The sequence below is a fragment of the Rothia sp. HMSC065B04 genome, assembly GCF_001812285.1.
GTDB lineage: Bacteria > Actinomycetota > Actinomycetes > Actinomycetales > Micrococcaceae > Rothia > Rothia mucilaginosa.
This window is the reverse complement of record NZ_KV808410.1, coordinates 212,724-270,394: the sequence shown is the minus strand read 5'-3', so window position 1 is coordinate 270,394 and position 57,671 is coordinate 212,724. Positions and strand designations below refer to the sequence as shown.

At 61.0% G+C, this 57,671-nt stretch carries 41 protein-coding genes and 1 pseudogene (1 of these 42 only partly in view); 34 read left to right on the top strand and 8 right to left on the bottom strand.

Annotated elements, in window-relative coordinates; all coding sequences use genetic code 11:
- The 4 genes from HMPREF2845_RS08435 to HMPREF2845_RS08420 all read left to right on the top strand — a co-directional run.
- On the top strand, positions 1-186 hold the 3' portion of the coding sequence (locus HMPREF2845_RS08435; protein ID WP_070634459.1) for a transcriptional regulator FtsR. Its footprint begins 588 nt before the window's first position; 186 of the gene's 774 nt are visible here — the last part of the coding sequence; its start codon lies off the left edge, out of view; its stop codon occupies positions 184-186.
- A 705-nt stretch (positions 187-891) separates the two neighbouring features.
- A complete protein-coding gene (locus HMPREF2845_RS08430) occupies positions 892-1,536 on the top strand; it encodes a MerR family transcriptional regulator (RefSeq protein WP_005507725.1) in 645 nt (214 codons plus the stop codon).
- A 191-nt stretch (positions 1,537-1,727) separates the two neighbouring features.
- Complete coding sequence (locus HMPREF2845_RS08425) at positions 1,728-2,540, top strand: ParA family protein (protein WP_070634458.1); 813 nt, start codon at positions 1,728-1,730, stop codon at positions 2,538-2,540.
- Positions 2,541-2,815: 275 nt separating this feature from the next.
- Positions 2,816-4,273: a mycothione reductase gene (locus HMPREF2845_RS08420; RefSeq protein WP_070634457.1), complete on the top strand. Its 1,458-nt coding sequence runs from the start codon at positions 2,816-2,818 to the stop codon at positions 4,271-4,273.
- A gap of 140 nt (positions 4,274-4,413) precedes the next feature.
- Here the strand turns inward: HMPREF2845_RS08420 and HMPREF2845_RS08415 are convergent, their stop codons facing one another.
- The gene (locus HMPREF2845_RS08415) at positions 4,414-6,588 is read right to left on the bottom strand and encodes an AMP-binding protein (RefSeq protein WP_070634456.1); all 2,175 of its coding nucleotides are present in this window, start codon (positions 6,586-6,588) and stop codon (positions 4,414-4,416) included.
- A 148-nt stretch (positions 6,589-6,736) separates the two neighbouring features.
- Entirely contained in the window at positions 6,737-7,603 is an 867-nt protein-coding gene (locus tag HMPREF2845_RS08410; RefSeq protein WP_070634455.1) for an alpha/beta hydrolase, read from the bottom strand.
- A gap of 227 nt (positions 7,604-7,830) precedes the next feature.
- On the opposite strand from HMPREF2845_RS08410, the gene HMPREF2845_RS08405 reads away from it, so the two are divergent.
- Positions 7,831-8,580 carry a lysophospholipid acyltransferase family protein gene (locus HMPREF2845_RS08405; RefSeq protein ID WP_070634454.1) on the top strand — a complete coding sequence of 250 codons (750 nt, stop codon included), beginning with the start codon at positions 7,831-7,833 and terminating at the stop codon, positions 8,578-8,580.
- Positions 8,581-8,886: 306 nt separating this feature from the next.
- Positions 8,887-10,251, top strand: a complete 1,365-nt coding sequence (locus HMPREF2845_RS08400) for a class II 3-deoxy-7-phosphoheptulonate synthase (protein ID WP_005507734.1) — start codon at positions 8,887-8,889, stop codon at positions 10,249-10,251.
- Positions 10,252-10,431: 180 nt separating this feature from the next.
- Here the strand turns inward: HMPREF2845_RS08400 and HMPREF2845_RS08395 are convergent, their stop codons facing one another.
- Positions 10,432-12,132 (bottom strand): serine/threonine protein kinase, encoded by a 1,701-nt coding sequence (locus HMPREF2845_RS08395; RefSeq protein WP_246824650.1) that lies wholly within the window; start codon positions 12,130-12,132, stop codon positions 10,432-10,434.
- Between the two features lie 249 nt (positions 12,133-12,381).
- Between HMPREF2845_RS08395 and HMPREF2845_RS08390 the strand changes: the two genes are divergently transcribed.
- Positions 12,382-12,750: an Rv2175c family DNA-binding protein gene (locus HMPREF2845_RS08390; protein ID WP_005506572.1), complete on the top strand. Its 369-nt coding sequence runs from the start codon at positions 12,382-12,384 to the stop codon at positions 12,748-12,750.
- Positions 12,751-12,862: 112 nt separating this feature from the next.
- Here the strand turns inward: HMPREF2845_RS08390 and HMPREF2845_RS08385 are convergent, their stop codons facing one another.
- Positions 12,863-14,095: a polyprenyl synthetase family protein gene (locus HMPREF2845_RS08385; protein WP_070634452.1), complete on the bottom strand. Its 1,233-nt coding sequence runs from the start codon at positions 14,093-14,095 to the stop codon at positions 12,863-12,865.
- 185 nt (positions 14,096-14,280) lie between these two features.
- Here HMPREF2845_RS08385 and dinB point away from each other — a divergent pair, with 185 nt between their 5' ends.
- The 24 genes and pseudogenes from dinB (at position 14,281) to nrdR (ending at position 46,332) form a co-directional block, all read left to right on the top strand.
- On the top strand, positions 14,281-15,654 hold the full coding sequence (gene dinB / locus HMPREF2845_RS08380; protein ID WP_070634451.1) for a DNA polymerase IV: 1,374 nt from the start codon (positions 14,281-14,283) through the stop codon (positions 15,652-15,654).
- A 240-nt stretch (positions 15,655-15,894) separates the two neighbouring features.
- Complete coding sequence (locus HMPREF2845_RS08375; protein ID WP_049350360.1) at positions 15,895-16,296, top strand: DUF3040 domain-containing protein; 402 nt, start codon at positions 15,895-15,897, stop codon at positions 16,294-16,296.
- A 529-nt stretch (positions 16,297-16,825) separates the two neighbouring features.
- Positions 16,826-17,257 (top strand): division/cell wall cluster transcriptional repressor MraZ, encoded by a 432-nt coding sequence (gene mraZ, locus HMPREF2845_RS08370; protein WP_005507741.1) that lies wholly within the window; start codon positions 16,826-16,828, stop codon positions 17,255-17,257.
- Between the two features lie 101 nt (positions 17,258-17,358).
- The gene (gene rsmH, locus HMPREF2845_RS08365) at positions 17,359-18,423 is read left to right on the top strand and encodes a 16S rRNA (cytosine(1402)-N(4))-methyltransferase RsmH (protein WP_070634450.1); all 1,065 of its coding nucleotides are present in this window, start codon (positions 17,359-17,361) and stop codon (positions 18,421-18,423) included.
- 20 nt (positions 18,424-18,443) lie between these two features.
- Positions 18,444-19,442: a cell division protein FtsL gene (locus HMPREF2845_RS08360; RefSeq protein ID WP_070634449.1), complete on the top strand. Its 999-nt coding sequence runs from the start codon at positions 18,444-18,446 to the stop codon at positions 19,440-19,442.
- A 62-nt stretch (positions 19,443-19,504) separates the two neighbouring features.
- Positions 19,505-21,370, top strand: coding sequence for a peptidoglycan D,D-transpeptidase FtsI family protein (locus tag HMPREF2845_RS08355; RefSeq protein WP_070634448.1), 1,866 nt, complete (start codon positions 19,505-19,507; stop codon positions 21,368-21,370).
- A 168-nt stretch (positions 21,371-21,538) separates the two neighbouring features.
- The gene (locus tag HMPREF2845_RS08350; RefSeq protein WP_070634447.1) at positions 21,539-23,284 is read left to right on the top strand and encodes a UDP-N-acetylmuramoyl-L-alanyl-D-glutamate--2,6-diaminopimelate ligase; all 1,746 of its coding nucleotides are present in this window, start codon (positions 21,539-21,541) and stop codon (positions 23,282-23,284) included.
- Positions 23,277-24,896, top strand: a complete 1,620-nt coding sequence (gene murF, locus HMPREF2845_RS08345) for a UDP-N-acetylmuramoyl-tripeptide--D-alanyl-D-alanine ligase (RefSeq protein ID WP_049353002.1) — start codon at positions 23,277-23,279, stop codon at positions 24,894-24,896. The genes HMPREF2845_RS08350 and murF overlap by 8 nt, the downstream gene beginning before the upstream one ends.
- Positions 24,897-24,902: 6 nt before the next feature.
- Complete coding sequence (mraY, locus tag HMPREF2845_RS08340) at positions 24,903-26,108, top strand: phospho-N-acetylmuramoyl-pentapeptide-transferase (RefSeq protein WP_049356172.1); 1,206 nt, start codon at positions 24,903-24,905, stop codon at positions 26,106-26,108.
- On the top strand, positions 26,108-27,694 hold the full coding sequence (murD, locus tag HMPREF2845_RS08335; RefSeq protein ID WP_070634446.1) for a UDP-N-acetylmuramoyl-L-alanine--D-glutamate ligase: 1,587 nt from the start codon (positions 26,108-26,110) through the stop codon (positions 27,692-27,694). The genes mraY and murD overlap by 1 nt, the downstream gene beginning before the upstream one ends.
- 148 nt (positions 27,695-27,842) lie before the next feature.
- Positions 27,843-29,948 (top strand): FtsW/RodA/SpoVE family cell cycle protein, encoded by a 2,106-nt coding sequence (locus HMPREF2845_RS08330; protein WP_070634445.1) that lies wholly within the window; start codon positions 27,843-27,845, stop codon positions 29,946-29,948.
- 210 nt (positions 29,949-30,158) lie between these two features.
- Positions 30,159-31,259: an undecaprenyldiphospho-muramoylpentapeptide beta-N-acetylglucosaminyltransferase gene (gene murG / locus HMPREF2845_RS08325; protein WP_049350352.1), complete on the top strand. Its 1,101-nt coding sequence runs from the start codon at positions 30,159-30,161 to the stop codon at positions 31,257-31,259.
- Entirely contained in the window at positions 31,259-32,758 is a 1,500-nt protein-coding gene (gene murC / locus HMPREF2845_RS08320) for a UDP-N-acetylmuramate--L-alanine ligase (protein ID WP_070634444.1), read from the top strand. The genes murG and murC overlap by 1 nt, the downstream gene beginning before the upstream one ends.
- 9 nt (positions 32,759-32,767) lie before the next feature.
- Entirely contained in the window at positions 32,768-34,375 is a 1,608-nt protein-coding gene (locus HMPREF2845_RS08315) for a cell division protein FtsQ/DivIB (protein ID WP_246824649.1), read from the top strand.
- A 197-nt stretch (positions 34,376-34,572) separates the two neighbouring features.
- Positions 34,573-35,754 (top strand): cell division protein FtsZ, encoded by a 1,182-nt coding sequence (gene ftsZ, locus HMPREF2845_RS08310; protein WP_005506541.1) that lies wholly within the window; start codon positions 34,573-34,575, stop codon positions 35,752-35,754.
- Between the two features lie 148 nt (positions 35,755-35,902).
- A complete protein-coding gene (locus tag HMPREF2845_RS08305) occupies positions 35,903-36,751 on the top strand; it encodes a purine nucleoside phosphorylase YfiH/LACC1 family protein (RefSeq protein WP_070634442.1) in 849 nt (282 codons plus the stop codon).
- A 51-nt stretch (positions 36,752-36,802) separates the two neighbouring features.
- Positions 36,803-37,636 (top strand): YggS family pyridoxal phosphate-dependent enzyme, encoded by an 834-nt coding sequence (locus HMPREF2845_RS08300; protein WP_070634441.1) that lies wholly within the window; start codon positions 36,803-36,805, stop codon positions 37,634-37,636.
- A gap of 807 nt (positions 37,637-38,443) precedes the next feature.
- Positions 38,444-38,755: pseudogene (locus tag HMPREF2845_RS09430) on the top strand (cell division protein SepF); the annotation flags it as partial.
- 10 nt (positions 38,756-38,765) lie between these two features.
- Positions 38,766-39,065, top strand: a complete 300-nt coding sequence (locus HMPREF2845_RS08290) for a YggT family protein (protein ID WP_005507764.1) — start codon at positions 38,766-38,768, stop codon at positions 39,063-39,065.
- 461 nt (positions 39,066-39,526) lie between these two features.
- A complete protein-coding gene (locus HMPREF2845_RS08285) occupies positions 39,527-40,069 on the top strand; it encodes a DivIVA domain-containing protein (protein WP_049352995.1) in 543 nt (180 codons plus the stop codon).
- Between the two features lie 288 nt (positions 40,070-40,357).
- Positions 40,358-40,960: a signal peptidase II gene (gene lspA / locus HMPREF2845_RS08280; protein WP_141747360.1), complete on the top strand. Its 603-nt coding sequence runs from the start codon at positions 40,358-40,360 to the stop codon at positions 40,958-40,960.
- Positions 40,961-41,082: 122 nt separating this feature from the next.
- Positions 41,083-42,069: an RluA family pseudouridine synthase gene (locus HMPREF2845_RS08275; RefSeq protein WP_070593465.1), complete on the top strand. Its 987-nt coding sequence runs from the start codon at positions 41,083-41,085 to the stop codon at positions 42,067-42,069.
- A gap of 90 nt (positions 42,070-42,159) precedes the next feature.
- Positions 42,160-45,702, top strand: a complete 3,543-nt coding sequence (gene dnaE, locus HMPREF2845_RS08270) for a DNA polymerase III subunit alpha (protein ID WP_070634439.1) — start codon at positions 42,160-42,162, stop codon at positions 45,700-45,702.
- Between the two features lie 174 nt (positions 45,703-45,876).
- Positions 45,877-46,332: a transcriptional regulator NrdR gene (nrdR, locus tag HMPREF2845_RS08265; RefSeq protein ID WP_005506525.1), complete on the top strand. Its 456-nt coding sequence runs from the start codon at positions 45,877-45,879 to the stop codon at positions 46,330-46,332.
- 132 nt (positions 46,333-46,464) lie between these two features.
- Here nrdR and ppgK read toward each other — a convergent pair whose 3' ends face one another.
- Positions 46,465-47,316, bottom strand: a complete 852-nt coding sequence (gene ppgK, locus HMPREF2845_RS08260) for a polyphosphate--glucose phosphotransferase (RefSeq protein WP_049340710.1) — start codon at positions 47,314-47,316, stop codon at positions 46,465-46,467.
- Between the two features lie 97 nt (positions 47,317-47,413).
- Positions 47,414-48,325 carry a type I methionyl aminopeptidase gene (gene map / locus HMPREF2845_RS08255; RefSeq protein ID WP_005506520.1) on the bottom strand — a complete coding sequence of 304 codons (912 nt, stop codon included), beginning with the start codon at positions 48,323-48,325 and terminating at the stop codon, positions 47,414-47,416.
- Between the two features lie 283 nt (positions 48,326-48,608).
- Here map and HMPREF2845_RS08250 point away from each other — a divergent pair, with 283 nt between their 5' ends.
- Positions 48,609-48,866, top strand: a complete 258-nt coding sequence (locus HMPREF2845_RS08250) for a hypothetical protein (RefSeq protein WP_080975560.1) — start codon at positions 48,609-48,611, stop codon at positions 48,864-48,866.
- Between the two features lie 171 nt (positions 48,867-49,037).
- Here HMPREF2845_RS08250 and panB read toward each other — a convergent pair whose 3' ends face one another.
- Both panB and HMPREF2845_RS08240 read right to left on the bottom strand, forming a co-directional pair.
- Positions 49,038-49,952, bottom strand: coding sequence for a 3-methyl-2-oxobutanoate hydroxymethyltransferase (gene panB / locus HMPREF2845_RS08245; protein ID WP_070634438.1), 915 nt, complete (start codon positions 49,950-49,952; stop codon positions 49,038-49,040).
- A 63-nt stretch (positions 49,953-50,015) separates the two neighbouring features.
- Entirely contained in the window at positions 50,016-51,848 is a 1,833-nt protein-coding gene (locus tag HMPREF2845_RS08240; protein ID WP_070634437.1) for a geranylgeranyl pyrophosphate synthase, read from the bottom strand.
- Between the two features lie 443 nt (positions 51,849-52,291).
- On the opposite strand from HMPREF2845_RS08240, the gene glnA reads away from it, so the two are divergent.
- Complete coding sequence (glnA, locus tag HMPREF2845_RS08235; protein WP_049362897.1) at positions 52,292-53,632, top strand: type I glutamate--ammonia ligase; 1,341 nt, start codon at positions 52,292-52,294, stop codon at positions 53,630-53,632.
- A 243-nt stretch (positions 53,633-53,875) separates the two neighbouring features.
- Positions 53,876-57,229 carry a bifunctional [glutamine synthetase] adenylyltransferase/[glutamine synthetase]-adenylyl-L-tyrosine phosphorylase gene (locus HMPREF2845_RS08230; RefSeq protein ID WP_210394535.1) on the top strand — a complete coding sequence of 1,118 codons (3,354 nt, stop codon included), beginning with the start codon at positions 53,876-53,878 and terminating at the stop codon, positions 57,227-57,229.
- The last annotated feature ends 442 nt before the right edge of the window (positions 57,230-57,671 follow it).

Sequence of the window (57,671 nt, the reverse complement as noted above, 5' to 3'; positions counted from 1 at the left end):
CTGCGCGCATTCAAGTCTGCGGCAGACCGTGAAATTTCCCTCGTGGAAATTGCGGTGGCTCCGCTGGCATCGCGCCGCGACGCAGCCTCCCAGGCTCAGGCGCAGGAACGAGCCGACAAGATCCGCAAGTTGTGCCTGCAGTTGCACGCAACCCTCGTCGAATCGGCAATGCCTACCTACGAGTAGGCGACGAAGACGCAGACTACCGGACAGTCTGCCGCTCGTAAACCCTGAGCGGTTCTACCGCTCTCCCCAAACGGGGATTTCCTATCGGGAAACACCGCTGACCACGGTGATTCCCTCTATAGTCCCTACTCGCACCAACGGGTAGCGGCCTCTAGACTTGGACGAAGCCGACGCTGGCACGCTCGGAATTTCTACCCCTTCGTCCAACACGAAGAGCTTTCTAACCAGGGGGCTCCCGGCCTGCCAAGGCTATTCACTCAACTCAGCTGTAAATGCGTACGGACTACCTATCCGTACGCATTTACTTTTTAAACTCCCCCTGTATAAACTCCCCTGTGGGATGGGCGCCCAGAAAAAGCGAACGGAACGGCGGGGGAGGAGCGCCCCTATGAGGCGTTAATGAGGCAAGAATGAATCTGAAAAGATCATTCGCTCCGGTGGGTTCAATTTTAAGTAGAGCCCTCTATCAGTTAAAATAGATTGAACAGCCGCGCCTATCGCGCATCGGTCGCACTGTCGAACCGCTGTGTAGTATTGAAAACCGCGCCGGAACCCAGTAGAGGAGCCACGCGAATCATAGACGCAGATTCTAGACCTCAACCCTAGAATCTCACCCCGAGAATCGGGTCTACACCGGAACGATATCGACCGCATTTGATAGGGCGCGGTGAAGCACTTAAAAGGGTTTAACGAAAAGGAGGGACCGTGCTAGAGCAGCAGGTAGCCGAAAATGCAGGCGAGGCCGCAACCACGCACGCACCCCAGGGCTTCGACCAGCCCCTGGATGGCTTCGACACCCTCTTCCCCGTAGCACCGCCTCCGCGCGGTGAACAGGGCGTACTCTTCACCGACCCTGTCTCTGTCGTCGAGGAAAACCTCGGCTACCGTGGCGCTGTCGCCTGCAAGGCAGCCGGCATTACCTACCGCCAGCTCGACTACTGGGCACGCACCGACCTGGTCGTACCCACCGTGCGTGGCGCCTCCGGATCCGGTACCCAGCGCCTCTACAGCTTCCGCGACGTGCTCGTGCTCAAGATTGTGAAGCGACTGCTCGACACCGGCGTGTCCCTGCAGCAGATTCGCACCTCCATCGAGCATCTGCGTACCCGCGGTATTGACGACCTCGCGAACATTACCCTCATGAGTGACGGCACCACCGTCTACGAATGCACCTCCCCGAGCGAGGTCATTGACCTGGTTCAGGCAGGTCAGGGCGTCTTCGGCATCGCTATCGGTCGCGTCTGGCGCGAAATCGAAATGAACCTCAACGGCCAGCCCGGCGAAGAGATGCACGAAAACTTCGAAGGCGACGAACTTGCCGCCCGCCGTGCCCGCCGCGCACAGGCATAAAACACAAAACGTGAATCAGCCCGCGCTCACTACCTATCGGGTAGCGAGCGCGGGCTGAAGCTTTAAATGCGAGGGAATATTCAATGCTCACTTGAGAAAAAACTCAAGATACACCCCTGTCAGAGCCAGAAGAAAAGCGAAGATTCGCTAAAATAAAGGGGCATTACACCTCACTCATAAAAGGGACCTGCATGCCCCGCATCGTCAGTATCAGCAGCCTCAAGGGCGGCGTTGGCAAAACGTCCATCACTTTGGGGCTCGCCTCCGCGGCATTACACAGCGGACTCTCCACACTCGTTATTGACCTCGACCCCCACGGCGACGTCAGCACCGGCCTGGCAGTGGATGAAACCATCCCCGACGTCGCCTCCCTGATTGCTAGCTCCAATGAGCGCGCCTTCGCGGAGGAAGCCGGTAGCTCCTCCTGGAACGCGCTCGTCGGCAAACCCACCCTGCTGACCAATAACCCCGTGACCACCGGTAGCGTGAAGGTGGCGCGAGGCTCGGCACGCTCCACCCTCGTGGACCGTCAGGAAGCGGCACCGTTCATCCGCCGCTTCAAGCGCATGGTGGAGGCGGCTGCGGACGCCTACGACGTCATCCTGATTGACTGCCCGCCGTTCCTCGGAACCCTGTCTTCAATGGGCTGGGCAGTGAGCGAGCGCATCCTTTCGGTCGCAGAGCCTTCCCTTTTCTCCGTGGCGGGCACCGAACGAACCCTGCGCGCCATCGTGCGCTTTCAGCAGGAAAGCGGCATCAGCATTGACGGTGCGGGAGTAGTTATCAATAAGATGCGCCCCAACGATAGCGAACACCGCTACCGACGCGACGAAATGCGCTCCCTTTTCGGCGATCTTGTCGCAGAGCCGGTGCTCGCTGAAAGCCCCGTGCTGCAACGCGCCCAGGGTGCGGCGTACCCGATTCATTTTTGGCCCGACGAAGAATCGGTTGATCCCGCCATTGACTTCACCCGTCTGCTGGCTGGGCTTATGGCAGACATCTAATCGCTGACCTCTTAGCGCAGACATATACGCGTCACTAATCCGCGGGCTCGAATAGTTCTCAACGCTTGAGTGCGTCTTCTCAAAGAACCGCTGTGTTCTCAGCGCTGTGGTTCTTTGGGACGGCGCACCTTTCGCATATCCGTCAACATTGACACCAGATAGTGGGAATAGCCGGTAGCCTCCACGCGTTATAGTGGCAGTAACAGAAATAACCCCGCTATCGAGGGGCACGCTGGGAACGAGCCCAGCCTCAACACCAACAACGAGAGGACCACATGAGCATCGAGAACGTAGAACGCATTGACGGCGTAGCACAGTACGACCTCATCGTCATCGGCTCCGGATCCGGCAACACCCTCATCGGCCCCGAATGGGACGACAAGAAGGTCGCCCTCATCGACGGCGGTATCTTCGGCGGCACCTGCCTGAACGTTGGCTGCATCCCCACCAAAATGTACGTCTACCCGGCGACCATCGCGCAGAAGACCCGCGAGGTCAAGCACCTGGGCGTCGACGCACACGTAGACGCCGTGCACTGGGCGCAGATTCGTGACCGTATCTTTGCCTCCCGCATTGACCAGATTGTTGAAGGCGGCCGCAACTGGCGTGCCGGTCTGCCCAACGTCGACTTCTACGACCAGTACGCGCGCTTCGTCGGCTCCCACACCGTCGAGCTGACCGACGGCACCCGCCTGCAGGGCCGCCAGATTGTTGTTGCGGCAGGTTCACGCGCCGTGCTGCCTCCCGTACCCGGTATCGACTCCTCCAAGGTCTACACCAATGACAACGTCATGCGCATGGACGAGCTGCCCGCCCGTATGGTCGTCATCGGCGGCGGCGTGATTGCGGCAGAATTCTCCCACGTTTTCTCCGCATTCGGTACCGAAGTAACCCAGCTGAACCGCTCCTCCCGCCTGCTACGTGGCGTGGACGAAGAGGTCGTGGCACGCTTCGAAGAAGCCGCAAGCAAGCAGTGGAACATCGTCAAGGATGCGTCCCTCTCCGAAATCCGTGAGAACGCCGACGGCAGTGTGACCGTCGTAGCTAAGCACACTACCGAGAACGGTGAAGAACTGCTCGAAATCCCGGCAGACGCTGTGCTCGTGGCAACCGGTCGTCGCCCCAACACCGACACCCTCAACGCGAAGAACTACTTCGACGTGCAGGACGGCGGTCAGCTCAGCGTCGATAAGTACCAGCGCGTGCTCTACAACGGTGCACCCGTACCCGGTGTCTACGCCCTCGGCGACGTCTCCAGCCGCTACCAGCTCAAGCACGTGGCAAACCACGAGGCCCGCGTTGTGCAGCACAACCTCAGCCACCCCGAGGACCTGCGTGCCAGCGACCACCGCTACGTACCCGCCGCGGTCTTCAGCAACCCGCAGATTGCCGTGGTCGGCATGACCGAAGAGCAGGCGCGCCAGGCCGCTGAGCGTGAAGGCTTTGAGATCACCGTCAAGGCACAGAACTTTGGCGACACCGCCTACGGCTGGGCAATGGAAGACAAGATCGGCCTGTGCAAGCTGATTGCCCGCAAGGACAACGGCGTGCTGCTCGGCGCACACCTGGTCGGTGAAGAGTCCTCCGTGCTCATCCAGCCGCTCCTGCAGGCAATGAGCTTCGGCATGGATGCGCGCACCCTCGCACGCGGCCAGTACTGGATCCACCCGGCACTGACCGAAATCATTGAGAACGCGCTGCTCGGCCTGGAATTCGACGAGCCCGCAAACTAAGGATCCGCCAGCTAACGACGGCTAGATAACGCTCGGAAGCCGAGGCATCTAGCGAACAAACAGAGAGGAGGGGGTCGTACCTAAGCGGTACGACCTCCTCCTCTCGTGTATGGCCTCTCGTTAATGGTGGCCAGAGCCGGTTATGCCTTGTCGGTGTCAGACTTCTGAGGGCTCTGCTCTGTAGCAGCCTTCTTCTCAGCCTGTGCGGGCTTCTCGGCGGGAGCCGCTGCGGAAGAAACCTCAGCGGAGGAGTCCTCAGCCTTTTCTTCCTCGGCCTTCTCTTCATGAGGCTTCTGCATCATTTCGGCGGTCTGTTCACGCAGCTCCTCAAACTTCTCAGCCGCCTGCTCACGCAGCTCGGCAAGACGCTCCGCCTGGTGGTCCGCGTACTCGTGCAGACGCTCTGCCGCCTGCTCACGCAGTTCAGCGAACTTCTCAGACTGCTCCGCCGCGTACTCCTGCAGGCGAGCCAAAGAATCCGACGTGCTATCGGAAACCTTGCCGTACATCTCATCCACGTAGGAGGAGAAGTCCTGCAGAATCTTCGCGCGGCGCAACTTCTGCGAAGGAGTCAGATAGCCGTCCGCCTCGGTCAGATCGCGGTTCATAATGCGGAACTCGCGAATACCCTCAGCGCGGGAAACCAACTGGTTCGCCTCGTCCACGAGCTTCTGAACTGCAGCACGAACCGCCGGGTGAACAGCAGCCTCCGGGATGGAGAGCGAACGCGGCAGACCCAAGTGCTCCAACTGCTCGGGCAGGGTATCCGGATCCAGGGTCACCAGAGCCGCAACGAACGGCTTCTCATCGCCTACCAGCATCGCCTGAGAAACCAGGGGAGAGGTACGAAGATGAGTCTCCGCAATACCCGGAATCACGTTCTTACCGCCGGCGGTGACAATGATTTCCTTCTTGCGGCCCACAATCTTCAGGTAGCCGCGCTCATCGAAACGAGCCAGGTCACCGGTACGGAACCAGCCGTCCTCAGTGAACGCCTGAGCGTCCTCTTCAGGGTTCTTGTAGTAGCTGCTAATCACGCCCACGCCACGAACCAGAAGCTCGCCGTCCTCAGCAATATAGCCTTCGGAACCGGGGATGAGCGGGCCGATCATGCCAATCTGGTACGGGTTGATGCGGCCAGCCGCAATCGGGGCGCAGGTCTCGGTCAGGCCGTAACCCTCAACCACCTGCACACCCACCGCGTGGAAGAAGTGCGCCAGGCGCTCGCCGAGGGGGCCACCGCCGGAAACCGCGTAACGCAGCTCGCCGCCCAGAGCCGCACGCAGCTTCGAGTAGACCAGCTTGTCGTACAGAGCGTACTGCGCCGCCAGCTTGACGGGCACGCGACCCTCAACCTTCGCCTGCGACCAGCGCACCGCAATATCGGTGGAACGCTCAAAGAGAGCCTTATTGAACTTGCCACCCTTAGCAGCCTTCGCCATGGCACCCTCGTACACCTTCTCAAAGACGCGGGGCACCACCAGCAGCATGGTCGGCTTGAAGCTATCCAAGTCAGCCGCCAGGTTCTTGATATTGGGAGAGTGACCGATAACCAGACCGGCGTCCAGCGCCAGAACCTGAATCAGGCGCGCCAGAACGTGCGCCAGCGGCAAGAAAAGAATAGAGGAGTTGCGGGGGTTCGCAATCTCGGGCTCTGCAAACTTAGTGTTCGCGCTCAGGTTCAGGAAGTGGCCATGAGTCAGCGCGCAACCCTTGGGGCGACCGGTCGTGCCGGAGGTGTACACAATGGTCGCGATGTCATCACCGCCAGCAGCGGAACGTACCTGCTCCAGCTGCTCATCGCTGACCTCGGAGGCGCGAGCGCTGAGGGCATCAAGGTCGCCGTTCTCAATGACCCAGCGGTGCTTGAGCTGGCACGGTTCAGAAGTGGAAGCGGCGTATTCTTCAGCCTCAGCCACGCGATTCAGGAGCTTCTCATCTTCGACGAAGATGGCGACAGCCTCAGAATGGGACAGTGCCCACGCCGCCTGTGCGGCAGCGTTCGTCTCATATACCGGCACGGAGACAGCGCCGGCATACCAAATCGCGAAGTCAATGACGGTCCATTCAAAACGGGTGCGGCTCATAATGCCTACACGGTCACCCGGGCGGATACCAGAGGCAATCATACCCTTAGCCAGGTCGGTCACCATCTGGTGGAATTGCTGGGCGTGAACCGGCTGCCAGTTACCCGGAGACATCTGACGGCGGTACAGCAACGGGTTGGAGCTATCGGCCCGGTGGCGCTCAACAACGCTTGTCAGGTTCAGTGAGGGGTCGACAAGAACCTCAGCGGGAGTGGAGAAGACTTTCATAATGCGCCTTTCGAATCAGGGCGTAAGCTCGGGCGGTCCGGGCCGCGGGCTGTCCTCGATGGTTCGAGGTGCCGTGATGGCCATCTGAATGTTCTGCCCACCTCGGCGGGTGATGCATTCGCCGGTTGGTGCGCTGAACCTTCAGAATTTAGTGGTTTAGTGATGCGACAAAAGCTTGAACAGTAGAGAGAAGATACTCGGCGTCGTAGTCGAGCGTTGCCACATGGTAGCTGCGGGTCAGCCACCTAAATTCTACAGGAACTGAACAATGTTCGAGAAAATATTTGTGGGAGCTATCCGACACAGTATGATCGCCCAGTGAACGCGCATACAGAACCGGCGCCTTCAACTGTGGAATGAGGGCACGCGTCTCAGCGCCCAAAAGATGCAACTGATGCACCGCCGCCGTCGGAACGATAGAATACGCGCCCTCGCTCACGCCAGGAACCGCAATATCGGAACCAATCGCCTTGAGCACCGGCAGAACCTTCGACACCTTGCCTGCATGGCGCATCATCGGATTCACATCCACCATGTAGGGGTTGATGAGTACCGTACCCGCCACCGGCAGGCGCGCCGACAGATGGGTCGCCACCGTGCCGCCCATCGACATACCAATGACCACCACACGCATACCCTGATTGGCTAGGCGACGGTACCCCTGCTCGGCAGAAGCTAGCCACTGCTCATAGGTGCTATCGCGCAAATCTTTCCAATGAGTACCGTGACCGGTCAGCAACGGCATCTCCACCGCATACCCGAGCTCCATAAAATGCTGAGCCAACGGGCGCATGCTATGCGGTGAACCCGTAAAACCGTGCACCAGCAAAATACCCACAGAATGCTGCGCCGGGTCGGGACTAAAAGAAACGGGGGAGTGATCGAACGCTTCCTGGTCGCCCTCGAGGCGACGCGCCAGGGAGTCCTTGACATTTTGGGTTGCTAGAAGCCTGCGCTCGCGAGCCTTGCGGCGCATCCGCTTGAGCGGCTCCAACGAGTTATCAAAAATGCTCATGGTCCTCCTTCGCCAACCTGCGAGAATATGAACGCAGGTGCAGGCTCTATAGCGTACCCTGGTGGGGCGCCACAGATACAGCGCCGATGCCGGTATATCGCCTCCAGCGCACCCGAATACACCGGTGCGCAGAAAAATCGTTCTCTTTTCTTTAATTATCGCGCGTTCCCTCGCGCCTCTCCAGACACGCTAGAATTGAGCCGGGAACATTCAGAGAGGAGACCCCAATGTCTAACACCGCCCTCTATTCAACGCTCAAGGTTCTTGGCTCACCCCTGCTGCAGGGACTGTACCACCATGACGTGGTTGGCCTGGAGAACCTGCCCGAGGGCCCCTACATCGTCGCCAGCAACCACCTGGCGTTCTGCGACTCTATCTTCATTCCTCTCGCCATGCCTCGCACCGTGAACTTCCTCGCCAAGAGCGACTACTTCACCACCCCCGGTGTGAAGGGTCGTGCTATGGCGGCGTTCTTCCGTGGTGTCGGTCAGCTTCCCATGGACCGTTCCGGCGGCCAGAAGAGCCAGGAATCCCTCAACGCCGGTGCGCAGGTCCTCAAGGACGGCGGCGTGATTGGCATCTACCCCGAAGGCACCCGTAGCCCCGACGGACGCGGCTACCGTCCCAAGGTCGGTGTCGCCCGCCTCGCAGTTGAAGCAGGCGTGCCCGTAGTGCCCGTCGGACAGATCGGTACCGACCTGATTCAGCCCTCCGGCTCAAACCGTATCCGTCTGCGCCACGACGGCAAGCCCATCCAGGTGCGCACCATTATCGGCAAGCCCCTCACCTTCGAGGAATACACCGACGGCTCAGACCTGAGCCACCGCGTTCAGCGTGAAATCGCCGACCGTATTGGCTCCGAGATTCGTGCCCTCAGCGGCCAGGAATACGTGGACGTGTACGCCGACCGCGTCAAGAAACTCATGGCCGATAAAAACATGAGCGCTGATGCGGCAGTCGCACAGCTACAGAACTAACTAAACGTTGCCCAAGCGGGTATGCGACTACGCCAAGGGCGGGATAAGGGATGATACCCCGAGTCTCGCCCTTTCGCGTCCCCTCCGCGCAGTTAATCTCCCATGCCCGAATCATTGATTTTGAATAGCTCTATCTAAACATATGAGATGTACCTGACTAGACGGCTAGGCGTTGAAGGGAGCAAGAGTACAATTAGGTCTATTCAGCCTGAAGAATCGCAAGCCAGCACGCCGCACACGGCGCGCCGAGCACCCGAAACGGCGGCTGAATCAGAAAACGCACAAGACCATCCCAATGGAGTGAAGATGAGCAATCAAAACCTCAGCACCTCGCAGGCCCCCGACCACGGCCTGGACACCTGGCGTCAGCTGCACATTGACCAGCAGCCTACCTGGAGCGAGCACGAAGATTTTGAAAGCACCATCGCCGAGCTGAACTCGGTACCGCCGCTCGTTTTCGCCGGTGAGGTCGACGCCATGCGCCAGGCACTCGGTGAGGTTGCTGAAGGCCGCGCATTCCTCCTGCAGGGCGGCGACTGTGCAGAAACCTTCGCGGGTGCAACCGCCGACAAGATCTCCGGCCGCGTCAAGACCATCCTGCAGATGTCTGCAGTGCTCACCTACGGCGCCTCCATGCCCGTGGTGAAGATGGGTCGCATGGCGGGTCAGTTCTCCAAGCCGCGCTCCGCAGACATGGAAACCCGCGGCGACGTCACCCTGCCCTCCTTCCGCGGCGAGACCGTCAACGGTTTCGACTTCACCCCCGAAGCCCGCGTACACGACCCCAAGCGCATGCTGCAGGGCTACCACACCAGTGCCTCCACCCTGAACCTGATCCGTGCCTTCACCAAGGGCGGCTTCGCAGACCTACGCGCCGTACACCAGTGGAACCGCGGCTTCACCTCCAACCCCGCGCATGAGCGCTACGAGAAGACCGCCAACGAAATCGGCCGCGCCCTCAAGTTCATGGAAGCATGCGGCGTGAACTTCGAAGCCCTCAAGACCACCGACATGTACGTCGGCCACGAAGCACTGGTAATGGACTACGAGCGTGCCCTCACCCGCATCGACTCGCGCACCCACCTGCCCTACGACACCTCCGCACACTTCCTGTGGATTGGCGAGCGCACCCGCGGCATCGACGATGCACACGTAGACTTCCTCTCCAAGGTTCGCAACCCCATCGGCGTGAAGCTGGGCCCCACCACCACCGCTGAGGATGCACTCGCACTGATCGACAAGCTCGACCCGAACCGCGAGCCCGGCCGCCTGACCTTCATCACCCGCATGGGCGCGAAGAACATCCGCGAGAAGCTGCCCGCAATCGTTGAAGGCGTGCAGGCTGAAGGCGCGAAGGTCGTCTGGGTTACCGACCCGATGCACGGCAACACCATCTCCGTGCCCTCCGGCTACAAGACCCGCCGCTTCGACGACGTGCTCGACGAGGTTCGCGGCTTCTTCGAGGTGCACGAGGCACTGGGTTCGTTCCCCGGCGGTATCCACGTGGAGATGACCGGCGACGACGTGACCGAGTGCCTGGGCGGCTCCGACGCTATCGACGAGGCAGCACTGGCTGACCGCTACGAGTCTCTGTGCGACCCGCGTCTGAACCACTCGCAGTCCCTGGAAATCGCGTTCCTGGTCTCCGAGTACCTCAAGAACCGCGCATAAAACGTTCATGCGCCTCGCCGCGCTAGGCAGTGTTGTGTTAGTCGGTGAAAAATAGCAGAAAAACAATGCCCGGGTCTTCACTCACGATGAGTGAAGACCCGGGCATTGCGTTTAACCTGCGCACTGCAAAGACGAGGACAGAGTGCACAGACGAGGACAGAGTGCTTGAGGGGGGCACTACTAGAAGGTCAGGAACGCCTCAATATTGTGCCACCACTGCGACTGCACCAGTGAGGTTGCAAGCCACCAACCGGTAAAGCTCGAGCCCATGCCCAGCAGAATCAGCGCCAGAGCCCAACCGCCCACCGCCATACCCGAGGGCGGGGTCCTGAACTGCTTGGCGGGCAGGCGAGGATCCTTCTGCGAAGACTGCTCGGATTCCTGAGAAGAAGCGGTCTCCTCTGCCGGTGAAGCCTCCGACGCGCTCGCCGGTCCCTTAGACTTCGAACGACGCGCACCCGAGGGGCTCAACGAACGCTCCGCATGGATTGGGGCGTACTCGCCATGAGCTGAGATGAACTCCTGCTCCGTCTGCGGGCCAATGCCAACAGATTGAGTGAGCGGGCCCTTCGTCGCGGCGGTACGGCGGCTCATGAATGAGCCCAGACCACGCTTGCTGGATTTGCCCTTTGAGCCTTCCTGCTCCTGATCAGGGTCAGATTCGTCATTATCGGAGGCGGAACGCACCAGCGGCGGAATGCCCTGGCGGTTCAGCACGGAGTCCTCAGCATCCACGTCGGCAAGGTGCACACCCTGACCTGCCGTCGAGGCATCGTACACGAGGCTGTCGGGGGAGTAGACATCGTAGGCGAGCAGATCGCGGGCATCGCTAAATGCGCTAATCGGGGTGTTACGCACCATCTGCGCGGCACCGCTACGCTCCGCAATATCGGCAACAGCCTCCCATAGAGGAAGCTCCGGCTCCGGGCACGAGGGGGCACGCCAAGCACGCTCAGACTCACCCAACGACTCAGAAATCTCCAGCAGGGCCGTAAACAGCTCGGTCGCATCCTCCGGGCGGGCGTGAGGCTGCTTGCGGGTACACCACGAAATCAGCCCCGCAATATCGCGGTCCGCACCCGGCGCGACATCGGTCAGCGCGGGCATCTCAATGTTGGCGTTGTGGTAGAGCACCTGCTGGTCATTCTCCAGACCCACAAAGGGCAGACGACCTGAAAGCATGCGGTACATCATCACGCCGAGTGCAAAAATATCAGCCTGAGCTCCGACCTTCACCTTCGGATCAAGAACCTCCGGCGCTACGTAGGCGGGGGTGCCCATGGGGGCGCCCGCATCCACCTGATCGTCACGGCGGGAGAGACCGAAGTCCGTGAGCTTCACCTGGCCGTTAGCGTCGAGAAGAATATTGCCCGGCTTAATATCGCCGTGCAGGTAGCGGTTTGCGTGAACCTCCGAGAGCGCCTCCACGACCGGAATGAGGATATCCAGAGCCTCACCCAGGGACAGCGCATTACGCACACGTAGCAGCTGGCTCAGCGTACAACCGTGCACGTACTCGAGCACGATATACATGACCATCTGACCCGAAAAATATTCGGTACCCGATGAAATCACGCCCACCGTATGCCCGCCGCCACCCACCTGGCGCATCGAGCGCTCCTCACGGTGGAACTTCTGACGGTTCGCTGCATCCTCAGCCAGAGCGGGGGAGAGAACCTTGAGCGCGACCGGGTTATTCGACCACAGGTCCAGCGCATAATACACCTCGCTCATGCCGCCGCGGCCAATAAGCGAACCCACCTGGTAGTGACCCTCAATAATGGCGCCACTGAGCCACTGCGAAGAACCAATAGCGGTATCCGGGGCAGCGGGACGAGTGGCGGGAGGAACAGAAGTATTTGCAGAAGAACGAGGGGTCACAGGAGAAATCCGGCGTGGGCTGGGAGTATTCATACGTCTCAACATTTTAGCCCGCCCACCTGGGCAGAAGCGATACCAGAGGGCGCCGGGCAGGTGAACACTCAGCGAATTCTTAAGAAGCACCGACGGGGCCGAACCCAACCCAAGAACCGCCGGCAACGCGCAAAAAGGAAAGGCGCGCAGGAGAGCTCCCGCTCCAGATGCGGGTCAAAAGTGGTAAATACGTGCCAGCTCTGGCACTCTTAAAAGGTGACTAACGAAAATATTGCTCAGACCTTCGCCCTCGTTGGCGATTGGGTAACTATCCCCGAAATTGCGCAGGCCCTCGACCTGAAGGTGACCCGCGTTCACAACCTGATTTCTGACGGTACGCTCATCGCTCTGCGCGACCCGGAAACCAACGTGCGCAAGGTACCCGCACTGTTCATGAACGGTTCGCGAGTACTCGAATCCCTCAAGGGCACCCTCGCTGTCCTGAAGGATTCCGGCTTCAGCGATGAAGAAGCTATCGTGTGGCTGTACACCAGCGACGAGTCCCTGCCCGGCCGTCCCATCGACGCACTGATTGACGGTCGTAAGACTGAGATCCGTCGCCGTGCGCAGGCACTGGCTTGGTAATAGCGGCTCAGAACTATAGCTAAATACGTTGAGGCGGCATACTTCGGTATGCCGCCTCAACCTATTTAACGTTTATATGTGCTGGACCTCTACGCCTTGCGACGTAGCGCATCTATGCCTTGCGACGCAGCGCACGGCCCACAATATCGGTCAGTGCCGCATGCGTCAGCTCGTCCAGGTTCATCGCCTCCAGCGCCTCAAACACAGCCTGAGACTTCTGCTCAATCAGCTGCTCATGCTTGGCGAAAGCGCCCGAAGAAACCATCAGCTCACGGATGCGCTCCACCTGCTCATCGCTCAGCTCGGGGTCACCCAAGCTATTGTGCAGAAGCGCCGCATCCTGCTCGTCGAGGACGGCGGAGGTGAGCGCCACCAGCACGGTACGCTTACCCTCACGCAGGTCATCGCCAGCGGGCTTGCCGGTCACCTCGGGCTGGCCGAAGACGCCCAGCTCATCATCGCGCAGCTGGAAGCCCTCACCCAGCGGCAGGCCGAACGCGCGGTAACCGACAAGTACCGGGTGCTGCTCACTCACGGCACCGGCACCATTCTCCAGCGCGGCAGCCTGCAAAGCCAGAGCGCCACCAATCGTGAAAGGGTGCTCGCAGGAGTACTTGGCGGACTTGAAGCGAATCACGTTCAGGGCACGCTGCAGAGCCGCCTGAGCGTCCTCGGTCTCGAGAACCTCAGAGTAGACGTCCAGGTACTGACCCGCCAGAACCTCGGTGCGCATCCGGTCAAAAATGGTGCGCGCCGGAGCGCCATAGATTGCGCCCTCACCCAGGGATGCGAAAACCTCGGCAGACCACGCCAGGGTCAGGTCGCCGGCAAGGATGCCGCCGGTCAGACCGTAATTGAAAGCATCGCCGCGCCAGCTATTCTGCTCGTGTGCCGCCTCAAAACGCTTGTGTACGGAAGGAGCGCCGCGGCGGGTATCGGAACGGTCGATGATGTCGTCGTGAATCAGCGCGGAGGTCTGGAACAGCTCCACCGCCATGCCGGCCTTCACAATGGACCAGGACGCTCGGTCCGCAGTCACGGGCGCGCCGCCGGCACCTCGCCAACCCCAATAGCTCAGCAGCGCGCGCAGGCGCTTGCCGCCGGTGGAGAGGGACTCGATAGCCTCCAGCAGGGGCAGGGTTTCGGAGGAGATACCCTCGAGCAGCTCGCGCTGACGGGCAAAAAACTCCGCCATGAGGGTATCGAAAGCATGCAGGTAGGCTCGCTGCTCTTCAGCAATACGCTCAGCAAGGTGCGCAGAAGCCGCCGGGATATTCGGTGCCGCTACGGTGAGGCTCTCGGTCGCCTGGGGAGTGGGTGCTCCGGAAGGAGAAGGGGGAGTCATACTATCCTCGCTGATGGTCGCTGTGTACGGTCCATGTGTTGTGCGGTGTGCACTTCTTCTAGCTTAGTGGAGAAAAGCCCAAGAGAACGCATTTACGAACACGTTTACGATATATTGCCTCTATTTTTCGTAGAAATGTGCTATATTTTCGGTAGGTGGGCGTAGAAGCTATGAGAGGAGGCGACATGGGGCAGACGCGAACCGGCAAGAATAACGGCGCAAGGAACGGGCGGGTCATTATGCACCTGGACATGGACGCCTTCTTCGTCAACGTTGAACTCCTCGAAAACCCCGCCCTGCGCGGAACCCCGATTATCGTGGCGCCCCTGGGCCCCCGCTCGGTCGTCTGTTCAGCCTCCTACGAGGCGCGCGCCCACGGAGTACGCTCCGGCATGCCGCTCAGTCGCGCCCGGAACCTTAGCCCCAACGCCACCGTCCTGCCGCTGCGCGGCGACTACCGGCACTACTCCCGCGCCGTCATGGGTATTCTGCACGACCTGAGCCCCTACGTGGAACAGGTCAGCGTGGACGAAGCCTTCGTGGACCTGACCGGCGCCTACCTGCACGGCCAAGACCCCGTCGCCCTGGCACAGCGCGCTCGCGACCGCATCGCGCAGGAGCTATCCCTGCCCTCTTCCGCGGGGGTTGCGCCCAATAAACTACTCGCCAAAATGGCGTCCACCGGTAGCAAGCCGAACGGGCTGTGGGTTATTCCGCCCGAGCGCGTTCAAGAATTTCTTGACCCGAGAAAAGTCTCCGACTTGTGGGGAGTGGGTGCGAAAAGCACCGAGCAGCTCTCCCGATACGGTATTCACACCATTGCCCAGATGAGGTCCATGAGCCTGGACTGGCTCAAAGAACGCTTCGGCACTGCCCAGGGTGAGCATCTCTGGGCCATGGCGCGCGGCATTGACGAACGCCCCGTGGTGACCGAGCGCGAAGAGAAAAGCATGGGTGGCGAGCACACCTTCGAGACGGATACGACCGATGCCCAGGAGGTGAGCACTGCTATTCGGGAGCTGAGTCTCAAGCTGGGAAAGCGCCTGCGATCCGCGGGGAAACTTGCCGGCGGGATCAGCCTCAAAATCCGCTACAGCACCTTCGAAACGCACACCCGCGCTATCCCCCTAAACGTGCCTGTGGACTCCGGTATGCAGATTGCCTCCCTGGCTCTGGAAGCCCTGCGAGCAGATGAAATCGTGGTAGGGCAGATGGTACCCCGCGCCCTGCGACTCATCGGGGTGCGTGCCGAAAAGCTCGCCCGCGCAGAAGACGGAGTGCAACAAACCCTCTTTGATGCCATTGAGAGCGGGGCAAACCCACGCTCCTCACAAACCGCCTCCTCACAACGAGGCGGCGGGGGAGCGGGCAAAAGCTTCGGGAATGGTACTCGCTCGGGTTCTGGCGCGCGCCTCGTGAAAAGCGGCAGATGGTCCGAGGTGGAGCATGTCATGGACGCCATTCACCGCAAGTACAGCCGCGAAAGCCTCAAACCCGCCTCCGGGGTGGCTGGGCCGGAACAGAAAGCCGAGGAAAAGGCTGGACAAAAAGCCAAGTAAAAGACTGGGCAAAAGGCTGAGGAAGGGAACTATGCTGAGGGAAAGCTCCGCCGAAAGGATGGCACCCTCCACAGAAGACCTTAAGGCGCTTCTGCCTGAAAAGAATGCGCCAACCCCACCCGGCGCGGTACCATGGGAAGCATACGACGGGAAGAAGCGCTCACCGCGCCAGCTGATGCACTAGCTAACCCGGCTGATACCGACGTCATCTTGAGCAGAGACACCTCAAAGGAGAAAACGATGGCACTGTCCGAGCGCGAACAGAAGGTTCTGGACCAGCTTGAAGAACTCATGAGCAATGAGGATCCGCACTTTGCCTCCTCCATGTCTTCAACCGGCAATACTGCGCCGGTTTTTAGTGCTCGCCATTTGGCTCTCGGTATTCTCTTCGTTCTCATCGGCCTGGGCATCATTATTGGCGCGGTCGCATCTAACATGATTTGGCTGGGCGTATTCGGCTTCCTCTTCGCGGCCGGTGGCGTGTACTTCGCAACCACCAGCAAGAAGACCCCGGTGGATTCCTTCCTCGGCGGTAAGGCAGAAGGCGCAGCCCGTGTGCGTCAGCGCGAGCAGAAGGATCAGTCTTCCTTCATGAACCGCCTGGAGAACCGCTGGGACGAGCGTAATAACGGCCAGCTCTAAAGCATTTAGGGTGCAGAAGCTTCGCGGCTTAGCTCATAGAGCTGACCCCCGATGCGAACATCTCAAAACTCAAGACTGATTAAGCGGAGGTAAGAATTCTCTTACCTCCGCTTTCTTGTGCCCATTTTCTGCACTCAGTTCCCGGTGCCGGGTGTTGTGCCCCGAACCGTGAACAGACCCGAACGGTGAACAGACCTGAGCCCCCTCGAAGCAGGCAATCTGAGGGTTGCACACTGAGCGGGAATACGCCCGAAGCTGTGTAGAAGCTGTGCGGCAGCGTTAAAAATGCAGAAGAGAGCATAAAAACACTAAAAGATACTCTGCCGGGTGGGGTAGGTGGTGGAAAGTGGGGTAAAGTGGAGGGGAAAGCTGAAAGTCAGTCCTATCGCCGTGCCCTCAAACAGACGGCGGAGGCGTCGGCCCGGCACACCCCGCCACCGGCACCTACAGGATGTGTGGAGCAACCACGCTCCCGCAGGCTTCAGCACAACGGCACACATCAGGGGCACACATCGGGGAGGTGAAGTGAATGTTCTTAGGTACCTACTCACCACGAATGGACGCCAAAGGACGCATCATCCTTCCCGCCAAATTCCGTGAGGAACTCTCAGCAGGCCTCGTTCTGACCCGCGGTCAAGAACGATGCCTGTACGTTTTCCCCGCCGCAGAATTTGAACGCATCCACGAACGGATGCGCACCGCGCCCCTGCCCGGACGAGCCGCCCGAGACTTCCTGCGAGTTTTCCTCTCCGGAGCCTCAGACGAACTGCCCGACAAGCAGGGACGCATCACCATCCCGCCGATACTGCGCCAATACGCAGGACTGACCGACAACCTCGTCGTCATCGGATCCGGTACCCGCGCAGAAATCTGGGATGCCGCCGCCTGGGAGGAATACCTCGCCCGCACCGAAGCTGAATTCGCCTCCCTCGACGAGGACCCGTTCAGCCCGCTGCTCTAACCGGCATCCCGCCGACGCGACGGCTACCGCCCCGGCATCTCTAGCACCCGCACCACTCTTCCGTAAGCCTTCCCGCAGGACAAACTCTCACAGGAGCACCCATGAGCGTAGAACACGCCCCCGAAACCGGTACGACCGACTCCGGTACTGCCGCCAAGGCCCCCGGCGCATCCATTGAGAACCTCTCCCAGCGTGAAGCCAGCGAACGCCACGTGCCCGTCATGCTGGACCGCTGCATTAACCTGCTGGCACCCGGCATTGAACGCGCCGTCGAGGAGCGCGGCACCGCCTACGTTATTGACGGCACCCTCGGTATGGGTGGCCACTCCGAGGCGCTGCTTGAACGCTTCGAAAACCTTGTGCTGATCGGCATTGACCGCGACCTGCAGGCACACGCCATCGCCGGTGAGCGTCTGGCACGCTTCGGTGACCGCTTCGTACCCGTCCACGCCGTCTACGATGAGATTGACCGCGCCATGGAAGCTGCCGGCGTGCAGGGCATCGACGGCATCCTGATGGACCTGGGTGTCTCCTCCATGCAGCTGGACGAACGCACCCGCGGCTTCGCCTACTCCTACGACGCGCCCCTGGACATGCGCATGAACTCCGAAGATGAGCTCACCGCCCGTATTGTTGTCAACGAATACAGCGAAGACCAGCTGCGCCGCATTATCCGCAACTGGGGCGAAGAGAAGTTCGCATCGCGTATCGCCCGCGCCATCTGCACCGCCCGCGCCAACGCGCCCCTGGAAACCACCGGTGAGCTCGTACGCATTATTCAGAAGGCTGTGCCCGTCGCCGCGCAGCGCACCGGCGGCCACCCCGCCAAGCGCACCTTCCAGGCGTTGCGCATCGAAGTGAACCACGAGCTTGAAGCCCTCGAACGCGCCGTGCCGGCAGCCCTGGAGGCGCTCAACCTCGGCGGCCGATTCGTCGCCATGAGCTACCACAGCCTCGAAGACAAAATCGTCAAGAGGGCACTGACCGCAGAGACAACCTCCAAGGCGCCCAAGGGCTTCCCGGTAGAGCTTGAAGAACACAAGCCCACCGTCAAATTCATTACCCGCGGCGCCGAACCGCCTACCGACGAGGAAATCGAACAGAACTCCCGCGCCGCCAGCGCCAAGCTGCGCGCCGCCGAGAAGATCCGCATCCCCGCCAAGTAGAAGACAGAAAGCGAAGAAGAGTGAGCACCCAGCACGCATCCCAGCGCCCCACCCGCACCCAGGGCGCCCCGCGGAGTCGACGCGCCGGTTCCTCGCGCCCTGCCGCCGGCACCCCCGGCGCCGTTGGCTCTACCCGCGCATCCTCTACTGGCTCTACCGGCGGCTCTACCGGGGCGAGCCGCGCCTCCACCCGAGCCCACTCCGGCCGTACCCGCGCCGCGCGTCTGGAGCCGGTCACCGCCTCCCAACCGGCGGTCCGCCCCGCCAGTACCGCTGCTTCGCACGGCGGTAAGCGCACCTCAACGAACGCGAGCCGTGTGCCCTCGAGCGTCCGTGCAGCAGCACGCACCGAAGAAGCACGCGAAACGAAGCCCAAGCAGCGTAACCCGCTGTCCACTGTGCGCCGCCGAGCCCGTAAGCTCAGCCCGCCCACCATGCTCGCTGTTTTTGCGGCAATTCCGCTGACCCTGATTTTTATTCTGCTGCTTAACGTGCTGATTGTGACCCGACAGTACGACATGGTGGATTTGCGCGCGCAGGAACAGCGCCTCGTGCAGGAGAACCAGGCGCTGCAGCAGGAGATTGGTTTCAAGGAAGCCCCGCAGGATTTGGCGATACGCGCCAGTACCCTGGGCATGTTTGTGAGCTCTTCGCAGGCGACCCTGAACCTGCAGACTTCCACGATTGAGGGCACCCCCGCCCCGGCTGCAAGCCCCACCGGTATTGAAGGATCCAAGCAGGAGAACCTGATTTCGCCGCCGGCAGCGGGTTCGGAAGAAAGCTACGCCAAGGGCATTGTGGATGCTGACAAGTCTGTTCAGCAGCGACACAGCCAGGCGAGCGCTACGGCAAAGGCATCTGCAAGCGCCTCGGCAAGCCCCGCGCAGCAGGCTAACCCCGCCCAGCAGGCCAACCCCGCACCGGCGAATAGCGCCCCTGCTAGCCCGGCTGCTTCCACCGCACCGAGCGCCGCTCAGCAGCCCGCAGCTAGCCCCGCGGCAAGCCAGGTTGCACGATAAACAATATTGACCACAGGATGCGTAGCATCACCGATAGACTAGACCAGCGAAAGGACCACCGCATGAGCTCCGACGCGCGTAAGAACGCGAACGAATCGGCATCCGGTCAGCCGGATCTGACCCGCCGTGGCTTCGTCGCAGGCGCCGCAGCCACCTGCGCTCTGGGCGTTATCGGTGCGAACCTGTTTATCCGCCAGGGCTTTGACCCCGGTGCAGTGGCGAATGCGTCCCGTCAGAAGCGTTTGCGCTCCCAGGTGCTGCCTGCTGTGCGCGGTCAGATTCTCGATATCAACGGCAACGTCATGGCGCGTACTGTGCAGCGTTATAACCTGACTGCTGACCAGAGCGCCGTGGCGACCTTCAAACGCTACAACGAGGATCGCACCCAGAAGGTTGAGGTCACCCCCAACCAGCTGGTGTACGAGATGGTCGATATTCTCAAGACCGTTGACCCGGGCATTACCGACGAGTTCATCAAGTCCAAGCTGGACGGCACCTCAAAGTACTCGGTGATCAAAGCAAATATCACCCCGGAAATTTTCAATAAGATTGATGCCCTGGGTGCGCCCTTCATCTACGGTGAGGCGTTCTCTCAGCGCCTGTACCCCAACGGTAGTGTGGGCGGTTCCGTGGTCGGTAAGTACAACATTGTTGAAGAGGCAGACGGCAACGGTACGGGCGGTACGGTGTCCCGTAACTACTCCGTGGGCATTGAGCGTGTCTTTGAGAAGGAGCTTGCCGGTACCCCCGGTGAGCGCACCTACGAGATTAGCGCTGATGGCGTGCGTATCCCCGTAGCGAAGGAAGAGCAGCGCCTGGCGGTGGACGGTAAGAATATTCGCCTAACCATTAACCGTGATGTGCAGTATTTTGCGCAGCAGGTGGTGCGTGCCCGCGCCGAGGAGCTGAAAGCTGAATGGTGTACCGCCATTGTTATGGATGTGCGTGACGGCTCCATTTTGGCTCTTGCTGATTCCTCCACGATGGACCCGGGCGCGGCAACCATTGAGGACGCGGCGGACATGACCCCGCGCGCTATTTCGCAGAGCGTGGAGCCCGGTTCGACCGAGAAGATGCTAACTGCTTCGGCGCTGATTGAGCAGGGCCTGACGACTCCGACTAGTGTGTATGATGTGCCCGCGACCCTCACGATTGACGGCCAGACTTTCAAGGATGCGTTTGAGCACGGGGCGCAGCGGCGTACTTTCTCTGGCATTATTCATGACTCGATGAACACCGGTACGGTGCTGGTCGGTCAGAAGCTCAGCAAGGAAGAGCGCTACAACTGGTTGAAGAAGTATGGTGTTGGTGAGTTTACCGGCATTGAGTTGACCGGTGAGCAGCAGGGCATAATCGCCGATTGGCGTGATTGGGACGGCCGTCAGCAGTATACGGTGCTGTTCGGTCAGGGTGTTGCGCAGACTCCGCTGCAGACCGCCATGATTTTCCAGGCGCTGGGCAATAAGGGTGTTCGTCTGAAGCCGCGCATTGTGGACGCAATTATTGACGCGGACGGTACCGAACATAAGCGTGCCGTGGAGCCTGGCGAACGCATGGTGAGCGAGCAGACTGCCGCCTCCTGCCTGACTCTCATGGAGAATGTGGTGGAGCAGGGCCACGCCCGTCCGGCGAAGGTGACCGGCTACCGCGTGGGCGGTAAGACCGGTACTGCGGAAACCCCGAGTGAGAAGGGCGGCTATGACGGCAACACGACGTCCTTTGTTGGTGTGGCGCCGATTGAGAACCCGCAGTTCTTGGTGGCGGTGACCATGCAGCGTCCTGAGGGTAGCGTGGGTACGAACGGTACGACGGCTGAGTTCTCCAAGATTATGGAGAAGACTCTGCACACCTATAATGTGCCGCGTTCTACCGGTGAACCGGAGTTGATTCCGCTTTTTGCTGAGGATAGCCCCAATAAGACGAGCTAAAGGCGAGCGGGGGAGAGGCGCCCGGTAGCCGATTCGTGATGAAGAAGCTCCGATACTGAACACCTGTCGAAGCCTAAAGCCCGTAGAATATTGAATGACCCTGTGTGCCTTGAGCGCATTGACCATACAGAGCTCACCGCTTCGGACAGCGGGGAGGAAAGAAGGACGATGGATACCGCATCTCACGCACCCGGCCAGAACCTGCTGGGCGGCGACGCTCAGACTCTGCGCCCGAATTCTGTGCGCCCGGTGAGTTTGGCGCACCTTCGCGAACATCTGCAGGGCTTGGGCGCTCAGGTGAGTGTCCAGCCGGCTATCGGCGTTCAGGGTTCTGAATCCGTTGATACCGTTGAGGTTACCGGTATTAGCATGGACTCCCGAGGTGTTCGCCCCCAGGACCTGTACGTGGCTCTGCCCGGTGCGAAGGTGCACGGTGCGCAGTTTGCTGAGGCCGCGTTGAAGCTGGGTGCTTCCGCTATTTTGACGGATGCTGCCGGTGCGCAACTGCTGGGTGAGGCGCCGGTGCCTGTCCTGGTGACTGAGAACCTGCGCGAGTACGTTGGTCCGTTGGCTGCGCTGATTTATGGTTCGGCTTCGTTCCCCGCCACCCACCGCTATGCGGTGACCGGTACGAACGGTAAGACCACCTCCACCTACATGCTGGAGTCGGTGTTCCGCACCGGCCTGGGTGTGAAAACCGGTCTGATTGGCACTATTCAGATTCTGATTGATGGTGTGTCGGTTCCTTCGAAGATGACCACCCCGGAGTCTCCTCACGTGCATTCTCTGCTGACGATTATGGGTCAGCATCAGGTGCGTTGCGCCGCAATGGAGGTGTCCTCGCACGCGATTGATTACCACCGTGTGGACGGCGTGAAGTATGCGGTTGCTGGCTTCACGAACCTGACCCAGGACCACCTGGATCTGCACGGCACCATGGAGCATTACTTTGAGTCGAAGGCGCAGCTGTTCACTCCTGAGCGTGCTGAGCTTGCGGTGATTACTGCTGATGACGAGTGGGGCGAGAAGATGTTCTCCGCCGCTTGCGAGCAGATGGGTGCGCAGCAGGTGCACCGTCTGGTGACTGCTCGCGGTGCCGGTCTGGCTGAGGTACCCGCAGAGTTTGGTGCCCGCGACTGGGCTGTGGTGAAGGTTCAGCGTGAGGGCCTGGGCCACCGCTTCCACGTGGCTAATGGCGCAGGTGAGAGCGTTGAATGCTACACCGGTCTGCCCGCTGACTTTAACGTTTCGAATGCTGCGCTGGCGGCCCTCATGGCGTACCTGGATACTGACTCTGCTGAGCGTGAGCGTCTGCTGCCTGAGCTGGTCTCCGGTGCGGCTCTGACTCCGGTGGTGCCGGGTCGTATGCAGCTGATTTCTTTGGCTCCGCACGCGATTGTGGACTTTGCCCACAACCCTGACGGCCTGACTCGTGCCCTGGAGGCGATGGATCGCCCCGGTGAGGGTAAGGTCATGATTGTTTTCGGCGCGACCGGTGAGCGTGACCAGCTGAAGCGCCCGATTATGGGTGAGATTGCGGCACAGTACGCAGATATTGTGGTTGTTACTGATGACGATCCGCACGGTGAGGCGCCCGAGCCGATTCGTGCCGCCGTTGAGGAGGGCGCGCAGAAGGCTGAGAACCGCCGAGCCACCCAGATTCTGAATATTTCTCCGCGTGCCGCCGCTATTGATGCGGCAATTGCCCTGGCGGGCGAGCATGACGCCATCCTGATTGCTGGCCGCGGCCACGAAACCGAACAGGATGTTGACGGCGTGGATATCGCCCTGGATGACCGCGTTGAAACCGCCCGTGCCCTGCGTGCGCACGGTTTCGAGATTCTGCCTGACTACCAGCGCATGCTCGATGAAAGTGACTCTAAGACCGCTGAAGGTATGGTGAAGAATGATTAAGCTCAGCGCCGCCCAGATTATTGAGGCAACCGGCGGCACCGCTATCGGCCTGGAGGGCCGTGAGGAGCAGGTGTACGCAGACTTCGCCACCACCGACTCCCGTGAGGTGCAGACCGGTACCTTGTTCGTGGCGAAGCCCGGCGCGGTCACTGACGGCCACAGGTTCATCCCCATGGCGTTTGAGAGGGGCGCGACCCTGGCGCTGGTCGAGCGTGAAGTACTCGACGAGCAGGGCGTGCCCTATCCGAGCATCCAGGTGCCCGATGTGGTGCTGGCGATGGGCGATTTGGCACGCTATTCCATTGAGCAGATGCGCGCTCAGGGTGAGCTGACCGTTATCGGTATTACCGGTTCAGCCGGTAAGACCACCACCAAGGACCTTCTTGCCGCCATTTTCACCCCGGAGGGCCCGACCGTTGCCCCGGTTGGCTCCTACAACAGTGAAGTGGGCGTGCCCCTGACCGTTTTCCGTGCGGATGAGTCTACCCGCTACCTGGTCATTGAGATGGGTGCCGACCACGTGGGCAACATCGAGTACCTGGCGAATATTGCGCACCCTGATCACGGCGCAATCCTGAAGGTTGGTACCGCGCACGCTGGCGAGTTCGGCGGCGTGGACAATATTGAGCGTACTAAGGGTGAGCTGGCTGAGGGCGTTCAGCCGACCGGCTCCCTGGCTCTGAACGCTGACGATGAGCGCGTACTGCGTATGGCGTCGCGTTCGGTTGCACCCATTACGTACTTCGGCGTGGGCGAGAAGACCGACGCGAACGGTCAGCCCTACGAACGCTACGTGGCGGCGCTGAACCTGCGCACCACCGACGCCGGTTGCCCCGAGTTCACTCTGCGCCTGCCCGACGGCAGCGAGTACGAGATTTCCTCGCAGCTGATCGGTGAGCACCACGTGCACAACCTGCTGGCTGCGGCGACGATCGCCTACAACAGCGGTATTTCGGGTGAGAAGATTGCTCGCGCGCTCAACAAGGCGGCGGCAGCTTCGAAGTGGCGTATGGCTCGCACCGACCGTGCCGACGGCGTGACCGTCATTAACGACGCGTACAACGCGAACCCTGAGTCGATGGCGGCGGCACTGCGCACCCTGGCGCAGCTGGGCCGCACCGTTGACCCAGCGACCGGTCAGCCGCACCGCACCTGGGCTGTTCTGGGCGCCATGCTGGAGCTCGGTGACGCCTCCCTGGAGGAGCACGACCGCATCGGCCGCCTCGTGGTGCGCATGAACATTTCCAAGCTGATTGCTGTGGGCGACGAGACGAAGCCCACCTACAATGCGGCTCACCTGGAAGGCTCCTGGGGTAATGAGGCGACCTGGGTGAAGACCCCGGAAGAGGCAGAGCAGATTCTGCGCGCCGAGGTTCGCCCCGGTGACATTGTGCTTTTCAAGTCCTCGAACGGCGCGAAGCTGGGCATTCTGGGTGACCAGGTTGCTTTCGCCGAGTACACCTTCGGTGCTGAGGAAGAGCAGGCACCGACCTGGCTTTCTGCCGGTGACTTTGTTGAAACCACCGATTTGAGCGACCACCTTGCCGCTCACCTGGACGGCACCGCTAACGGCGACCGTACTTCGACCGAACAGACCACGAACGAAGGGTAGCGCTTTATGATTACCGTGCTGATTGCTGGAATCTTCGGATTCCTCATCTCCCTCACCGCGCTGCCGGTGTTCATCAAGAAGATGAAGTCCCTCAAGCTTGGCCAGCTCATCCGTGAGGAAGGCCCGGCGGCCCACCAGCATAAGGCGGGCACCCCCACCATGGCGGGTCTGATTTTCATCCCCGCGGCGATTCTCGCCTACTTCTTGACCCTGGCGGTGAGCGCGCTGTTCTTCGGTACCGCACCGATGCCGACCGCCACCGCGTGGCTGACCATCGCCTTCACCCTGGGTATGCTCGGCGTGGGTGCGGCGGACGACATCATGAAGTTCCGCAATAAGGGCAACGAGGGTCTGACCGAGAAGCAGAAGACCATCGGCCTGCTGGGTGTGACCCTGCCCTTTGCCTACCTGGCGTTCCAGTTCCCGAATGAGTCGGGTGCTCGTCCGGCGTCGACCGCTATCTCGTTCGTGCGTGACCTGCCCATCGACCTGTTCGCGGCGGGCGCGGTCTTCGGCTCCATCCTGCTGGTTGGTTGGATTACCCTCATCTCCCTGTCCGGCACGAACGCCGTGAACTTCACCGATGGTCTGGACGGCCTGGCTGGCGGCATCATGATGACCATCTTCTCCGGCTACCTGACCATCAGCATCTGGCAGTACGTGCACGCCTGCTCCGCTGGTGCCGGCACCGCCTGCTACGATGTGCGCGACCCCGGTTCGCTGGCGCTGATTGCTGCTTCCCTGGTGGGTTCGCTGGCTGGCTTCCTCTGGTGGAACGTGTCGAAGGCACAGATCTTCATGGGCGACTCCGGCTCCCTGGCATTGGGCGGCGCAATGGTTGCTTTCGCGCTGTTCACCCGCACCGAGCTGCTTCTGCTGGTTATCGCTCTGATTCCCGTGCTGGAAGTGTTCTCTGTGATTGTGCAGAAGTTCGTGTTCAAGACCAGCCGTAAGCGTTCGGTGGCAGCGGGGGAGAAGCCCCTACACGCGCACCGTTACTTCCGTATGACCCCCTTCCACCATCACATGGAGAAGGTCGGCGTCAACGGCAAGTACTCAATTGATAAGCGAGGCATTGCCCCCGGTACCGTCAGCAGCGGCGAAGTGAACTCCGTGTTCCGCCTCTGGGTTGTTAATGCCCTCTGCGTGCTCGTCGCCCTGGCGCTGTTCTTCGGTGACTGGTTCTCGCAGACTTCTGGAGTGATTCACTAATGTCAACTAATGAACAGCCGGATACAGCTCGCATTGAAGCGAACGCCGCCGCTATTGCGGTGAACCCGGTGTATGAGAACGAGCGCCTCGCGGAACTGACTCACTGGGGCGCCCCCTGGGCTAACCTGCGCGTGGTCGTGGTGGGTATGGGCACCAGCGGCGACGCTGTGACCGACGTGCTTGCCCAGCTGGGCGCGAAGATCGTTGTCATCGACGGCGCGGATACTCCGGAGAAGCGTGAGCGCATCGAGATTTACAAGAACGCGTACGGCCCGGTTGAGGGCCTGTTCGGTCCCGAGCACATGCGTGCCCTGCCCCTGGTAGACGGTCAGGAACCCGAGCTTGTGGTTACCTCTCCGGGCGTGCGTCCCGACCACCCGGTCATGCTGGACGCTTATGAGCGTCGTATCCAGATTTGGGGCGATGTTGAGCTGGCATGGCGTTTAAACGAGCGTAGTGGCCTGCCGACCCCCAAGTGGCTGTGCCTGACCGGTACGAATGGTAAGACCACTACCGTGGGTATGGTCGATTCCGTCCTGAAGGCTGCCGGCAAGAAGGCTATTCAGGTAGGCAACGTGGGCATGCCGATTGTGTACGCCATTGCCGATGATGAGCCCTATGAGTTCTTCGCGGTGGAGCTGTCCAGCTTCCAGCTGCACTGGACCCATTCGTTGTCCCCGTACGCTTCGGTGGTTCTGAACATTGCTGAGGACCACGTGGACTGGCACGGTTCGTTCGAGCGTTACAAGGCTGATAAGGCTCGCGTGTACGAGCACACTCAGGTTGCCTGCATCTTCAACACCGACCATGTGGACACCCTGCGCATGGTTGAGAACGCGGACGTTATTGAGGGCGCTCGCGCGATTGGCTTCAGCTCCACTGAGATGCCCGCCGTGTCGATGCTCGGCCTGGCTGAGGACATTATGGTGGACCGCGCCTTCTTGAAGAACCGTTACAACGAGGCGTATGAGCTGGCGGTTCTGGAGGATTTGGCTCCGGCTCCCGGTAAGATGCCTGCGAAGCACACCGTGGAGAACGCTCTGGCGGCTGCGGCGCTGTGCCGTGCGGCTGATATTGACCCGAAGGCTGTGGGCGCGGGCCTGCGTTCTTTCAAGACCGGTGCGCACCGCAACCAGCTGGTGGGCTACGCGAACGACATCATGTGGGTGAACGATTCGAAGGCTACGAATCCTCACGCCGCGAACGCGTCGATGAGCGGCTACCCCTCGCTGGTGTGGATTGCTGGCGGCCTGTCGAAGGGCGTTGAGTACGATGAGCTGATTGCTGCCCACGCGCAGCGTCTGAAGGCTGTGCTGATTATCGGTACCGATACTGCGGCGTTGAAGTCGGCATTGGCTAACCACGCTCCGCAGGTTCCGACCTACAATATGACCGCCGCTGTGGCTGATTCTTCGGACGGCGTTGCCGTGATGAACGCGGCCGTTGCGAAGGCTGCTGAGCTGGCGCATCCGGGGGATACCGTGCTGATGGCTCCCGCGTCTGCGTCGATGGACCAGTTCAAGAATTATGCGGTGCGCGGTGATGCGTTTGCGAACGCTGTTGCCGCCCAGCTGGCAGACTCTTAGGACGTTGCCTGCAGGGGCGTCTCGGGTAACCGGGGTGCTTTCTGCGGGTTCTTCTCGGGGGTGGGATGGTAACGGTGTCCCACCCCTGAACCTTTTTCGTGTATTCGCCACGACGGATCCGTGGCAGTTGAGGCCTATAGGAGGGCATGTGAGTACCAGCGCATCTTCGGAGCGTTCGGCTTCTTCAGCGCGTTCGACTACGAGTGGTCGTTGGGCGTCTTTGCGAGCCGGTTTGGAGGATTTCTCAGCGCCGTTCCGTGCTCGTGCCGGTAGGCTGTACCGTCGTGGTTTGAAGGCTGACCTGTGGGATGTGCCGGTGATGCTGCTGGTGACGACCCTGGGTCTGGCTATTTTTGGCTGCATTATGGTGTTGTCGGCTTCGAGCGTCACGATGATTTCGCAGGGCCAGTCGCCGTTCTCGCAGGTTTCGTCTCAGATCATGTTCTTGGTCCTTGGCGTGCTTGCGATGGCGGGTATTGCGCGTATCCCTGTTGGGTATTACCACAAGAAGTCTGTGGTGTACGCGATGCTGATTGCCGCCTTGGTCATGCAGCTTGCTGTGGTGGTCGTTGGCGTTGAGGTGAACGGTAACCGTAACTGGTTGAAGCTCGGCCCGGTGCAGATTCAGCCGTCGGAGTTTTCGAAGCTTGCGATTATTATGTGGCTGGCGTGGGTGTATAGCCGCCACGGCGATATTTCTCGTAGTATTTGGCGCACGCTGTTCCCCTCGATTTATGGTGTGGGTGCCCTGGTGCTGCTGATTATGCTCGGTGGTGACATGGGTACCGCCATGGTGTATGGCTTCATCTTTGTGGGCATGATGTGGCTGGCGGGTGCTTCTCGCAGCTCGCTGCTGAAGATTGGCGGCGCGTTTGCGGTGTTGGCGCTCGTGGGTGTGCTCAGTAGCGCGAACCGTGTGGCTCGTATTTTCGGTATTTGGGGTTCGTGCACGAACGCTAACTGTGACCAGGCAAATTCTGGTGAGGTGGCGCTGACGACCGGTGGCTTCTTGGGTGTTGGTCTGGGCCAGTCGCGCCAGAAGTATAACTACCTGGCTGAGGCGCATAACGACTATATTTTCGCCATTATTGGTGAGGAGCTGGGTCTGCTGGGTACGCTGGCGGTTCTGCTGCTGTATGTGGGCCTGGTGTACTGCGCGGTTCGTATTATGCTGCGTACTACTGATCCGCTGGTGCGTTTGGCTACGGGCGGCATCATGATTTGGCTGACTTCTCAGGCGATTATCAATATGGGCATGGTGTCCCGTATCCTGCCGGTGATTGGTGTGCCTTTGCCGTTTGTCTCCTATGGTGGTTCGTCGCTGTTGTCCTCGTTGTTTGCAGCGGGTTTGTTGTTGGCGTTTGCGCGGCAGACTCCGTTGCGTGGCGCGACGAAACCGTCGAATATTGAGACCCAGAGCGCGCGTGAGGTTCGTCGTGAGAATGCTGAATGGCAGCGTCGTACGCCGTTGCAGGATGTACTGAATCAGGAAGAGGCAGATCGTGCGGCTGCTGGTGGCCACCTGTTGAAGGAACATAATCCTTTGAAGGTTGTTTTCGGTCCGGAGAGCACGTTGCGCCGCTGGTTGGGTTTTGCGCCGGATCAGCAGCGCGAGTTGTCTCGTATGGCTCGTGAGCAGCAGAAGGAGCAGGAGCGCCAGGCTCGGGAGCAGGTTCGTCGTGAGGAGGAACAGGCGCGCCAGGAAGCGGCGCAGGCTCGAGAAGAGGCGCGTCGTGCTCGCGAGGAGGCGCGTCTGGCTCGTGAGGAAGCTGCCCGCGTGAAGGCGGAACAGAAGGCTGAAGCTCAGAAGCAGAAGGCCTCGCAGAAGCCTGCACCGCAGAAGGCACCCGCTCAGCCTCGTACCGGTCAGCAGACTCGTGTTGCTCAGAAGAGTACTGCCTCTACTCGAGCGGCACAGGGTAAGCCTGCTCAGCCCCGTACCGCTCAGCAGCCTACTGCTCAGAAACCTGCTGCTCAGAAGCGAGTGCAGCAGCCTCGTGCTACTCATCCCCGTAGCGCACAGCACCGTCCGTCGGGCTCGCTACCTGCGGGTCTGCAGCCGTTGCATCCGGAGGACCGTCAGCGTCGTGCCCAGCGACTGGGTAATCCTCGACAGGGCGCTCAACGTCAGGCAGCGCCGCGACAGGGCACCCAGGCAAAGGGTACTCCGAAGAACAGCGCTCAGCAGGCACCGCGTCCGGCTCAGGGCGCGGCTCGGAACTCGGCTCAGCGCGGCACCCGCAAGCAGGGCTAAACCCCGCGGAACCCGCTCCGCGAAGCCTGCATATCGGGGGCTGGCAATCGGGGAAGTGAGCTGCGGTTCGCACCTCTACCCGTGATGAATATGTGCTGAATATAAGATAAAGCCCTCGCTATTGAGTTGTAGCTCAATGGCGGGGGCGCTCTTTTGAACAGGTGCGATAGCGTAAAATGATGCTGTACCGATGTGTTGGGAGAAAGACCTATGACGAAGAAGGCGCCCTCTATAGTCTTCGCCGGTGGTGGCACCGCCGGTCATATTAATCCGATGCTCGCGATTGCGCGTGCGGTTCGTGATCTTGAGCCGAATGCTAAGATTCTGATGCTGGGCACCGCCGACAAGATGGAAGCCGAGCTGGTTCCGGCAGCTGGTTTCGATATTGAGTTCATTCCTCGTGCGGCGTTCCCTCGTAGCATTAACCGTGCCGCTTTGGCTTTCCCCGCTAAGTTCTTTGGTGGCCTGTCGAAGACCCGCCGCATCCTCAAGGATGTAGATGCGGATGTGGTCGTTGGCGTGGGCGGCTACGTGTGCCCGCCTGCGTATTTGTCGGCGTTGAGCGCTAAGATTCCCGTGGTGATTCATGAGGCGAACGCGAAGCCCGGTTTGGCGAACCGCCTGGGTGGCACGTTTGCGAAGTTCACCGGTGTTGCGTTCCCTAATACTCCGTTCCCGCGCGCGACCCTGGTGGGCATGCCGATGAAGGATGAGATTGCCTACCTGAACCGTGAGGCGCACCGTTCGAAGGCTCGCCGTAACCTGGGCCTGGACCCGCAGAAGCCGACCGTGATTGTGACCGGTGGTTCGCTGGGCGCGCAGAGCCTGAACAATGCGGTGGCGGCGTGCCGTGACCACTTTGCTGAGTGGGACTTCCAGATTCTGCATATTACCGGTAAGGGTAAGGCTGTTCTGGATGAGAATGGTGAGCCGTTGAGCGCGCCGAATTACCGTCAGATTGAGTTCAGCAACGGCATGCAGGATGTGTATGCTGCCGCTGATCTTCTGCTGGTGCGTTCGGGCGCGGCGACCGTCAGTGAGGTTGCTGCGGTGGGTGTTCCCGCGATTTTTGTGCCGCTTCCCATTGGTAATGGTGAGCAGGCTCTGAATGCTCGTTCTCTGGTGGAGGCGTCTGCGGCTCTGCTGGTGAAGGATGCAGAGGTCACCGGTGAGTGGTTTGCCCGTGAGATTCCGGCTCTTATGGCGAACCCGGAGGAGCTGGAGCGTATGGGCGCTGCGGCGTATGAACTTGGTATCCGTGACGCGGCGCGCGTTATGGCTGAAGCAGTATTGAAGGCAGCTGAGAAGTAATGACTGAATTGATGAATCTTGAGATGGTGTTGCCGGCACCGCTGAACCCGCCGTTCCCTGAGCGTGCGAAGATGAGCGAGTTGGGCCGTGTGCACTTCATCGGTATTGGTGGCGCGGGTATGAGCGCTATTGCCGCTCTGATGCTGCAGGCTGGTGTGACGGTGAGCGGTTCTGACCGTGCCGAGTCGGCTACTGTTGAGTCGTTGCGTGCTGCGGGTGCTCGTGTGGGTGTTCCTCAGCAGGCTGAGAACATTGTGGATGTTGATACCGTGGTGATTTCTACTGCGATTCGTGAGGATAACCCGGAGCTTGTTGCCGCTCGCGCGCAGGGTCTGCGTGTGCTGCATCGTTCTGAGGCGCTTGCCGCTGTGATGGGTGAGTCTCAGGTGGTTGCTGTTGCCGGTACTCACGGTAAGAGCACGACCAGCTCCATGATTTCTGTGATGTTTGATCAGCTGGGTGCTCAGCCGTCCTTTGCGGTGGGTACTGTGATTGCTGGTCGCGGCACGAACGCTCACCTGGGTGCTCAGGGCCCGGAGTCGATTTTTGTGGCTGAGGCTGATGAGTCGGACGGCTCGTTTGTGCGTTACCGCCCGGCTATTGCTGTGGTGACGAATGTTGAGCCGGACCACCTGGACTTCTATGAGACCGATGAGCGTGTCTTTGAGGCGTTCAACCGTTTTGTGGGTTCGCTGGCGCCTAACGGTGTTGTGGTGACCTGCGCTGATGATGCGGGCGCGGCTACTCTTGCGGCTCGTTCTCGTGCGGCGGGTGTGCCCGTGGTGACCTACGGTGAGTCTGAGGACGCTGACCTGCGCATTAGCGAGATTACCAGCGCTGGTTCTTCCTCGTCGTCGCACCTGTCCTGGTCTTTTGAATGCCGTGGTGTGCGTTATGAGGGTGAGCAGGATCTTGCTCTGAAGGTGCCCGGTATCCACAACCAGCTGAACGCTTCGGCGGCTTTTGCATCGGCACTGATTTCTGGTTACGAGGCTGCCGATATTGCTCGCGCGCTGGCTGAGTTCGTGGGTGCTGACCGCCGCTTCACTCTGCGCGGTGAGGTTGCCGGCGTGAAGGTCTTTGATGACTATGCGCACCACCCGACCGAGGTGTTCCGTGCCTTGGAGACCGGTCGTACCGTGGCTGATGGCCACAACCTGTACGTGATTTTCCAGCCTCATCTGTTCTCGCGTACTCGCGAGTTCGCGAAGGAGTTCGCGCAGGCTCTGTCGATGGCTGACCGCGCTCATGTGCTGGATATTTACCCGGCTCGTGAGCTGCCGATTGAGGGCGTGACCAGTGAGCTGATTACCGGTGCTGGTTTCTCTGAGGTTCGTTACGCCACCGCTGAGGGCGCTATTGAGGATATCGTGGCGTGCGCTCAGAGCGGCGATATTGTGATGACCGTTGGCGCCGGTGACGTGACCGCTTTGGGTGCTCGTCTGCTGGAGTCCCTGCAGGTTCGTCACGGTGGCGAGTCGAAGAAGTCGGAGGCTTAGGCTGTGCCGATGAGTTCTGGTCTCTCTTCGGAGGGGCATTCCTCCTCGCGCGTGCCGAAGGCTCCGCGTTCTCGCGCTCGTTTGCGTGCTCAGCAGGTGGCTGAGAATGCGCCGGTTGAGGCTAAGCAAGCTGAATCCGTGCAGGCTGAGTCTGCTCAGTCTCAGGTGGCTCAGCCTCAGACGGCGAAGGTCGCCAAGGGTGCGGAGACTGCTAAGCCTGCGGAGGCTGTGAAGCCCGCCAAGGCTACCGCCTCCGAGGGCTCGGCCCAGGCAGCCGCTACTCAGTCTTCGAGCTCTGTTCGCCATGCGCCGCGTAAGCCCGTGGCGCATAAGGCTTCCGCTCAGCACGGTGCTGATTCTTCGTCTCGTAAGAGCGCTGCGGCGGTGCATTCTTCGGCGCAGTCTCTGAAAGATTCGGTGCGTTCGGCTCTGATGACCGGTCGCACCGTGTCTGAGGTTGAGCATGCCCCCGAGCTGTTTGATGTTGAGGCGTTTGAGGATTCTTCGTCTAAGACAACGTCTGCTCAGAGTGCCTCTACTCAGGCAGCGTCCGCGCAGGCTGAGATGAGTGCCGGCAAGGACAGCGATAAGGGCTCTGACAAGAAGCCTGGCTCCTCCAAGGCCTCTGCTGAGTCTCGCGAAGAGCCTGCCGCCCAGAAGGCTGAGGAAAGCGCCGACAAGAGCACTGATAAGGCGGGGGAGAAGGCAGCTGAAGAGCCTCGCCCCACGAGCCGTTTCGGTCGTTGGCGTGCCGAGCGTGAGCAGCAGCGTGCCGCGGAGATTGAGAAGGAACGTGAGCGTGCGAGCCGCCAGGCTCAGCGTGAGCGTCTGCGTCAGGATCCGGGCCTGGACGGTCTGCGTGCTGAGGAACGCCCCCGTAAGGAGCGTGCGCCTCTGACCCGTGCCCGTAAGCTGCTGTACACCGCTTCGGCGCTGGCTATTATTGCGGTGCTGTACGTGGTGCTGGTCTTCTTCTCGCCCCTGCTGGCGACTCAGAAGATTACGGTGCGCGGCGCATCCCTGCTGGAAACCACTCAGGTGGAGCAGAAGCTGGAGCCCCTGCGCGGTGTTCCGCTCACTCGCATCGACGAGAAGAAGGTGCGTGAGCTGATCGGGCAGGACAACGTGATTCGTAGCGTGCAGGTGGAGAGCCGCCCGCCGCATGAGCTGGTGGTGACTCTGAAGGAGCGTACCGCGGTTGCGGTTGTGAAGCAGGGCGATACGTACCATACTGTTGATAGTGATGGTGTGAGCCTGCTGGAGTCGGCAACTCAGCCCGATACCTCGGTGCCGCTGGTGCGTTTCAGCGGTGATGACCCGCAGACTTCGGCTGAATTCCACACTATTTCTACGGCGCTTTCGGCGATGCCCTCTGAACTTCTAGCTCAGGTTAAGGAAGCCAGCGCTACCTCAACCTCAAGTATCACTCTAACCTTGAGGGATAATACTACGGTGCAGTGGGGAACCGCTGAAGAGAGCGAGTTGAAGGCTAAGGTCCTTCTCTCCCTGCGCCAGGCTATTGCCAAGCGTGCTCAGGAGGAGAACTCCTCTGAGGCGCAGACGCAGAAGGTGGCCGTCTACGACGTGTCTGCCCCGCGCGTACCGGTGACCCGTTAGGGGGAACCATTCAGGCGCTTTATCCTCCCTTTTTGTGTGAAATCCGCAAAAAGAGGGGGTAATTGCGCTGTGTGACTAGGAACCAACAAAAACAGTTTGGTATCCTAGCAGATAAAGTCATTCTTTAGAGGAAACCTTCAGGCTTAGATTAAGCTGCGGGTCTTCCGAAGCTGGAACACGGAACAATCGAGGAATACATGGACGCTGGAACTCCCCAGAACTACTTGGCAGTCATCAAGGTCGTTGGTATCGGCGGCGGTGGCGTCAACGCAGTCAACCGCATGATTGAGGTTGGTCTGCGCGGCGTTGAGTTCATTGCTATCAACACTGACGCTCAGGCTCTGCTGATGTCCGATGCAGACGTTAAGCTGGACGTTGGTCGTGAGCTGACCCGCGGTCTTGGCGCGGGCGCAAACCCCGAGGTTGGCCGTCAGGCAGCCGAGGATCACGCGCAGGAAATTGAGGAAGTCCTCAAGGGCGCAGACATGGTCTTTGTGACCGCAGGTGAGGGCGGTGGCACCGGTACCGGTGGCGCACCCGTCGTGGCACGTATTGCCCGCTCCCTCGGCGCTCTGACCATTGGTGTGGTGACCCGCCCCTTCACCTTCGAAGGCCGTCGCCGCTCCAACCAGGCTGAGACCGGTATCGCTGCTCTGCGCGATGAGGTTGATACCCTGATCGTTATTCCGAACGACCGACTGCTGTCGATTTCGGATCGTAACGTCTCCATGCTGGACGCATTCAAGTCCGCTGACCAGGTTCTGCTCTCCGGTGTGCAGGGCATTACCGACCTGATCACCACCCCCGGCCTGATCAACCTTGACTTCGCTGACGTTAAGTCCGTCATGCAGGGTGCAGGTTCGGCTCTGATGGGTATCGGCTCGGCATCCGGTGAGGACCGTGCCGTGAAGGCAGCTGAGCTGGCTATCGCTTCGCCGCTGCTGGAAGCATCCATCGACGGTGCACACGGCGTTCTGCTGTCCATTCAGGGTGGCTCCGACCTGGGTCTGTTCGAGATCAACGAGGCTGCACGCCTGGTTCAGGAAGTTGCTCACCCCGACGCAAACATCATCTTCGGTGCTGTTATTGACGACGCACTGGGCGATGAGGCTCGCGTGACCGTGATTGCTGCTGGCTTCGACGCAGTGAACCCGGAAACCAACTCCAACGCTTCCACTGCTGCAGCTACCCAGGCTCAGCGCACCCAGGCATCCTTCGGCGGTTCCACCGCTCCGGCTGCTAACGGCTACGGCTACAACGCACCCGCTGCTGCTCCGGCTTCCACCGGCGCTGCTGGCTTCGACGTTGACCTTCCCCCGGTTGTGGAGGAAGCTCCGGCTCGCCGCGACACCCTGGACGTCCCTGACTTCCTGAAGTAGTCTGCCCGGCTGTGAACGCCTAAGCGTTGCACAGCTGAGAGTCTTATGAAGCTATAGGGGAGCTGAGAAACAGGCACATTGTGCTGTTCTCGGCTCCCCTTTGCTATACCCGCCGTTATACCCGCTGACATCTGATAAGGAATAGAAGATGAGCGATAATCCCAAACCTTCGCTACTTGCCTCTGCCGATACCCTCACTCTGGGCCCCTGGCGTGTGCGGGTGGGCTTCACCTCCCGCGCGGCGGGCAACCTGGGCCTGCACGTGGACGATGAGCTCGGCGGCGGTATGGACGCCTCCCGGGTGCGCACCCTCAACCACCGTGCCGCCCTGGAAGAAGCGCTGGGTACCGACCCATTCTTCTACCTGAACCAGGTGCACGGTGTGCAGATTGCCTACCCGGAAGACTACGCGGTGGAATCCTACGCGCCCGGTGCCCCGCAGGAGCGTACGGTTGAGCGTGCCCGCGCGGTGCTGGAGAACTCCCCGGTCGCCGATGCGGCGATTAGTAGTGAGGGCGTGCCCCTGGCGATTATGGTGGCGGACTGCATTCCCGTGGTGCTGGTGGGTGAGCGGGTCGCGAACTGGCAACCTATCCTGGCGGTGGCTCACGCTGGCCGCCGCGGCCTGCTCGATGGCGTGCTCCAGCAGACCGTGCAGCGGATGCGTCAGCTCGGTGCGGAGAAAATTACCGCGTGGCTGGGTCCGAGCATCTGTGGTAGCTGCTACGAGGTGCCCGAGGCGATGCGCACCGAGTCCACCGAGCTGATTCCGCAGGTGCATTCGGTGACCAGCCAGCAGACCCCCGGCCTGGATCTGCCCGCCGGTGCCCGCGCCGTGCTGGAGGAGGCGGGTGTGCAGGTGAGCATGGACTGTGCGCAGTGCACGTTTGAGGAGCCCGAGGTGTATTCGCATCGCGGGTTCACGAACCGCGGTGAGAAGCCGGGCCGTATCGCGGGTCTGGTGTGGATTGAGAAGGCGGCAGAGCCTGCCGCCTAGAGCTGCTAAAGATAGGGCCGCTAAAGATAGAGAGCCGCTGAAGGAGAGAAGATGTCTGAAATGAACGTAGAAGAGAACCTGCAGTACACTCCCGAACGCGCCGAGCAGCTGCTGCAGAACTACCGCCGCGTGCTTGAGCGTATCCGCACCGCGGAGCAGGACCACAGCGCCGTGCGTACCGAGGCGAGCGCCCCGGTGCAGCTGGTGACGGTTACGAAGTTCTTCCCCGCCTCCGATGCGGCGGCGCTGCTGGATGGGGGAGTGTCCCTCTTCGGTGAGAACCGCGACCAGGAGGCGAGCGCGAAGGCTCGCGAGCTTGCCGCATACTGTGCTCAGCGTGAGGTGCAGCCCCCGCATTGGGCGTTTATCGGTCAGCTGCAGACGAACAAAGCGAAGTCTGTGGTCAAGTACGCCTCCAGTGTGCATTCGGTGGACCGCCCCTCCCTGGCGGACGCGCTGGCGAAGGCGTACGCAAACCAGCTCTCCCGCTTTGAGGCGGGGGAGGCACCCGCACCCGCTGCAGCGGAGCAGGGCGCGCTGACCTGCCTGGTGCAGGTGTCCCTGGCGGAGGTTGCGACGGCTGGCCACGCCGCTGAGGGCGCGCGCGGCGGTACGAGCGCCTCCGAGCTGCTGGAGCTGGTGGAGCGCATCGAGAATCACGAGCACCTGCGCTGCGGTGGCGTGATGGCGGTGGCGCCGCTGGGCATGAACCCGGATGCGGCGTTTGAGAAGCTCTACGGTTTGGCCTCGCTGGTGCGTGAGCAGGTGCCGCACGCGACCGAGATTTCCGCCGGCATGAGCGGCGACCTGGAAGCGGCGGTGCGTTGGGGTTCGACCTGCGTGCGCGTGGGTAGCGACATCATGGGTAAGCGCCCGGCGCTTTAGCCTCGCCTAAGCTACGCGCCGTGCGTAGCCTTTTCGAGCGCTGGGCTACTTTTGAGTGCTGAGCTACTTTCGGTACGGACCGGCGGCATAATCATCGGTGCCCTTGACCGCCTGCGCGGGGTGGGCGCTGGTAATATATACATGCCGGTGCATGGCGTACCGTTACGCACACACCTTCTGATGACGCACTACGGCAGAACCTGTACACCACCAACGTGAAAGAACAGCGAGAGAATCATGGCGAAACAAAGCCGTCTGGCGGGTTTCCTCGGCCTGGAACGATACCAGGACGCTGAGACGACGCCGGAAGAATCCCCGCAGGCTGTGCAGGCTGATTCCCGCCGGGAGGCAAACGCCTCCGCAGGGCAGGCTGCTACAGCACAGAAGACCGACAGCGCTAACAGGCTCTCAGCACTGCCCGGCTCGGCACAGTACAGCGATGCCGAGTCGCAGAGCGAAACCTACCATCTGCAGGACGAACCCGCCTATACTGAACAGGAAGAGTACCTGCAGGCTGATAGCTACGATGACGGTACAGAAACCGAGTATCTGGACGCAGAAGATTCTGCCGACGGACGAGCAACCGTAGATGCAGCGGCATACGCCACCGCTCATACACCTGAAACCACAGCTGATCTGGCAGAAACCGAACAGACTTGGGACGATGCCAGCGCAGACAATTGGGAGGACACCCCGGTGCCGAATACCGAATACACCGAGCAGTACGCCGATACGTACTCCAACGACGGCTACTACGAGCAGGGCTACGAGCCCGAAGAAACCAACGGATACACCTACGGTTACGAGGAAGAAGAGGACGAATTGCGTCGTATCACCACTATCCACCCCCGCTCCTACAATGACGCAAAGATCATTGGTGAGGCATTCCGCGAAAACATCCCCGTGATTATGAACGTGGAAGAAATGCCCGACGCAGACGCAAAGCGCCTGGTGGACTTCGCATCCGGTCTGGCATTCGCACTGGAGGGCCGCATTGAGCGCGTCACCGCTAAGGTGTTCCTGCTGACCCCCTCCAACCTGGAGGTTCTGGGCGTGGCTAACTCCGAGGTTCCCGCCGGCTTTGAGACCGACGGCGAATTCCCCTTCGACCAGGGCTAAGGACTGATAGATGGGTTATATTTTCGCCCTCATTACGATTATTCTGTACGTTCTCTACGTCTCCATGCTGCTGCGCATGCTCTTTGACTGGGTACGCATGTTCGCTCCGGGATGGCGCCCGAAGGGCATCGTTCTGCTCTTCGCTAGCGGCGTGTACGCGGTGACGGACTGGCCGATGAACCTGTTGCGTCGTCTGATTCCGCCGGTGCGTGTGGGTAACGTTGCGTTGGATACCGGTTTTCTGATTCTGATTGTTCTGCTGTCTTTCCTGCTGAACATCATGACGACGATTACCGCGAAGCTGTCCTAATGTGGCCCCTCCATCGGAGAGATACGAGAACTAGGCATGAGAGCCCCGCTTGCGCTTGGCATCCTGACATGGGATGACGTGCTGGCGGGGTTTTCTGTACCCAATTTCTGGGCCGAGAAGAACCTCCCGCGAGGGGGGATAGACGAATACAGCCGGCGTCGAATCATGCGAAATGCACCCGCGAGCAGATATCGAGCTTGATTACGGCGGGGATAGGGATAAACGCAGCGCGTGGTGAATCCCACCCTTGCGCCGAGCGAATATTTTACGATTCAACCGACGTATAACCGGGCACAGAAACCAAAGAATAGTAGAATTGGTGCCAACGACTGCATCGCGGCATAACCATGCCCTGAATCATCGGGACCCTAAAATATTGGGGCCACGCCCTATCTGGCTGGTGAATCCGCGGCACTCAACATCACCACCAAACCCCGTAGGGATACCCAGAGGAGAAGCCCATGGCAATCACCCCCGAAGACCTGATCACTAAGAGCTTCAAGATCGTCACCGAAGAGTCCGGTTACGACCGCAACGAGGTCGACGACTTCCTGGACGAGCTCGTTGTCGAACTGCGCGCACTGTACTCCGAGCGTGACGCTCTGGAGCGTCAGGTCGAGCAGCTCTCCGCAAACGCTCCCGATTCCCCCGCAGCGGCTGTGGCACCCGCACAGTCCTCGGCAGCGCCGGCAGCAGCACCTCAGGATGCAGCAGCACTGCTTGCTATGGCACAGAAGGTTCACGACGACTACGTGGCACAGGGCGAGAAGGCTAAGGCTGAACTGATTGAAGAGGCAGAGAGGAAGGCAGACGCTATGGTGAGCGAAGCTCAGCAGCAGCGCGAAGAGGTTCTCTCTCGCCTCACCGACGAGAAGGAAGAACTGGAGATCGCTGTTGAGGCTCTGCGCGGCTTCGAGAGCCGCTACCGCTCCAAGCTGCTGCAGCACCTGGATGCACAGGTTCAGGAGCTGAAGAACCTCAAGTCCATTGAGGCTTCCGCATAAATCAGTTCGCTTGAATGAGCTAACGACGCTTTGAGGCGTATGCCGCCCGGATTCTTTCTCTTCCACCGCTATTCACCGGGGAAGATGGAGAGAACCGGGCGGTATTCTCATACCTGCTCCGCCCGGCTTGAGAACACAGGATGAGAAGCGGGGGAGAGCACCCGCCACATCACCGCCGAATACTCGATGCACTACCCCGATTTGCTAAGCTAGAGGGGCACTATCGAACGGTACCGCACCAGGTTTGCGTTCGGGCGCGTAGCAACCGGCACAGACTAGAGGAGAGCTATGACCAACACCCCCAAGACTGCTGAATCCTCAGTCTCACACACCGCTACAAAGGCTGACGGACGCCGCGTGCGCATCCTCTCGGCTCGCTCTGCGAGCATCCTCGCGCTCGTGCTTGCCGCCGTCGTGTTCGCTATCGACCAGGGCACCAAATACCTGGTCGTCACCCAGATGCAGTTGGGGGAGCGCATCACCGTTATTGACGGGCTACTGTGGTGGTACTCGATTCGTAACTCCGGTGCCGCATTCAGCATGGGCGAGAACGTCACCTGGATTTTCACGCTCGTCATGGTTGCCGCCGCAGCCGTGGTGCTGTACCTGCTGCGCCGCACCCGCGCCCTGTCCTGGACCCTCGCGCTGGGCGGTCTGCTCGGCGGTATCTGCGGCAACCTTTTTGACCGTCTCTTCCGTGAGCCCGGCTTCGGTTCCGGTCACGTGGTTGATTTTATTTCCGTGCCGAACTTCGCGATTTTCAATATTGCAGACTCCGCAATCTGCGTGTGCATGGCGTTCATCGTTCTGCTGAACTTCAAGGGCCTGAACCTCAACGGAACCCGTGTGCAGGCTGACGACAAGAATGCGGCAGAGAAGAGCGCCAAGTAGCTCCCCGTTCCGGCATACGCGCCGACGGTTACGTTGCCGACACACGTGCCTACTAAGACGTTCTCACACAGACAACCCCTCACACAGACAACCTAAGCAAACACCACCCGAAGGAGAGCCGCATGAGCGAAACCACCAACGCCGCCGAAGATACGGCACGCATCCGCGCCGAATTCACCGTTGAAGGCGCGCTCGCCGGTATGCGTCTGGACGCCGCGCTTGCCGGTGCCCTCGACGCGCCGCGCACCCGCACCTCCGGGTGGATTCGTGACGGCCATGTGACCGTGACCAACAACGGCAAGGCCGTGAAAATCGGCAAGTCCTACAAGCTTTCCGCAGGGGACGAGGTCGTCGTGGATGCACCCGCACCGCGCGATCTGGCGGACATCCGCCCCGAAAAGGTGGATGGCTTCCGCATCGTGCACCTGGACGAGGACATCGTTGTGGTGGACAAGCCCGCAGGCGTGGCGGCACACCCCTCACCCGGCTGGCACGGCCCCACCGTCATCTCCGCGCTCATGGGCGAGGGCATTTCGGTTGCTACCTCCGGCGCGGCAGAACGCCAGGGCATTGTGCACCGCCTGGACGTGGGCACCAGCGGCCTGATGGTCGTAGCCCGTAGCGAACGCGCTTACACCGAACTCAAGCGAGCCTTCAAGGAACGCACCGTGGACAAGGTCTACCACACCCTCGTGCAGGGTCTGCCCGACCCGCTGCGCGGCACCATCGACGCACCCATCGGTCGCCACCCCGGCAACGAATGGAAGTTCGCAGTGGTCGAAGACGGACGCAACTCCATCACCCACTACGATGTGCTCGAAGCTTTCGGTCCCGCATCCCTGGTAGAGGTGCACCTAGAAACCGGACGCACCCACCAGATTCGTGTGCACTTCTCTGCGCTGCGCCACCCCTGCTGCGGCGACCTGACCTACGGCGCCGACCCGCGCTTTAGCGCCGAACTGGGTCTGACCCGACAGTGGCTGCACGCGCACCGCCTGGGCTTCGACCACCCCGGTACCGGAGAGCGCGTGACCTTCACCAGCGAGTACCCGCTCGACCTGTCCTATGCGCTGACCGCTCTGCGCGAGGGCAAAGTTCAGCTCGGCTAGACAGCTCGGCAACTATAGCCGCCCGCTGGCTGCCGCATACAGCTTCACATTCACCGCCCATCCTCCAGCCCACATCTTCAGGAGATATCCGTGGCAACCAAAGATTTTGCGCACCTGCACGTGCACACCGAGTACTCCATGCTCGACGGCGCCGCGCGCCTGGGTGACCTGTTCACCCACGCTAAAGAACTCGGCATGAAGTCCATGGCGACCAGTGACCACGGCTTCCTCTTTGGTGCCTTCGACTTCTGGCGCCAGGCTAAAGCGCACGACATCAAGCCCATTATCGGTGTGGAGGCGTACCTGACCCCCGGCACGCACCGCACCGACCGTTCGCGTGTGCGCTGGGGCGACGGCTCCCGTGACGACGTGTCCGGTGGTGGCGCGTACACCCACATGACCATGTGGGCTGAAACCACCGAGGGCATGCACAACCTGTTCCGTGCATCCTCGATTGCGTCGCTGGAAGGTCAGCTGTACAAGCCGCGCATGGATCGTGAGGTGTTGCAGACCTACTCGAAGGGCCTGATCGCTACCACCGGTTGCCCCTCCGGCGAGATCCAGACGCGCCTGCGCCTGGGCCAGTTCGACGAAGCAATTCAGGCGGCGAGCGACTTCCGCGATATCTTCGGCAAGGACAACTTCTACTGCGAGGTCATGGACCACGGCCTCGACATTGAACGCAACGTGCAGGAGGATTTGCACCGCCTCGCCAAGCAGCTGAACCTGCCCTACGTGGCGACCAACGACCTGCACTACACCCGCCAGGAAGACCACACCGCCCACGCGGCGCTGCTGTGCGTGCAGTCCGGCTCGACCCTCACCGACCCCAAGCGCTTCAAGTTCGACGCGGATAACTTCTACCTGCGCTCGGCTGAAGAAATGTACGCCCTGTTCGGCGACATTCCCGGCGCGTGCGAGAACACCCTCGAAATCGCTGAACGCTGCAACGTGGAGTTCAACACCAAGGCGAACTACATGCCGAACTTCCCCGTGCCCGAGGGCGAAAACGAGGAATCCTGGTTCGTGAAGGAGGTCGAGAAGGGCCTACACTACCGCTTCCCACAGGGCGTTCCCGACAATGTGCGCAAGCAGGCAGAGTACGAGGTGGGGGTTATTACCTCCATGGGCTTCCCCGGCTACTTCCTCGTGGTCGCCGACTTTATCAACTGGGCTAAGCGCAACGGTATTCGCGTGGGCCCCGGCCGTGGCTCCGGTGCAGGCTCCATGGTCGCGTACGCGATGCGTATTACCGACCTGAACCCGCTCGACCACGACCTGATCTTCGAGCGATTCCTCAACCCCGACCGCGTCTCCATGCCCGACTTCGATGTGGACTTTGACGATCGTCGCCGCGGCGAAGTCATCGACTACGTAACCGAAAAGTACGGTGAAGAGAAGGTCGCGCAGATCGTCACCTTCGGCACCATTAAGGCGAAGCAGGCGCTCAAGGACGCCTCCCGAGTGATGGACCAGCCGTACTCGGTCGGTGAGCGCCTCACCAAGGCGATGCCGCCGGACGTCATGGGTAAGAACATTGCCCTGGCGAACGTGTACAACGAAGAGGATAAGCGTTACGCCGAGGCGGCAGATTTGCGCGCCCTCATTGAGGACCCGGTCGATAAGATCTACGGCCAGGTTTTTGAAACCGCGAAGGGCCTGGAGGGTCTGAAACGTCAGTGGGGCGTGCACGCTGCGGGCGTGATTATGTCCAGCAAGGACCTCGTGGACGTGATCCCCGTGATGCGCCGCGAAGCCGACGGCCAGGTCATCACCCAGTTCGATTACCCCACCTGTGAGGGCCTGGGTCTGATCAAGATGGACTTCTTGGGTCTACGTAACCTCACCATCATCTCTGATGCGGTGGAGAACATTAAGGCTAACCGAGGCATCGACCTGGACCTTGAATCCCTCTCACTGGACGACCCGGAATCGTACCGTCTGCTGGCGCGCGGCGATACCCTCGGCGTGTTCCAGCTCGATGGCGGCCCGATGCGCTCGTTGCTCAAGCTCATGGAGCCCGAGGAGTTCGAGCACATTTCGGCAGTGTTGGCGCTGTACCGTCCGGGCCCGATGGGCGCGAACTCGCACACCAACTACGCTCTGCGTAAGAACGGTAAGCAGGAGATCGAGCCGATCCACCCCGAGCTGGAAGAGCCGCTGAAGGACATTCTGGACACCACCTACGGCCTGATCGTGTATCAGGAGCAGGTTATGGCGATTGCTCAGAAGGTCGCGAACTACACTCTGGGTGAGGCAGACTTGCTGCGCCGTGCGATGGGTAAGAAGAAGAAGGCGGAGCTGGATAAGCAGTACGCTACTTTCCACGACGGCATGATTTCTAACGGCTACTCTGAGGGCGCTATTAAGGCGCTCTGGGATATTCTGCTGCCGTTCTCTGACTACGCGTTCAACAAGGCACACACGGCTGCGTACGGTCTGGTGTCGTACTGGACGGCGTACCTGAAGGCGCATTACCCGCAGGAGTACATGGCTGCGCTGCTGACCAGCGTGGGCGATAACAAGGACAAGCTCGCGCTGTACCTGAACGAGTGCCGCGCCATGGGCATTACCGTGCTCGCGCCGGACGTGAACGAGTCCACCCTGACCTTCGCCCCTGTCGGTGACGATATCCGCTTCGGTATGGGCGCGATCCGTAACGTGGGCGCGAACGTGGTCGAAGGCATGATTGCCGCCCGCGAGGAGAAGGGCCGCTACGAGTCCTTCAACGACTTCCTGAAGAAGGTGCCGCTGCAGGTGTGCAATAAGCGCACCATCGAGTCGCTCATCAAGGCGGGCGCTTTCGACGACCTGGGCCACACCCGCCGTTCGCTGTCCCTCATTCATGAGGCGGCAGTGGACGCAGCCGTAGCGGTCAAACGTAAGGAAGCGGCGGGTCAGTTCGACCTCTTCGGCTCCCTCGGCATGGATGACGCCCTGGGTGATGAGCTGACGGTGACCATCCCCGACGTGCCCGAGTGGGACCGCCGTGAGAAGCTGAACTTTGAGCGTGACATGCTGGGCCTGTACGTTTCGGACCACCCATTGCGTGGCCTGGAACGTGCGCTCTCGGATGCCGCAAGCCATTCGGTGCACGACATCATTGGTGAAGACTCGCACGTGCGCGACGGCGAAACCGTCACCGTTGCGGGCATGCTCACCGGCGTTTCGCGCCGTATTGCCAAGTCCAGCGGTAACCAGTACGCCTCCGTGGAGCTGGAAGACCCCTCGGGCGCAACCATTACGGTCATGTTCTTCTCCCGCGCCTACGAGACGATGGGCGCCGCCCTGGCGGACGACCTCATCTGCTCGATTCGTGGCCGCGTGCAGCGCCGCGACGACGGCAGCGTGAACATGAGCGCGCAGGAACTGCAGATCCTGGAAATCAGCGATGACGGCCGCGCCGCACCCATCACCATCGTGGTACCCGAGTACCTGGTGACCGAGGAGAACCTGAAGGAGCTGAAGGAGACCCTGCGCGACCACAAGGGCACCGCGGATGTGCGCATGCTCGTGCGTACCCGCGATAAGGAGCAGCTGGTGCTGCTGGATGCGAGCGTGCGCGTGGAACCGAACCCGAGCCTCTTCGGTGAAATCAAGACGATTTTCGGTCCGAGCTGCATTCGACGCTAACAACACGCCCCTATGAGGGGAATGACAGGGTGGATTCTGCATAGCAGAGTCCACCCTGAGCGTATATTCACTCACAACATACGGTGTATCCGCTGTATATCACGGTAGAATAGGTATAAATATTCTTGAGCGCTGTATACGCGGGCGCTAGCGCGCCCAGCCAAGGAGAAACGAATGTACTGCCCCTATTGCAAGCACACCGACTCGCGCGTGGTGGATTCCCGCACCACCGATGACGGCGCCGCAATTCGCCGCCGCCGCCAGTGCACCTCCTGCGCTCGCCGCTTCACGACCGTTGAAACCACCACCATTTCGGTGATTAAGCGTTCCGGCGTGACCGAGCCTTTTGACCGTTCGAAGATTGCCGCGGGCGTGCGTAAGGCATGCCAGGGCCGCCCCGTGGGTGAGGATGATTTGGCGAAGCTCGCCCAGGAGGTTGAGGAGCTGATTCGTGCTCGCGGTCTGGCGGAGATTAACGCGCACGAGGTGGGTCTGACCATCCTGGAGCCGCTGTCGAAGCTGGACGCGGTCGCCTACCTGCGTTTTGCGAGCGTGTACCAGGCGTTTGAGAACCTTGAAGACTTTGAGGAGGCGATTGCGCGTCTGCGTGAGGACCGCATCGCCCAGTAACTAGCTAGCCCAGTAACTGGCCAGCCCAGTAGCTAATGAGCTCAGCCGCCGCTACATGAGCGGCGGCATATAAAAAGGGGCTGTTCCCGAGATATCTATCTCAGGAACAGCCCCTTTAGCTGTAGCTACACTTTACGCTTCGCCGCGGCGCTTGCGTTCCTGCAGCATGCCGCCAGCCCACAGTGCCGCACCCACAATACCCGCGTTGTTACGCAGGGCAGCCATGACCATGGGGGTACGAATCTGGTCCTCAAAGTAGGGCATGAACTTCTCCGGGTTCTTGGAGATGCCGCCGCCGATGATGAACAGGTCGGGGGAGAAGAGCATCTGAACGTGCTCGAAGTAGCGGTACAGGCGCTTGCCGTACTTCTTCCAGGACAGCTCGTGCACCTCGCGGGCACGGGCAGAAGCCTGAGACTCGGCGTTGTGGCCGTCGATCTCCAGGTGGCCCAGCTCGGTGTTCGGGATCAGCACGCCGTCGTTGATGAGGGCGGAGCCAATGCCGGTGCCCAGGGTGATGACAGCGATCAGGCCGTCACGGTTACGGCCCTGGCCGTAGGTTGCCTCAGCCAGACCGGCTGCGTCAGCGTCGTTGAGGCCGTAGACGGTGCGGCCGCCCAGAGCCTCGCTCATGACCTGTTCCAGGTCGGTGTTGATCCAGGAGTCGTCCACGTTCGCTGCGGAGAAGACCATGCCGTTCTTCACCACTGCGGGGAAGTCGATGCCGACAGCGGACTCGGGGTCCGGTGCCAGGTCGCGGCCCTGCAGCTCATCCACTACGCGGCGTACAACCTCAGCCACAGCCTCGGGGGTTGCAGGCTTGGGGGTGTCAATGCGGAAACGGTCGGACACGAGGTTACCGGTGCGCAGGTCGACGATACCGCCCTTAATGCCGGTACCTCCAATGTCCACACCAATCTGCAGGTCCTTGGGGGTGGGGGCGGGCAGCTCGTTGATGACGCCGGGTTCTGCGTATTCGCTCATGGTTTTCTCTCTCTTTCGCCCCGCCTACTGCCGTGTAACCTAGGGGAGTGGGCGGGCTTGTCAGTGGGTGAATTGATATAAAAGTGAGGTGCTGGGCTTAGGGCAGGGTCAGGATGTCCGCGCCGTCAGCGGTCACCACGAGGGTGTGCTCGAACTGCGCGGTGCGCTTGCGGTCGCGGGTGACCACGGTCCAGTCGTCATCCCACAGGTCCCATTCGATGGTGCCAAGGGTCAGCATGGGCTCGATCGTGAAAATCATGCCCTCACGGATCTCGGTGTCGTAGGCGGGTGCCGCATCGTAGTGGGGGATGATGAGGCCCGAGTGGAACTCACGACCCACACCGTGACCGGTGTAGTCGCGAACCACGCCGTAACCGAAACGTGCCGCATACTTCTCAATGACGCGACCAATCACGTTGATCTGGCGGCCCGGCTTCACAGCCTTAATCGCACGGTTCAGGGACTCTTCGGTGCGCTCAACCAGCAGGCGGGACTCTTCGTCCACGTTGCCGACGAGTAGGGTCTTGTTTGTATCGCCGTGCATGCCGTCCAGGTATGCGGTGACGTCCAGGTTGAGGATGTCGCCGTCCTCCAGCACGGTGGAGTCCGGGATGCCGTGGCAGATGACCTCGTTCAGGGAGGTGCACACGGACTTGGGGTAGCCGCGGTAATCCACGGTGGAGGGGTACGCGCCGTGGTCGCAAATGTACTCGTGGACCAGCACGTCAATCTCGTCGGTGGTGGTGCCGGGCACGCAAATCTTGGATGCTTCAACAATGGCGCCTGCCGCAATCTTGCCGGCTGCGCGAACCCGCTCAACTTCCTCGGGGGTGTACATGTTCGAGTCGTTACCCTCGTTGGCGGTGGGCTTACCCACGTACTCGGGGCGAACAATGTGCGAGGGGACCGGGCGCATGGGGGTGATGCGTCCGGGGGTCAGACAACCCACGGGTGCTCGACCGGGCTCTGCAGGAAGATTGTGCGAAGTATTCGTTTTGGTTGAAGACATAGTTTCATCTTACCGGGCGTGGGCGGGTTGTGTCCCTTGCTCAGGCGCTAAAAAAGCGGCGGATACACAAGCCGTACCTTTTTCCCAGATTGTGAATAAAATTTCATGCACGCTAGCGGCAAAACTACGCGGGTGAAAAGCCGGAGTGGAAGGCAGAGGCGGAAGACCGGGGCGGAAGACCGTGGAGGGGAAACGCCGTGAGAAGCTCCACCCGCCTCATTGCCACGAACCTACGCGCGTGAGAAGCTAGAAACACCAACCCCTCACCGTCGAAGGAGAAACCATGAGTGAGAAGAAAAACCACCTGAGCGAAGCCATCGAATCGGCGGTCGAAAAGACCCTGAACTCCGCGACTGAATCCACCAGCCCGCACCCCGAAGAGTACTGGTACAACCTCAAAACCGGCGAGGTTGAACGCGGCCAGCAGAGCGCCGTCACCTCCCTGTGGGGCCCCTTCAAAACCTACGAGGAGGCGGCACACGCCATGGACCGCGCCCGCGAACGCAACGACGCCTGGGAAAAGGACGGCGGCTGGCTCTAAAGAACGAGCACCCTCAGCCTTGCCCAACGCCCTCAGCCTTGCCCAACGCCCTCAGCCTTGCTCAAGGCGCACGCCGCCCAATAGACATACAGTCTGAGACGAAAGATCCCCGCACCCGGAGCACCGGATACGGGGGTCTTTTATCTCAAGCTTTTCTTCTCAGCCTAAAGCCTACTCAAAAGTGTGCTCAGCCGCCGGGAACTCACCCGAACGAACCTGCTCACGATAAGCACGCGCAGCGTCCTCCATGACCTGACCGACCTGCGCAAACTGCTTCACAAAACGCGGCACGCGACCGGCGCGAACACCCATCATGTCCTGCCACACCAGCACCTGACCGGTCGTCACATTCGAGGCACCAATACCAATAGTCGGTACAGCGCCCACAGCCTCATCCACCAGCTGCGCAGTCTGGGTAGTCACCATCTCCATCAGCACGCAGAACGCGCCAGCCTCAGCCAGCGCCACCGCATCCTCACGAACACGCTCAGACGCATCACCGCGGCCCTGCACACGGAAACCGCCCAGGGCATGCTCCGACTGCGGGGTGAAACCAACATGCGCCACCACCGGAATACCGGTACGCACCAGGGCACGAACCCACTCGGTCATCGACGCATCCGCCTCAATCTTCACCGCGTGCGCGCCGCCCTCCTTCATCAGGCGAACAGCGCTCGCCACCGCCTGCTGCGGCGACTGCTCATAGGAGCCGAACGGCAGGTCAGCAACCACCATGGCGCGGGACGCACCGCGAGAAACCGCCGCGACCATCGGAATCATCTCATCCAGGGTGATGGTCAGGGTCGACTCGTAACCGAGCACCACGTTCGCCGCGGAATCGCCCACCAGCAGCATGTCGATGCCCGCGCGATCAAAAATCTGCGCGGTCAGAGCGTCATAGCAGGTCAGCATGGAGAACTTCTGCCCGGTCGCCTTAGCCTGCGCCAGGTGAACGGTACGCACCTTCTTGACGGTATCCAGGTCAAAAGGCTTCGAAGCAGAAGCGGGTGCGGGAGCATCCGCGGAGGTAGCGGCAGGCTGTGCCGCGTAGGGCGAAGAGATCTCGGAAGAACGCTCAGTAGTCATGCTGACTATTCTAACCCTGCACGGCTCCAACCTGGCGTACCGCTCACCACGAGGGAACTGTCCCTAGTTCCAGATGAGGTTGATGTAGTAGGTCGGGAACGACGCAGCAGCGTTCTTATTCATCAGCTCCGGAACAGCGGAAGAAGCATCACTAAACTCACGCGGCAGATCACGCTGAATGAGTGCCTGCTGTACCAGGGCATCCCAGTAGACCTGGGTGACCGAGTAGGCGCAGACTTCCTTCACGACGTCCTCCGCGTAGGACTCCCACGCCTTCTTCGCCTCATCATCGGCGCCGAAGAAACCCTCATAACCCTGAGACAGGCCCGTATCGCAGGCGTTCACCGCGTTCTTCGCGTACTGCAGCCAGTAACTGCGGCTCAGCTCATCGGTGGTGTTGAAAGTAAACGCCTCATAGTCTGCCTTCAGCAGGGCGTAAGACGCCTGAATAGAACCGGCAAGCGGGGCGTGCGAAGAGAAGACAATAACGTCCAGAAGAGCAGCGATGTACTCCATCTGCACCTTCTCGTACGCAATGCCGGAAGGCTGAACCGGACCAGAATGCATCTGCACCAGCGCCTCCACCGCGTTGATGAAACGCTCAACGTCCGCGGTAGCCTTCACCATCAGATTCAGCAGACGCTGAACGCACTGATAATCCTCAGAAATCTGCGAGAACACGCCAAAAGACAGGATGCCACGCTCAGAAGCCGCCGTCGCCAGAATCTGGTGCGTCAACCGCTGGCTCTCCGCCTCCGCCTTCGCCACGCTTACCAGCAGAGCACCGCAATACGCCAGGGCGCGGCCATCCACCAGCTGAGGCTGCTGCTGATGCAACGGCAAAAGACGCTCATGAATCTGACGGAAAATAGCGCTCTGCGCCAGAGCCTTCTTGCCCAGCTCCTCAGTCTTCAACAGCACAGTATCCGCCGAGAAATCACGGGGGACGAAACGACGAGCATCCGGCGCGGTGAAAGGTGAATAGGGGCGACCCATCACCGGATGCAACAGCGACATCGTGGTAAACAGCGAAAAACGAGCCGCAACCGGGTACAGCGAATCCGGGTAATTCGGTGCATCCGGCGCGTTGACACGCTCCGTGCACAGAGTCAGCCAGGTCTGCTCCACCGCCCGATCAGAAGCAATGCCAACGCCCATACCCAGGATGCTCTCACCGAACGCCTCCGACGGAAGCTTGCCGGGGTTCATGGCACGCGCCTGCATGAGCGCCACAGCCAACTCCACCGTATAGTTCGTGCGGCGCTTCTTGCCTGCCTCATCAAGGTTCTGGAACGGACGCACGCCCGCGATCTTCTGACCGCGCGCCAGATTATGCAGCTCCTTGCTCATGGCGAATTGCTGCGGGTTACGCTGCATCATCTTCGACACTTCGTAAGCGCTCTTACGGTTCAGCTTTTCACGGCGCTGAGCGCCCTCAGCCGACAGCGCATCATACTTGCCGCGGCTTGCGTGCACATACCAGGCACGAATCAGCTGCAGCGGCAAGAAGAAGAAAGTGTACTTCCACGACCAGCTAAAAATAATGACCGGAATAGCCGCGCTCGACCCCAAACGACCCGTATAACCGAGCCAAAGAAGCTCCACAAACGCACCAACCAGCGCCCACAACGCCACGGTGCGAGTCCTAAATGCAACGCGGGAGGGGCGGTCCAGCAGGTAGGTCGTGCCGCCAGACTTGTTGTTCCTCATGACCAGCGGACCAAACGCCGCAATCGCCATAATGCACGCTAGGTACACAACGCAGAAAACAACCGGTGCCGCAATGATTAGCAGCCACTCTAAACCGGTGGGATCAGCCGCCACGATGCTGGTCGCAAGGGGAATCTGCGCCAGCGGAAGCTGTACGGTCGAGGAAAGAAGAATGGAATGTAGCATGCTCCCATTATCTCAAGGCGCACCCGTACACGCCCCGCGAACCGTCATCTGCCGACTATCTGGGCACAACCTAGACCCGCACCGCAGAAAAACGGGGGATCAGAGGGCAGGGGAAAAGAGCAGGGGAGCGGCCCCAGCACCGCCCAGAACCTGAACTACCGAGGCGCACGAGCGAGACACAAGCGAGAATTTACACAAACGAAACCTCCCACCCGCCCGCCACACAGCAGAACCCGATAGGCTAGATAACAACAGGACACACGCCGGGGCAAGGAGGCGCCAGCACCGCTGGTACACAACCCGCCGCAACCCCTTGGAACCCCAAGGGACATGCAGGACCTTCCGCAACAGGGTCTTCTTCACCTCGGCAGCAAATTTAGCGCGCCTCCGCCACCCGCAGACGGGTACCACGCGGATGCGCGCCCGCACCGAGAGGGCAACTCATGGACCGCCAACAGGAATTCGTACTGCGCACCATCGAAGAGCGCGACATCCGCTTCATCCGCCTCTGGTTCACCGACGTGGTCGGCACCCTCAAATCCGTGGCGCTCGCACCGGCTGAAGTAGAAAGCGCCTTCGATGAGGGCCTGGGCTTTGACGGCTCCTCGATTGAGGGTTTCTCCCGCATCTACGAATCCGACATGCTGTTGCAGCCGGACCCCTCCACCTTCCAGATCCTGCCCTGGCGCGGCGAGGAAGACTACACCTCCCGCATGTTCTGTGATGTGCTCACCCCCGACGGTGAGATTAGCGCCTCCGACACCCGCGGCGTGCTCAAGCGCGTGCTCAACAAGGCCGCGGAGATGGGCTTCACCTGCTACACCTCGCCCGAAATCGAGTTCTACCTGCTGGAGTCCTCCAAGCTCGGCGCCGACGGCTTCCCCGTGCCCGTGGACCACGAATCCTACTTCGACCACACTCCCGGCGGCATCGTGCAGGACTTCCGCCGCAAGGCAGTGACCATGCTCGAAGAAGTCGGCATCTCCGTCGAATTCAGCCACCACGAAACCGGCCCCGGACAGAACGAAATCGACCTGCGCCACGCCGACGCCTTGCAGACCGCCGACAACGTCATGACCTTCCGCACCGTCATCAAGGAAGTCGCCTACTCGCTCGGCATGTACGCAACCTTCATGCCCAAGCCCTTCACCAAGTACGCCGGCAGCGGCATGCACACCCACTTCTCCCTCTTCGAAGGCGACACCAACGCATTCTTCGAAGCCGGTGCCGAATACCAGCTGTCCAAGACCGCACGCCACTTCATTGCCGGTGTGCTCAAGCACGCCCCCGAATTCACCGCGGTCACCAACCAGTTCATCAACTCCTACAAGCGTCTCTGGGGCGGCGGCGAGGCACCCTCCTACGTCTCCTGGGGCCACAACAACCGCTCCGCCCTCGTGCGTGTGCCCCTGTACAAGCCGAACAAGATGCAGTCCGCCCGCATCGAGTACCGCGGCCTGGACTCGGCGTCGAACCCGTACCTCGCCTACGCGGTGATTCTCGCCGCAGGTCTGAAGGGCATCGAAAACGAGTACCCGCTCATGCCCGCCGTGACCGAAGACCTCGCCGCCATGACCAACGCCGAACGCCGCGCCATGGGCTACAACCCGCTGCCCGCGTCCCTGCGTGAAGCCATCAATATCACCGAAGAATCCGAGTTCATGGCGGAGGTTCTGGGCGAGCAGGTCTTCGAGCAGTTCCTGCGCAATAAGCGCGCCGACTGGGACCAGTACCAGGCTCAGGTGACCCCCTACGAGCTCAAGCACAACCTTGGAATCCTCTAAGGGCTGGACCCTCTCACCACCTCATAGGATGAGTGAGCGCTGACAGCCTCAGGGCGGTATCCGCTACCGGTAGCACGCCGGTGGGTACCGCCCACAGGTCTATCAAACGCAACTATCAGCTGCACCGTTCACCGCCGATTTTTAGCCGCTGATTTTTGCCGGCGAAATTTATACTTTCCACCCCGGATCTACTCTCCACCCACAGTTCTCTAACCCCAGTTCTCTACCCACGGTTCTCACGCTATGACTGACAGCTCCCACTACCCGGCCACCGGGCTCATCCGCATTATCGACCCCGCCAAAGAACCCAAACCGCTCACCGATATCGCCCCCGACGCACTCGACGACGAGCAACGCGCCGAAGCCGAACGCAAAGCTCAGCTACGCCTGCGCACCCGCATGATTGCCACCGGCTTCCACGACCCCTCCAAGGCAGAACGCTGGCTCAACGCACCCGAACTGAAGCACGTCTCGCAGGATGCGCTCTTTGCCGGGCTGCGCCTCGCGCCCTCACCGGATATTGCCCTGCCCGCCCTCGTGCGCCTCATCGAGAAGCACCCGGCGGTCGCCGAACGCGCCAACCGCGGCGAAGAAGAATTCGGCATGTACCGCCTGCTCGGCGCATCCCAGGCGATTGGCGATTTTCTCTACCGCCGCCCCGAACACATTGACCCGCTCTTCGACACGCAGGTGTACCCGGCTGAGAGCGCGCTGATTCGCTCCCAGCACCCGGCGTCGATTCTGCCGGAAACCGACGGGGAATTCCTGACCCCCATCGCACCGCTGGACACCCCCTACCGCCGTGACATCCTCACCGCCCTCGGTGCCGACCCCCACGCGGAGCGTCCGCGCGCTGCCGCCGAGCAGACCGGCAAAGACGGCTACGTGACCCTGCGCGTCGCCTACCGCGCCGCCCTGGCGCGCATCGCCCTGCTCGACGTGTGCTGTGAAGACCCGGTCGAAATGATGCCCACCATCGGTCGTCACCTCGCCGATTTGGCTGCCGCCGCGCTGGAGGGTGCACTCGCCATTGCCCGCACCGAAGTGGCGGAGGGGCTGGGCCCCGGCCTGGCGGCTCCTCGCCGAGGCGAAGCCGTAGACGCCCTGGACTTGGCGATTATCGGTATGGGTAAGTGCGGTGCCCGCGAGCTGAACTACATCTCTGACGTTGACGTGGTGTACGTGGTTGCGCCCGTGGAACCCGCCACCGCTGGCGCCGCGCCTCATGCCGGGGCAGAAGGGGAGAGCACCCCGCTCAAGCTCACCGAGAACGAATGTTCCACCATCGGCACGGAGCTCGTGCACGCCCTCACCCGCGCCATCATGGGCCCCGCACCCGAACCCGCCCTCTGGGAAGTCGACGCGAACCTACGCCCCGAAGGCAAGGACGGCCCGCTCGTTCGCACCGTCGAATCCTACGTTCAGTACTACAAGCGCTGGGCGGAAAACTGGGAGTTCCAGGCGCTGCTCAAGGCGCGCCCCATCGCCGGTTCGGCGCAGCTGGGTGCCCGCTACGCCCGCGCCATTGACCCCTTCGTGTGGGAGTCCGCCGCCCGTGAATCCTTCGTGGAATCCGTGCAGGCGATGCGCGCCCGGGTGACCGACAATATTCCCTCGAACCAGGTGGACCGCCAGATTAAGCTGGGCCCGGGCGGCCTGCGCGATATCGAGTTCACCGTGCAGCTGCTGCAGCTCGTGCACGGTCGAACCGACCCCGCTGTGCGCACCAAATCCACCGTGGATTCCCTCGCGGCGCTGACCGCCGTCAGCTACATTAGCCGCACCGACGCCGAAGCATTCAGCCGCGACTACAAGAAGCTGCGCGTGCTCGAGCACCGCATCCAGCTGCAGCAGCTGCGCCGCACCCACCTGATGCCCGAGAAGGACGCCGAACAGCGCGCCCTCGCCCGCTCGATCCTTTCCCCGGAACGCAACGGCACGCTCTCCGCCGAGCAGATGCTCAAGGCTTGGCAGAAAATTAAACGGAACGTCCGTTCACTGCATGAGCGAATCTTCTTCCGCCCGCTGCTCGCCGCCGTCTCCACGCTCAGCCGCGACGAAGTGGTACTCAGCGAACAGGCGGCACAGGACCGTCTTGCAGCCCTCGGCTACCGCGACCCGCGCGGCGCCATGCGTCACATCAAGGCGCTCACCACGGGTCTTTCCCGCAGTGCAGACATTCAGCGGCACCTCATGCCCGTGCTGCTGGGCTGGTTCGCCCGCGGTGTGGACGCGGACGCCGGCCTGCTCGGATTCCGTATCGTCTCCGAATCGCTCGGCAGCACCAGCTGGTACCTGCGCATGCTCCGCGACTCGCCGGCCGCCGCTGAGCGCCTGAGTCAGCTGCTCTCCAGCTCGCGCCTCATGACCGACCTGCTCGAGGATGCCTCCGCCTCCATCGCTTGGCTGGACAAGGTCGCCGACCTCAAACCGCTGGGGGAAGAAGCGCTCGCTTCCGAGATTTCCTCCCTGCTGGCACGCCACGCGGACGCCGCCGAGGCGATGCGCGCCGTGCGCTACCTGCGCCGCCGCGAAACCCTGCGCACCGCCATGGGCTGGACCCTGGGCATCGTCGACGTTGAGGACACCTGCGCCGGTCTTGCCGCCATCGACGAGTGCACGATCGGTGCGGCGCTACAGATTGCCCTGCGTGAACTCCAGGCGGCACCGGAAGGCGCCGAACCCGCCGAAGCTGAGGAGACAGCGGGGGAGAAGCTGCTCACCCGCATCGCCGTCATCGGCATGGGCCGCCTCGGCGGCGCCGAGAACGGCTTCGGCTCCGACGCGGACGTCATGTTCGTCCACGAACCCCTCGACGGGGCCGACGAAGACGCCGCACAGGAACAGGCGGCACGTATCGTCAATCGCACCCTGGCGCTCCTCAAGCAGCCCGTCAAGCCCGCCATTCGCGCCGAACGGCCCCTCGAAGTGGACGCCGACCTGCGCCCCGAAGGCAAGCAGGGCGCTATCGTGCGCTCGCTGGACTCCTACCGCTCCTACTACGAACGCTGGGCGGAAACCTGGGAGTTCCAGGCGCTCACCCGCGCCCGCCCCATCGCCGGCGACGAGGCGCTCGGCGAGGCATTCGTGGAGCTCATCGACCCGTACCGCTACCCGGCAACCTTCACGCCCGAGCAGGTGCAGCAGATTCGTCGCATGAAGGCGCGTGTTGAAAACGAACGCATGCCTCACGGTGCCGACCGCACCCGCCAGCTCAAGCTCGGCCGCGGCGGCCTCTCCGACGTGGAATGGCTGGTCCAGCTCGTACAGCTGCGCCACGCACACGCCGTGCCGGAGCTGCGCACCACCTCCACGCTGAAGGCGCTGGATGCGGCGGTTGAGGCGGGACTGGTCGATGCTGCGGATGCGGAAATCCTCAGTGGCGCCTGGTTACTCGCCACGAAGATCCGCGGCGGCAACGTACTGCGCGGCGTGCGCCAATCCGACACCCTACCCTCGGGACGCGCCGACTTGGAAGCAATCGCCCGCTGGTGCGGATACCCGGCCGGCAGCGCACGCGCCCTCGAAGAGGACTACCTGCGCCAAACCCGCAACGCCCGCAAGGTCTACGAACGCCTCTTCTTCGAAGAGCTCTAGAGACTCCAGAAAAACATGAGCCTGGCGTTTTTGCCGGTGCGGATTTCTGATGCAGATTTCATAGGGGAGGGGCGGGGAACCTGGTTCCCCACCCCTCCTTTCGTGTCCTTGTGAAAAATTTTGTGGACGTTCTGCAGACATCGTGGCGGACAATGTGTGCCCTCCGCTGCCCTCACGGGAACAGTAATCACCCCAAAACCCCAAAAATGTGACCGGCACCATGAAAATAAATTTTGCTCGCGCACCCCAAAAACGAGCCCAAATACCCCGTTCTGCCCCGGAAACACGCGGAACACAAGATGATCCACAAAGGATTTGGCAAACACTCAAAAACCCCGTATAGTATTTACCTGTCAGCACGACGGAGCGAAAAACTCCAACGGAATGATTCAAATTGAATACGCTGATATGCGGTTGTAGCTCAGTTGGTAGAGCACCACCT

Bases quoted from the DNA above. Each gene is read 5' to 3' on its own strand.
- murC (WP_070634444.1), top strand. From the start codon at position 31,259: ATGACTGAATTGATGAATCTTGAGATGGTGTTGCCGGCACCGCTGAAC.
- HMPREF2845_RS08350 (WP_070634447.1), top strand. From the start codon at position 21,539: ATGGATACCGCATCTCACGCACCCGGCCAGAACCTGCTGGGCGGCGAC.
- panB (WP_070634438.1), bottom strand. From the start codon at position 49,952: ATGACTACTGAGCGTTCTTCCGAGATCTCTTCGCCCTACGCGGCACAG.
- ftsZ (WP_005506541.1), top strand. From the start codon at position 34,573: ATGGACGCTGGAACTCCCCAGAACTACTTGGCAGTCATCAAGGTCGTT.
- HMPREF2845_RS08405 (WP_070634454.1), top strand. From the start codon at position 7,831: ATGTCTAACACCGCCCTCTATTCAACGCTCAAGGTTCTTGGCTCACCC.
- HMPREF2845_RS08415 (WP_070634456.1), bottom strand. From the start codon at position 6,588: ATGAAAGTCTTCTCCACTCCCGCTGAGGTTCTTGTCGACCCCTCACTG.
- HMPREF2845_RS08420 (WP_070634457.1), top strand. From the start codon at position 2,816: ATGAGCATCGAGAACGTAGAACGCATTGACGGCGTAGCACAGTACGAC.
- dinB (WP_070634451.1), top strand. From the start codon at position 14,281: ATGGGGCAGACGCGAACCGGCAAGAATAACGGCGCAAGGAACGGGCGG.
- HMPREF2845_RS08355 (WP_070634448.1), top strand. From the start codon at position 19,505: ATGAGCTCCGACGCGCGTAAGAACGCGAACGAATCGGCATCCGGTCAG.
- HMPREF2845_RS08290 (WP_005507764.1), top strand. From the start codon at position 38,766: ATGGGTTATATTTTCGCCCTCATTACGATTATTCTGTACGTTCTCTAC.
- HMPREF2845_RS08250 (WP_080975560.1), top strand. From the start codon at position 48,609: ATGAGTGAGAAGAAAAACCACCTGAGCGAAGCCATCGAATCGGCGGTC.
- HMPREF2845_RS08375 (WP_049350360.1), top strand. From the start codon at position 15,895: ATGGCACTGTCCGAGCGCGAACAGAAGGTTCTGGACCAGCTTGAAGAA.
- HMPREF2845_RS08300 (WP_070634441.1), top strand. From the start codon at position 36,803: ATGTCTGAAATGAACGTAGAAGAGAACCTGCAGTACACTCCCGAACGC.
- map (WP_005506520.1), bottom strand. From the start codon at position 48,325: ATGTCTTCAACCAAAACGAATACTTCGCACAATCTTCCTGCAGAGCCC.
- ppgK (WP_049340710.1), bottom strand. From the start codon at position 47,316: ATGAGCGAATACGCAGAACCCGGCGTCATCAACGAGCTGCCCGCCCCC.
- murF (WP_049353002.1), top strand. From the start codon at position 23,277: ATGATTAAGCTCAGCGCCGCCCAGATTATTGAGGCAACCGGCGGCACC.
- lspA (WP_141747360.1), top strand. From the start codon at position 40,358: ATGACCAACACCCCCAAGACTGCTGAATCCTCAGTCTCACACACCGCT.
- HMPREF2845_RS08240 (WP_070634437.1), bottom strand. From the start codon at position 51,848: ATGCTACATTCCATTCTTCTTTCCTCGACCGTACAGCTTCCGCTGGCG.
- HMPREF2845_RS08305 (WP_070634442.1), top strand. From the start codon at position 35,903: ATGAGCGATAATCCCAAACCTTCGCTACTTGCCTCTGCCGATACCCTC.
- HMPREF2845_RS08285 (WP_049352995.1), top strand. From the start codon at position 39,527: ATGGCAATCACCCCCGAAGACCTGATCACTAAGAGCTTCAAGATCGTC.
- mraY (WP_049356172.1), top strand. From the start codon at position 24,903: ATGATTACCGTGCTGATTGCTGGAATCTTCGGATTCCTCATCTCCCTC.
- HMPREF2845_RS08385 (WP_070634452.1), bottom strand. From the start codon at position 14,095: ATGACTCCCCCTTCTCCTTCCGGAGCACCCACTCCCCAGGCGACCGAG.
- HMPREF2845_RS08425 (WP_070634458.1), top strand. From the start codon at position 1,728: ATGCCCCGCATCGTCAGTATCAGCAGCCTCAAGGGCGGCGTTGGCAAA.
- glnA (WP_049362897.1), top strand. From the start codon at position 52,292: ATGGACCGCCAACAGGAATTCGTACTGCGCACCATCGAAGAGCGCGAC.
- HMPREF2845_RS08400 (WP_005507734.1), top strand. From the start codon at position 8,887: ATGAGCAATCAAAACCTCAGCACCTCGCAGGCCCCCGACCACGGCCTG.
- HMPREF2845_RS08275 (WP_070593465.1), top strand. From the start codon at position 41,083: ATGAGCGAAACCACCAACGCCGCCGAAGATACGGCACGCATCCGCGCC.
- HMPREF2845_RS08410 (WP_070634455.1), bottom strand. From the start codon at position 7,603: ATGAGCATTTTTGATAACTCGTTGGAGCCGCTCAAGCGGATGCGCCGC.
- HMPREF2845_RS08230 (WP_210394535.1), top strand. From the start codon at position 53,876: ATGACTGACAGCTCCCACTACCCGGCCACCGGGCTCATCCGCATTATC.
- HMPREF2845_RS08315 (WP_246824649.1), top strand. From the start codon at position 32,768: ATGAGTTCTGGTCTCTCTTCGGAGGGGCATTCCTCCTCGCGCGTGCCG.
- nrdR (WP_005506525.1), top strand. From the start codon at position 45,877: ATGTACTGCCCCTATTGCAAGCACACCGACTCGCGCGTGGTGGATTCC.
- mraZ (WP_005507741.1), top strand. From the start codon at position 16,826: ATGTTCTTAGGTACCTACTCACCACGAATGGACGCCAAAGGACGCATC.
- murD (WP_070634446.1), top strand. From the start codon at position 26,108: ATGTCAACTAATGAACAGCCGGATACAGCTCGCATTGAAGCGAACGCC.
- murG (WP_049350352.1), top strand. From the start codon at position 30,159: ATGACGAAGAAGGCGCCCTCTATAGTCTTCGCCGGTGGTGGCACCGCC.
- rsmH (WP_070634450.1), top strand. From the start codon at position 17,359: ATGAGCGTAGAACACGCCCCCGAAACCGGTACGACCGACTCCGGTACT.